The organism is Acinetobacter sp. YH12052, assembly GCF_013419835.1.
Taxonomy (GTDB): Bacteria; Pseudomonadota; Gammaproteobacteria; order Pseudomonadales; family Moraxellaceae; genus Acinetobacter; species Acinetobacter amyesii.
Genome location: NZ_VOZI01000018.1, coordinates 1 through 57,671 on the forward strand (window position 1 = coordinate 1; position 57,671 = coordinate 57,671).

49 protein-coding genes, 1 tRNA gene and 2 pseudogenes (1 of these 52 running past the window's edge) are annotated in these 57,671 nt (G+C 41.6%); 27 read left to right on the top strand and 25 right to left on the bottom strand.

What is annotated here, in order from left to right:
* Positions 1-92: pseudogene (locus tag FTU06_RS13305) on the top strand (IS5/IS1182 family transposase); the annotation flags it as partial.
* Between the two features lie 34 nt (positions 93-126).
* Here the strand turns inward: FTU06_RS13305 and FTU06_RS13310 are convergent.
* The 3 genes and pseudogenes from FTU06_RS13310 to FTU06_RS13320 form a co-directional block, all read right to left on the bottom strand.
* Positions 127-294: pseudogene (locus tag FTU06_RS13310) on the bottom strand (sugar phosphate nucleotidyltransferase); the annotation flags it as partial.
* Positions 294-1,352 carry a dTDP-glucose 4,6-dehydratase gene (gene rfbB / locus FTU06_RS13315; RefSeq protein ID WP_180060537.1) on the bottom strand — a complete coding sequence of 353 codons (1,059 nt, stop codon included), beginning with the start codon at positions 1,350-1,352 and terminating at the stop codon, positions 294-296. The pseudogene FTU06_RS13310 and the gene rfbB, both read right to left, overlap by 1 nt.
* A 30-nt stretch (positions 1,353-1,382) precedes the next feature.
* The gene (locus FTU06_RS13320; protein ID WP_180004587.1) at positions 1,383-2,447 is read right to left on the bottom strand and encodes a glycosyltransferase family 4 protein; all 1,065 of its coding nucleotides are present in this window, start codon (positions 2,445-2,447) and stop codon (positions 1,383-1,385) included.
* Between the two features lie 181 nt (positions 2,448-2,628).
* Here FTU06_RS13320 and FTU06_RS13325 point away from each other — a divergent pair, with 181 nt between their 5' ends.
* Complete coding sequence (locus tag FTU06_RS13325) at positions 2,629-3,597, top strand: ELM1/GtrOC1 family putative glycosyltransferase (RefSeq protein WP_180147127.1); 969 nt, start codon at positions 2,629-2,631, stop codon at positions 3,595-3,597.
* Between the two features lies 1 nt (position 3,598).
* Positions 3,599-4,537: a glycosyltransferase family 2 protein gene (locus FTU06_RS13330; RefSeq protein WP_136143930.1), complete on the top strand. Its 939-nt coding sequence runs from the start codon at positions 3,599-3,601 to the stop codon at positions 4,535-4,537.
* Here the strand turns inward: FTU06_RS13330 and FTU06_RS13335 are convergent.
* From FTU06_RS13335 to FTU06_RS13355, 5 genes are all read right to left on the bottom strand, one after another.
* On the bottom strand, positions 4,534-5,340 hold the full coding sequence (locus FTU06_RS13335; RefSeq protein WP_136143931.1) for a polysaccharide deacetylase family protein: 807 nt from the start codon (positions 5,338-5,340) through the stop codon (positions 4,534-4,536). The genes FTU06_RS13330 and FTU06_RS13335 overlap by 4 nt on opposite strands.
* Before the next feature lie 13 nt (positions 5,341-5,353).
* Positions 5,354-6,244, bottom strand: a complete 891-nt coding sequence (locus FTU06_RS13340) for a mitochondrial fission ELM1 family protein (protein ID WP_180066674.1) — start codon at positions 6,242-6,244, stop codon at positions 5,354-5,356.
* 83 nt (positions 6,245-6,327) lie between these two features.
* Complete coding sequence (locus FTU06_RS13345) at positions 6,328-7,254, bottom strand: branched-chain amino acid transaminase (RefSeq protein ID WP_078191262.1); 927 nt, start codon at positions 7,252-7,254, stop codon at positions 6,328-6,330.
* An 18-nt stretch (positions 7,255-7,272) separates the two neighbouring features.
* Entirely contained in the window at positions 7,273-10,032 is a 2,760-nt protein-coding gene (gene glnE, locus FTU06_RS13350) for a bifunctional [glutamate--ammonia ligase]-adenylyl-L-tyrosine phosphorylase/[glutamate--ammonia-ligase] adenylyltransferase (RefSeq protein ID WP_180147130.1), read from the bottom strand.
* A 92-nt stretch (positions 10,033-10,124) separates the two neighbouring features.
* Positions 10,125-11,411, bottom strand: coding sequence for a sensor histidine kinase KdpD (locus tag FTU06_RS13355; RefSeq protein WP_180147133.1), 1,287 nt, complete (start codon positions 11,409-11,411; stop codon positions 10,125-10,127).
* Between the two features lie 1,122 nt (positions 11,412-12,533).
* Here FTU06_RS13355 and FTU06_RS13360 point away from each other — a divergent pair.
* Positions 12,534-14,768, top strand: coding sequence for an NADP-dependent isocitrate dehydrogenase (locus tag FTU06_RS13360; RefSeq protein WP_180147135.1), 2,235 nt, complete (start codon positions 12,534-12,536; stop codon positions 14,766-14,768).
* 761 nt (positions 14,769-15,529) lie between these two features.
* Here the strand turns inward: FTU06_RS13360 and FTU06_RS13365 are convergent.
* A tRNA-Leu gene (locus FTU06_RS13365) sits at positions 15,530-15,616 on the bottom strand.
* 178 nt (positions 15,617-15,794) lie between these two features.
* Between FTU06_RS13365 and queA the strand changes: the two genes are divergently transcribed.
* The 8 genes from queA (at position 15,795) to secF (ending at position 24,057) form a co-directional block, all read left to right on the top strand.
* Positions 15,795-16,835: a tRNA preQ1(34) S-adenosylmethionine ribosyltransferase-isomerase QueA gene (gene queA, locus FTU06_RS13370; protein ID WP_078191326.1), complete on the top strand. Its 1,041-nt coding sequence runs from the start codon at positions 15,795-15,797 to the stop codon at positions 16,833-16,835.
* A 21-nt stretch (positions 16,836-16,856) separates the two neighbouring features.
* Positions 16,857-17,885: a hypothetical protein gene (locus tag FTU06_RS13375; protein WP_180147138.1), complete on the top strand. Its 1,029-nt coding sequence runs from the start codon at positions 16,857-16,859 to the stop codon at positions 17,883-17,885.
* 54 nt (positions 17,886-17,939) lie between these two features.
* The gene (locus tag FTU06_RS13380; RefSeq protein ID WP_180114441.1) at positions 17,940-18,506 is read left to right on the top strand and encodes a LemA family protein; all 567 of its coding nucleotides are present in this window, start codon (positions 17,940-17,942) and stop codon (positions 18,504-18,506) included.
* An 81-nt stretch (positions 18,507-18,587) separates the two neighbouring features.
* A complete protein-coding gene (locus tag FTU06_RS13385) occupies positions 18,588-19,484 on the top strand; it encodes a DUF4303 domain-containing protein (RefSeq protein ID WP_180147140.1) in 897 nt (298 codons plus the stop codon).
* An 80-nt stretch (positions 19,485-19,564) separates the two neighbouring features.
* The gene (tgt, locus tag FTU06_RS13390) at positions 19,565-20,695 is read left to right on the top strand and encodes a tRNA guanosine(34) transglycosylase Tgt (RefSeq protein ID WP_078191270.1); all 1,131 of its coding nucleotides are present in this window, start codon (positions 19,565-19,567) and stop codon (positions 20,693-20,695) included.
* A 106-nt stretch (positions 20,696-20,801) separates the two neighbouring features.
* On the top strand, positions 20,802-21,131 hold the full coding sequence (yajC, locus tag FTU06_RS13395; protein ID WP_078191271.1) for a preprotein translocase subunit YajC: 330 nt from the start codon (positions 20,802-20,804) through the stop codon (positions 21,129-21,131).
* Between the two features lie 54 nt (positions 21,132-21,185).
* Positions 21,186-23,084: a protein translocase subunit SecD gene (gene secD / locus FTU06_RS13400; RefSeq protein ID WP_111885819.1), complete on the top strand. Its 1,899-nt coding sequence runs from the start codon at positions 21,186-21,188 to the stop codon at positions 23,082-23,084.
* A 10-nt stretch (positions 23,085-23,094) separates the two neighbouring features.
* Entirely contained in the window at positions 23,095-24,057 is a 963-nt protein-coding gene (gene secF / locus FTU06_RS13405; protein WP_180102843.1) for a protein translocase subunit SecF, read from the top strand.
* A gap of 62 nt (positions 24,058-24,119) precedes the next feature.
* Here the strand turns inward: secF and FTU06_RS13410 are convergent, their stop codons facing one another.
* The 5 genes from FTU06_RS13410 to cysM all read right to left on the bottom strand — a co-directional run bounded on the left by FTU06_RS13410 (position 24,120) and on the right by cysM (position 30,356).
* Positions 24,120-24,770 (bottom strand): hypothetical protein, encoded by a 651-nt coding sequence (locus FTU06_RS13410; protein WP_180026757.1) that lies wholly within the window; start codon positions 24,768-24,770, stop codon positions 24,120-24,122.
* Positions 24,771-24,849: 79 nt separating this feature from the next.
* A complete protein-coding gene (locus tag FTU06_RS13415; RefSeq protein ID WP_078194183.1) occupies positions 24,850-27,156 on the bottom strand; it encodes a bifunctional (p)ppGpp synthetase/guanosine-3',5'-bis(diphosphate) 3'-pyrophosphohydrolase in 2,307 nt (768 codons plus the stop codon).
* A gap of 33 nt (positions 27,157-27,189) precedes the next feature.
* Complete coding sequence (gene rlmD / locus FTU06_RS13420) at positions 27,190-28,578, bottom strand: 23S rRNA (uracil(1939)-C(5))-methyltransferase RlmD (protein ID WP_180147143.1); 1,389 nt, start codon at positions 28,576-28,578, stop codon at positions 27,190-27,192.
* 6 nt (positions 28,579-28,584) lie between these two features.
* Positions 28,585-29,403 carry a 3'-5' exonuclease gene (locus tag FTU06_RS13425; RefSeq protein ID WP_180009011.1) on the bottom strand — a complete coding sequence of 273 codons (819 nt, stop codon included), beginning with the start codon at positions 29,401-29,403 and terminating at the stop codon, positions 28,585-28,587.
* A 32-nt stretch (positions 29,404-29,435) separates the two neighbouring features.
* Complete coding sequence (cysM, locus tag FTU06_RS13430) at positions 29,436-30,356, bottom strand: cysteine synthase CysM (RefSeq protein WP_111885452.1); 921 nt, start codon at positions 30,354-30,356, stop codon at positions 29,436-29,438.
* 153 nt (positions 30,357-30,509) lie between these two features.
* On the opposite strand from cysM, the gene FTU06_RS13435 reads away from it, so the two are divergent.
* From FTU06_RS13435 to rsfS, 5 genes are all read left to right on the top strand, one after another.
* Complete coding sequence (locus FTU06_RS13435; RefSeq protein WP_180147146.1) at positions 30,510-33,317, top strand: ATP-binding protein; 2,808 nt, start codon at positions 30,510-30,512, stop codon at positions 33,315-33,317.
* Positions 33,318-33,428: 111 nt separating this feature from the next.
* Positions 33,429-34,217: a crotonase/enoyl-CoA hydratase family protein gene (locus tag FTU06_RS13440; protein ID WP_180109245.1), complete on the top strand. Its 789-nt coding sequence runs from the start codon at positions 33,429-33,431 to the stop codon at positions 34,215-34,217.
* 32 nt (positions 34,218-34,249) lie between these two features.
* Positions 34,250-35,119 (top strand): NAD(P)-dependent oxidoreductase, encoded by an 870-nt coding sequence (locus FTU06_RS13445; RefSeq protein WP_180147149.1) that lies wholly within the window; start codon positions 34,250-34,252, stop codon positions 35,117-35,119.
* Between the two features lie 42 nt (positions 35,120-35,161).
* Complete coding sequence (locus FTU06_RS13450; RefSeq protein ID WP_078191282.1) at positions 35,162-35,959, top strand: hydroxypyruvate isomerase family protein; 798 nt, start codon at positions 35,162-35,164, stop codon at positions 35,957-35,959.
* Positions 35,960-36,032: 73 nt separating this feature from the next.
* Positions 36,033-36,434 carry a ribosome silencing factor gene (rsfS, locus tag FTU06_RS13455; RefSeq protein ID WP_078191283.1) on the top strand — a complete coding sequence of 134 codons (402 nt, stop codon included), beginning with the start codon at positions 36,033-36,035 and terminating at the stop codon, positions 36,432-36,434.
* Positions 36,435-36,526: 92 nt separating this feature from the next.
* Here the strand turns inward: rsfS and FTU06_RS13460 are convergent, their stop codons facing one another.
* The 5 genes from FTU06_RS13460 to FTU06_RS13480 all read right to left on the bottom strand — a co-directional run bounded on the left by FTU06_RS13460 (position 36,527) and on the right by FTU06_RS13480 (position 41,753).
* Complete coding sequence (locus FTU06_RS13460; RefSeq protein ID WP_180114436.1) at positions 36,527-37,144, bottom strand: hypothetical protein; 618 nt, start codon at positions 37,142-37,144, stop codon at positions 36,527-36,529.
* A 13-nt stretch (positions 37,145-37,157) separates the two neighbouring features.
* Positions 37,158-38,489: an ammonium transporter gene (locus FTU06_RS13465; protein ID WP_180026761.1), complete on the bottom strand. Its 1,332-nt coding sequence runs from the start codon at positions 38,487-38,489 to the stop codon at positions 37,158-37,160.
* A 346-nt stretch (positions 38,490-38,835) separates the two neighbouring features.
* Positions 38,836-40,290 (bottom strand): NAD(P)(+) transhydrogenase (Re/Si-specific) subunit beta, encoded by a 1,455-nt coding sequence (locus tag FTU06_RS13470; RefSeq protein ID WP_078191286.1) that lies wholly within the window; start codon positions 40,288-40,290, stop codon positions 38,836-38,838.
* 3 nt (positions 40,291-40,293) lie between these two features.
* Positions 40,294-40,614 (bottom strand): proton-translocating transhydrogenase family protein, encoded by a 321-nt coding sequence (locus FTU06_RS13475; RefSeq protein WP_078191287.1) that lies wholly within the window; start codon positions 40,612-40,614, stop codon positions 40,294-40,296.
* Between the two features lie 11 nt (positions 40,615-40,625).
* Entirely contained in the window at positions 40,626-41,753 is a 1,128-nt protein-coding gene (locus FTU06_RS13480; RefSeq protein WP_180147152.1) for a Re/Si-specific NAD(P)(+) transhydrogenase subunit alpha, read from the bottom strand.
* Between the two features lie 940 nt (positions 41,754-42,693).
* Between FTU06_RS13480 and FTU06_RS13485 the strand changes: the two genes are divergently transcribed.
* Both FTU06_RS13485 and FTU06_RS13490 read left to right on the top strand, forming a co-directional pair.
* Complete coding sequence (locus FTU06_RS13485) at positions 42,694-43,611, top strand: DMT family transporter (protein WP_180056111.1); 918 nt, start codon at positions 42,694-42,696, stop codon at positions 43,609-43,611.
* 123 nt (positions 43,612-43,734) lie between these two features.
* Positions 43,735-44,931, top strand: a complete 1,197-nt coding sequence (locus tag FTU06_RS13490; protein WP_180147154.1) for an MFS transporter — start codon at positions 43,735-43,737, stop codon at positions 44,929-44,931.
* Between the two features lie 52 nt (positions 44,932-44,983).
* Here the strand turns inward: FTU06_RS13490 and FTU06_RS13495 are convergent, their stop codons facing one another.
* The 3 genes from FTU06_RS13495 to FTU06_RS13505 all read right to left on the bottom strand — a co-directional run bounded on the left by FTU06_RS13495 (position 44,984) and on the right by FTU06_RS13505 (position 47,739).
* Positions 44,984-45,628 (bottom strand): HEPN domain-containing protein, encoded by a 645-nt coding sequence (locus FTU06_RS13495; protein ID WP_180089759.1) that lies wholly within the window; start codon positions 45,626-45,628, stop codon positions 44,984-44,986.
* Positions 45,629-45,725: 97 nt separating this feature from the next.
* On the bottom strand, positions 45,726-46,136 hold the full coding sequence (locus FTU06_RS13500; protein WP_180089780.1) for a hypothetical protein: 411 nt from the start codon (positions 46,134-46,136) through the stop codon (positions 45,726-45,728).
* A 187-nt stretch (positions 46,137-46,323) separates the two neighbouring features.
* A complete protein-coding gene (locus tag FTU06_RS13505; RefSeq protein WP_180089761.1) occupies positions 46,324-47,739 on the bottom strand; it encodes a methylenetetrahydrofolate reductase C-terminal domain-containing protein in 1,416 nt (471 codons plus the stop codon).
* 285 nt (positions 47,740-48,024) lie between these two features.
* Here FTU06_RS13505 and dusA point away from each other — a divergent pair, with 285 nt between their 5' ends.
* Positions 48,025-49,056 (top strand): tRNA dihydrouridine(20/20a) synthase DusA, encoded by a 1,032-nt coding sequence (gene dusA / locus FTU06_RS13510; protein ID WP_180147156.1) that lies wholly within the window; start codon positions 48,025-48,027, stop codon positions 49,054-49,056.
* A 119-nt stretch (positions 49,057-49,175) separates the two neighbouring features.
* Here dusA and FTU06_RS13515 read toward each other — a convergent pair whose 3' ends face one another.
* Together FTU06_RS13515 and coaBC are read right to left on the bottom strand one after the other, a co-directional pair.
* Positions 49,176-49,694, bottom strand: coding sequence for an Asp-tRNA(Asn)/Glu-tRNA(Gln) amidotransferase subunit GatC (locus FTU06_RS13515; RefSeq protein ID WP_180147158.1), 519 nt, complete (start codon positions 49,692-49,694; stop codon positions 49,176-49,178).
* Between the two features lie 391 nt (positions 49,695-50,085).
* Positions 50,086-51,357, bottom strand: a complete 1,272-nt coding sequence (coaBC, locus tag FTU06_RS13520) for a bifunctional phosphopantothenoylcysteine decarboxylase/phosphopantothenate--cysteine ligase CoaBC (protein WP_180147160.1) — start codon at positions 51,355-51,357, stop codon at positions 50,086-50,088.
* Between the two features lie 112 nt (positions 51,358-51,469).
* Here coaBC and radC point away from each other — a divergent pair, with 112 nt between their 5' ends.
* The 3 genes from radC (at position 51,470) to FTU06_RS13535 (ending at position 54,285) form a co-directional block, all read left to right on the top strand.
* A complete protein-coding gene (gene radC / locus FTU06_RS13525; protein ID WP_180022585.1) occupies positions 51,470-52,171 on the top strand; it encodes a DNA repair protein RadC in 702 nt (233 codons plus the stop codon).
* Between the two features lie 75 nt (positions 52,172-52,246).
* Positions 52,247-53,158 (top strand): bestrophin family protein, encoded by a 912-nt coding sequence (locus tag FTU06_RS13530; RefSeq protein WP_078191309.1) that lies wholly within the window; start codon positions 52,247-52,249, stop codon positions 53,156-53,158.
* A 77-nt stretch (positions 53,159-53,235) separates the two neighbouring features.
* Positions 53,236-54,285 carry a hypothetical protein gene (locus FTU06_RS13535; RefSeq protein WP_111885438.1) on the top strand — a complete coding sequence of 350 codons (1,050 nt, stop codon included), beginning with the start codon at positions 53,236-53,238 and terminating at the stop codon, positions 54,283-54,285.
* Here FTU06_RS13535 and FTU06_RS13540 read toward each other — a convergent pair.
* Positions 54,272-55,129, bottom strand: a complete 858-nt coding sequence (locus FTU06_RS13540) for a PHP domain-containing protein (protein ID WP_180147162.1) — start codon at positions 55,127-55,129, stop codon at positions 54,272-54,274. The two genes, FTU06_RS13535 and FTU06_RS13540, sit on opposite strands and share 14 nt — an antisense overlap.
* A gap of 44 nt (positions 55,130-55,173) precedes the next feature.
* Between FTU06_RS13540 and FTU06_RS13545 the strand changes: the two genes are divergently transcribed.
* The 4 genes in view from FTU06_RS13545 to mnmC are tightly spaced (at most 37 nt apart) and all read left to right on the top strand, a layout consistent with a single transcriptional unit that may run on beyond the window.
* Complete coding sequence (locus FTU06_RS13545) at positions 55,174-55,785, top strand: inner membrane-spanning protein YciB (protein WP_078191311.1); 612 nt, start codon at positions 55,174-55,176, stop codon at positions 55,783-55,785.
* 28 nt (positions 55,786-55,813) lie between these two features.
* Complete coding sequence (locus FTU06_RS13550; protein WP_078191312.1) at positions 55,814-56,116, top strand: YciI family protein; 303 nt, start codon at positions 55,814-55,816, stop codon at positions 56,114-56,116.
* A gap of 5 nt (positions 56,117-56,121) precedes the next feature.
* Positions 56,122-56,637, top strand: a complete 516-nt coding sequence (locus FTU06_RS13555; RefSeq protein WP_180051222.1) for a hypothetical protein — start codon at positions 56,122-56,124, stop codon at positions 56,635-56,637.
* Positions 56,638-56,674: 37 nt separating this feature from the next.
* Positions 56,675-57,671 carry the 5' portion of an FAD-dependent 5-carboxymethylaminomethyl-2-thiouridine(34) oxidoreductase MnmC gene (gene mnmC, locus FTU06_RS13560; protein WP_180147164.1) on the top strand. Its footprint extends 950 nt past the window's final position, so 997 of the gene's 1,947 nt are visible here — the first part of the coding sequence; it begins with the start codon at positions 56,675-56,677; its stop codon lies off the right edge, out of view.

The following is a 57,671-nucleotide window of genomic DNA, read 5'->3' on the forward strand; positions in this document are numbered from 1 at the left end:
TTAGAGGAATTGCCACAAGATACGATAAGCTAAAACGTAACTATCAAAGCGCTGTTGCTTTAGCTTGTATATTTATATGGTTGCCTCTTTAGCTCAATTTATCGGCTGTAAATGTCAACACACCCTAATAATGAGTACGTCACGAATACCCGCAAGCATCAGCACCGAAAGCGGGTAATACACCATGGGTTTATCATAAATAGGCAATAACTGCTTAGATACCCCTTTGGTAATTGGATATAAACGTGTACCTGAACCGCCCGCTAAAATAATACCTTTTGTTGTATTTGACATTATGAATTTACACCTAATCTTTCGCGTTGGTAACTGCCATCTTGCACTCGATGACACCAGTCCAAATTATTTAAATACCATTGCACCGTTTTACTGATTCCAGTTTCAAATGTTTCCGTTGGTGACCAGCCCAATTCATTTTGAATTTTTGTGGCATCAATTGCATAACGTAAATCATGCCCAGGGCGGTCTTTTACAAATGTAATCAGTGATTCATACGCTTGACCATTTGCCTGTGGTTTTAACTCATCCAAAATCTTACAAATAGTTTTGACCACTTCTATATTCTGTTTTTCATTATGACCACCAATATTATAGGTTTCACCCACTACACCCTCAGTCACCACTTTATATAAAGCGCGTGCATGATCTTCTACAAACAACCAATCCCGAATTTGTTGACCATTACCATATACAGGCAAAGGTTTAGCATCCAGTGCATTTAAGATCACCAATGGAATTAATTTTTCTGGAAAATGGTAAGGCCCATAATTATTTGAGCAATTGGTCACAATGACAGGTAAACCATAAGTTCTGTACCAAGCACGTACCAGATGATCCGAACTGGCTTTAGAGGCAGAATATGGAGAGCTTGGTGCGTATGAAGTTGTTTCTGTAAACAAATCTGTCGTGCCTTCTAAGTCACCATAAACCTCATCAGTTGAAATATGATGAAAGCGAAAGTTTTGTTGAGCTTCAGCGTCAAGCCCCATCCAATATTTTCGAGCGGCTTCTAATAAAGTATAAGTTCCCACAATATTGGTTTGAATAAATGCTGCTGGGCCATCAATTGAGCGGTCTACATGCGACTCTGCAGCCAAATGCATAATTGCATTAGGTTGAAATGCATCTATTGCAGCTGTAATTTGTTCTGTATCACAAATATCGATTTGTTTGAACTCATAGTTCGGATATTGATCGATTTCTTTTAACGATTCTAAATTACCTGCATAAGTCAACTTATCGATATTTAGAACGTGGTTGTTGGTATTTTGAATAATATGGCGGATGACAGCTGAACCAATAAATCCTGCACCGCCTGTAACTAAAATTTTCATAACCAACCCAAATAAACCATAATGACATTATTAAATATATGCAGAATCAAGAAAATCGATCAGCTTATCCGCAACTTTGCAAAATTGATATTCATTTTCAGCATCTTGGTGTCCAACCTGTGCCATTCTACTAATTTGCTCAGGGGATTCAATCAGAATAATTAGATTATTAACCAAATCTTGAATATCTCCGCATTTTGCCATTAAACCATTTTCACCTTGCCGAATAATTTGTTGGACACTAATATGATCACTCGCAACAACAGGTTTCCCCCAAGCAAAAGAATCTAATATAGCCAAGGGTTGGGTATCATTCATTGTAGGAACGAGTGCAATATCAATATCTTTATAAAACTTTCTTTTTTGTTCCCCACTAATCCAGCCTAAAAACTCTACTTCACCCTCCAAATTCAAATCTTTAACTTGCTGAAATAAAAACTCTTTCTGTTCACCATCCCCTGCAATCAACAACTTGACCCTGTATCCTTTTTGCTTTAATTGCTCCACCGCAGAAATTGCTATGTGTGTACCCTTATATTCAACCAAGCGCGTCATAATCCCTAAGACCACAGGTTCCCCAAGTTTTTTAGCAAAAGAAGGTTCATCATCTGGCAAATGTATTAAATTTGGAATAACCGCTTGTGGTTTTTTTCTCAAATCCACACCCTTCTTTTTTGCAGCATCAGCAACACACTGAGCTACATAAGGAGTAATATGAATAAATCCATCTGCGCGTAATGTCCTTTTCACATTATGACTATGATTCATCGCAATAACAGGGCATTTGATTTGTGAAAAAAACATCGCATTTTTAAATAAGTAAACAGCACGTCCACTATGAGCAATCACAACATCAGGCCGATAAGAGCGTAACCATAAAGCGAGTTTTACTGCTGCAATCAGATCATAAAACCCTGAACTATTGAGTACAAACTTTGGATAACTCTCAGATTTTAACTTTTTATTTTCATCACCATATACCAAAAAACCTTCATGCCCCTTGCTTTCTAATGCATCAAAAGTGTTCAGCATTGCTTGCCAACGCCCACCTGAAGCATCCCCATAAACTGTGTGAACTATTTTTAATTTTTTCAAGAAAAGCCTTTTTCAAATTGCGCTAACTACTGATTAGAAAACATTTTATTATTATTAACCTAAATAGGCCACCACCTAATTTAAAATAACACTCTGAATCTTGCCTTACTTCAAGGTTGCTCTGACAACAGAATAGATTTTTGCTACTATACAAAGTTGATATGTCAAACTTTCAAATCTTATGAAAAGCAAACCTAGCCTTGCTGTTCTTATTATTCATGACCAACGTGCTGGGCATTTAAACCCTAGCTTAGGAGTTTACGACAATCTAGAAACCGCTTATTCAACAACTTTATATAAAATAGTTACACCCACCTTAAAAAAGTGGCAAATCAGCCTCTTAAAAAAAATTAGTTGGTATCCGCGTTTATTCGACTTATTTGCTGCTTTATTTTTTAAAAATTTTATTTTAAATCATGATATTAACTGCATTATTTGCTCTGGAATGCCCAACCTAATCTATGGCATTTTTGTAAGCCGTAGTTTAAAAGTTCCTCTATTTTATGCAGGTGACTTACGTAAGGTAAACAGCAAACTAGTCAGCTGCACAATTACTGCACTCCCACAAAATACGCAGTCAGATCAAGTTGTACTAACAACACCACCTGTTAAAAAAGAGTTTTTTAACATGCAACATGATCAACTCGATCAAACAACAGCTTTACTCGTTTTAGGAGGGGCTACAGATGAACACCCTTTTACTTATACAGATTTTGAAAAAATCATAAGTAACTTCATTCTATTTTGTAGAAACAATCAACTTAAAGGCTTAATTACCAACTCACGTCGCACACCAAATCTAAGTGCATTTTTGAATAAAACTGATATTCCAAAAAATATCCAATTACATTTTATTCATACTGAAAAAGCTTTGTCACTAATTCAACTAATTCAACAAGCTACTTATATTTTCGTCACAGAAGACAGTACTTCCATGCTTGCCGAAACTATCCAAAGTGGACGTTTTGTCAGCTCAATATATGGCCCCAAGTCTATTTTAGAACCTTTAAATGAGAAATATCTTCAAGCTCAACTCATGCAGAGACAAATGCTCGAAGATATTTTTCAGTATCCAAATGTCAGAAATACCCAAGATTTAAACTCATCAAGCCCAATTACCCAAGCTTTTAAACGTAATTTAGGATATTAAAATGATTTCAGTCATCCTCACTCATTACAATAAAGGCCAATTACTGAATAGAACCATTGAATCACTACAACCTCAAGATGAAAATTTGCACGAAATTATTGTGGTAGATGACTGCTCTACAGACCCAGAATGGTCTAAAAACAGTAAATATCTAATAGAAACTTACCCAAAAATCAAAATCATTCAAAATGCAGACAATAAAGGCCCAGCTGTTCGTTTAAATCAAGGTGCATTTTCTGCAACTGGTAATTATCTATTTTTCATGGATGCTGATGATGTTTTAGCACCTAATCGTCTCAATATGTTTTTAGCAGAAATGCAAAAGCAAAATGCCGATTTATGTTATGCAGAAAAGGTTAAAATTCACGATCTGAATGAAATTCAGAAGCACACTATTGCAACATGGCAATCTAGCACAACACCTTTAAATTACGTACTTGAAAATAATATTATGCAGATGTGCGTTATGTGTACACGTGACTTATTTATAAAATCCAAAGGCTGCAATGAAAACATATTTATTCAAGATGAATCATTAGCTTTAAACTTATCCAAATATTCAAAAAAAATAATCTCTAGCGACTTACATAGTGTTTTTGTTATTTTAGATGAGACTGAAACAAAATCTATTCGTGGGGAAAACCGCCTATCCCGCCATCTAGAACAACAACACCATGATATGTTCTTCACAATTGATGATTTTATCCGAGACTATCCAGATATTGCTGAACAAAATAAAAAACTACTGATCAAAAAAGCAATTTCAACCTATTGGAAAAGTATACGCCATACACCCCAGCGAAAATTTACAGACTTCATCATTTACTTAACAAGTCGTCTTCATCCAATTCAAACATGGAACAAACATCGGATGAAACTCACAACTTACTTCAACCAATTAGATCATGTAAGAAAAATTAATAGTAGAGAAAGCAACTAAGCTCTTTTCCCCAATTTCATTCGCAATTTAAAAGCAAATAATGAGTCTTTACCACTCACTTTAATACGTTGCAATTGCATAAAATCAGGCATTTTCCCATCTATGCCTTCTTGCGTTGTTACTGCATTGGTATATCCTGCCTGCTGTGCCAAACTTACATCACGCGCGGCATAAATACCAAATGGATATGCAAAACTATTTACAGAGCGATGAATCAAATCTTCAAGTGATTGCTTGGATTGAGTTAACTCATCTAAGCATTCAATATCATCCAACTTTGCAAGATTCGCATGGGTCATTGTATGTGAACCAATTTCTATCAAACCGGAATTTGATAACAATTTGACTTGTTCATCATTTAATTTAGGCTCACGGGCAAGTTCACCACTATTATGATGTGCTTTTTTGTAGGTTGACCAATCTCGATCATGTCGGTCTATCACTACATAAATCGTCGCTTTGGCTTGATATTTTTCTAAAATTGGAAAAGCATTTTCCAAGTTATCTAAATAACCATCATCAAAAGTGATTGCAACAGTTTTTGCAGGATGCCTCCCCCAATGATCTTGTAATTCCTGCATAGTTACAAAGTTAAAACCTTCTGCTTTTAGCCATGCTATTTGCTTTTCAAACTCAGTGGGCCTAACTCGTAATTTATTAAATTTTGCACCATCAATGTGCTCACGTACCATGTGATACATTAAAATTCGTGGTCTATTCCAATCTACTGCTGGCTTCCACCATGCGTACTTATAACTGAATGCGAACAACAAGATAAATAAAACAATCAGAATATAAATCACGATTAAATCACAGCTACTTGATTAAAAGATATGTTGCCACACGCTCAGCTTCTTTAAAAGCAGCGGTAGAATATAATTCAGCAATTTGTCTAGCATTCGATACAAGTTTCTGATCAATCAAATGCTGTACCGAACGCGTGATACGATCCTCTTTCGCTCGATCTATCTGAATAAGCCCCACTTTACAGCCTGCGGTGAGTGCCTCGTATATCATAGATACACTATCTTCAGTCACCCATACAGCTTCCGCTTTTTGCATCTCTTCAAAAATCCAACCCTGCGGCGTTTCATCAACTGGAAAAATTTGCAGTTGTGAAGCAAAACTTTGCTGAGCCACTGCAGGTAAAAAATCAGCAGGTGTACGCCTAGAACTCGTCAAAATAATGTCACACTGCATATTCTGCTGCACAATCTGCTGAATCGCAGACATCACCTTATCTGCATTCCAAATATGCCGTTTAGATGAACCACCTAATGCAATCAAAATACGGTTTGCTATGTGTCGCTGCTCATTTTCAATGGGATTCAACGCACCTTGTGTAACAATCACATTTGCCCGCTCTAGCACACCATCATGTTCAGGAATAACCACATGATCAAACCAAGACAAAGGAAAATTTGGTTTCATTAAAATGACAGTTTTCGCACATGGAAAAACTTTACCCATCAATAAAACACGTAATTGCGTATGACTGCCTACCCCAAAAATATAATCAGGTGGCTGCGATACTGCAGCATGTTTTTGTTTTTTATATGCAGTCAATAAACTCAAGAGTGGTAGCTGATCAATTGAAATTTCTTCAAAAGTTAACTCAATATTTGTTTGCTTGTGCATGGCCTTAAATAAACCTAGAGCCTGTGAGCGATGTCCTGCTTTACCATCACTGACATAAACAATATGCATAGTCTCGTTCCAAAAAATTCAATATCTTCAAGCCAATAAAAAAGGCGAAACTTAGTTTCGCCTTTTCATCTTAACCGATCAGCTTATTTTACGTAAGTTAACCAGTGCGCATATTTAGGGTCTTTACCCTGAACCGCATTAAAGAATGCAGTTTGGATTTGCTCAGTGATTGGACCACGACAACCTTCACCAATTTGACGGTCATCATATTCACGGATTGGCGTCACTTCAGCAGCAGTACCTGTGAAGAATGCTTCATCTGCAATGTAGAATTCGTCACGTGTAATACGACGTTCAACTACTTCAAAACCAAGGTCTTTCGCAATCGTAATAATGGTTTGACGGGTAATACCATCAAGTGCACCACCCGCGATGTCAGGAGTATGAATCACGCCATCACGAACTAAGAATACGTTTTCGCCTGAACCTTGACATACATAACCTTGTGGGTCGAGTAACATTGCTTCGTCATAGCCAGCATGTGCCACTTCTTGGTGTGCAAGAATTGACAAAGTATAGTTACCAGATGCTTTTGCTTTACACATGGTCACGTTTGGATGATGGTGCGTAAATGAAGACGTTTTAACACGGATACCCTTCGCCATCGCTTCATCACCAAGGTAAGCACCCCAGCTCCATGCAGCAACAACGGCATGAATTGTATTGTCAGTTGCTGCAATACCTAATTTTTCTGAACCAATAAAAATAATTGGACGTAGGTAGCAAGAAGCCAATTTGTTTTCACGAACCACATCAATTTGAGCTTGTTCTAATGCTGCATGATCAAATGGGACTTTCATTTGATAAATTTTTGCAGAATTTAATAAACGCTTAGTGTGTTCTTTTAAACGGAAAATAGCCGTTCCATTCGGAGTTTCATAAGCACGGACGCCTTCAAACACACCCATGCTGTAATGCAATGTATGTGTTAATACGTGAGTTTTCGCCTCACGCCAGTCAACCAATTGTCCATCTTGCCAAATAAAACCATCACGATCAGCCAAGTTCATGGCACACACTCCAAATTTTTATACACAGTCATTTTTATCCAATGCAAACGTTGCAGTTGGATCAATTAATCTTTGCCATAGCTTGCAAACGACCACTCGGGTATCGTGCCAATCGTCAGCTGAAACTTGCATGGATTGATTCGCAAGTGCTAAACGGTGGCTCTCGGCTCGTTCACGGAGATAAGCTTGAATCAATGCTGTCGCATCGGCGCTGGATAAGCAATCCGTTCTTGCGGCATCCTCAAGGATTCGTACGTTGTCAGAGTAATGGGCGAGATCGGGATTCGACCCACTCCATGCTAATACTGCATACTGTGCCATAAATTCGATGTCAACGATACCACCTGCATCTTGTTTTAAATGAAAAATTCCATCTTTTTGCTGCTCTTTAGAAGAACCTAGATGGTCTTTCATTTTTTGGCGCATTTTGAGCACTTCTGCACGAACATTGTTCTCATCTCGTGGCTGCGTCAAAATATTGCAGCGCAAGTTTTCAATTTCAATCCGTAAACTGTGCTCGCCTGCAATGGTTCTGGCACGGACCAAAGCTTGATGCTCCCAGACCCAAGCATTTTTATGTTGATATTGCTCAAAAGCTTTTAAGCTGGTCACCAATAACCCCGCCTCTCCCGAAGGTCGTAAACGTGTGTCCACTTCATACACTCGACCATCTAGGGTTTGCGTGGTCATTAAGGACATAAATTTTTGTGCCACCCGCATGGCAAATTCAAAGCCACTAATTGGTTTCTGTCCATCGGTATCCGCTTGTTCGTCCATATAGTGAATAAACACCAAATCCAAGTCCGAACCATAACCCAGCTCGATGCCACCCACCTTGCCATAGCCAATTACCGCGAAAGCCGTGTGATCAATCGAACAACGCTGCCCTTCTGCATCGATTGGATAGCCATGTTTTTTGGCAACAATTTGATATGCCAAATGCAAGGTTGCATTCACAGACACTTCAGCAATATCGGTCAATGCATCCGATACTTTCATCAACGGGCTTTCGGCCAAAACATCACTAGCAGCTACTGCTAAGACATTGGATTTTTTAAATAATCGAAGAACACGCATCTGATCTTCAACTTGATCAATTTCAATTCGAAGCAGTTGTTGACGTAGAGAGTCTTCTAAATCTTTACGCTTTGGCAGCTCAAAATCCATCGATAAAAACTCGTCCAACAGCACGGGATAATGCGTCAATTCTTCGCAGATCCAAGGACTCACTGTTGCCATTTTCACTAATCGTTGTAATGCCCCTTTGCTCTCAATCAGCATCACCAAATAGACCGTACGGCGCAGCACCGACTCCACCAAAGGCATGAGACGTAGTAAGGCCACCTGAGGTTTATCGGACTGTAATATCGCCTCAATGAGATGTGGCCAAAAAGTTTTTAAACGCTGTACTGCTTTGGCAGGTAATTTTTTCAGCGCATGTCCATACCAAAATTCGTGAATTAAATTTTTGGCATCATCATCTAGAACATCGTTCAACTGGGCTTCTAAATGACTAAAACTTTCCAATAACGGATCGGGTTCTTTTTCTTTAATAAGATGCTCAAATTGGTAAATGACTTTGGCACGCTTCTGATTGAGTACATGCAAAAAGTCATCCCAAGATGCAAAACCTAAAGTATCTAAAATGCGCTGGCGAGGTTCAGGCTCATGGGGCAACGATTGGGTTTGCTGATCATTGAGCGCTTGTATCGCATGTTCAATACGACGTAAAAATAAATACGCATCTTCTAAATCAGCAACCGCGGTATTTTCTAATAATCCAACTTCACCTAAATGATGCAGACTCACTAAACATTGACGGTCTTGCAACTCGAGTTTTGAACCGCCATAGATGAGCTGAAAGACTTGAACAATAAACTCTACTTCACGAATTCCGCCTGCACCGAGTTTAATATCATCTTCGATATTACGACGTAGCACTTCACGTTCGATCATGGCTTTCATGTCACGCATAGCTTCGAAAGCGGTGTAATCGACATATTTGCGGAAGACGAAAGGTCGGGTCATTTCCAGTAACTCGGCGCCTTCTTTACCGCCCGTGACGATCCGTGCCTTAATCCAGGCATAGCGTTCCCATTCGCGTCCATGCTGGCTTAAATATTTTTCTAATGCCGCATGACTGATTGCCAAGGCAGAACCATCGCCCCATGGGCGAAGGCGCATATCTACACGGAAGACAAAACCATCTGCGGTAATATGGTCAAGCAAGTAAATTAATTTCTGGCCCCATAAAATACAGAACTGCTGCACATCAATACATTTTCGACCGTTGGTTTCACCCTGTTCATCAAAGGCAAAAATAAGATCAATATCACTTGAAAGATTAAGTTCCTGCGCACCCAGTTTTCCCATGGCAACCACAATCAGGTCTTGAACTTTCCCCTTATAGCTTAGCGGTTCGCCATATTTCGCGATCAACGGCTTTAGTGCAAAATCTTTTGCCGCACAGATGGATGCATCGGCAAAGTCTGAAAGCTCTCGAGTTAAGGTGACGACATCGGTGAGTTGATTGGCATCTTGCCAAATCCAACGAAACATCAGACGTGCGCGCAGCACACGAATTGCACGCATCCAGCTATTTTCATCTTGGATATCGGCAAGGCTGCTTACGACAAAATGTTGAATTTGTGCTGTACTGAGCGAGGTTTGAAACTGATCAATTGCATAGTCTTGTTCTAAACTGGCCTGATGGATTCCGAGCACCTGTTCAGCATATTGACTGGCACGTAATGTTTTCTGCAATTGCTCCGTATTCATTTCACAAACCCTAGCGTGATTTTTTTCTAGTTATAACAGTTGATAACGCTTAGGGAAAAGTATTTTTAGGCTTTTATACCAATAGACGCGCTTTAAAGCTCGCTTAAGGTCGCATCTTTCTGTGCATTGCAGCTCTCGGTACTTAGGGTTTGATGCAGACTTGTCGCCTTTGGCAGCCAGACTTTAAATTGTGTGCCTTCACCTTCTTTCGAGTTCACCACAATTTCACCCTGATTCAAGTCCACAAAGCGCTTACACAGCACTAAACCCAACCCCGTACCACGCTCTCCTGCCGTACCTTTAATACTGACAGTGAGTTTTTGCTGAAATAAATCTTCAATCTGAGCTTGGGTCATACCCAATCCCGTATCTTGAATGGTGAATAAAATCCGTTCACCATCTTGTTCGGCAGAAATCGTCACCACACCTCGTCCATCGGTATGAGTAAATTTCAATGCATTTGACACCAAATTTTGCATCACTGATGTGATCATATTGATATCTGCATTGACTTTAATGCCTTCAGGCACGGCATTGATCAGTCGGATATTTTTCTTCACAGCCAAGCTATTTAACACATCACTGACGATTTTTGCAGACTGATGTAAATCAAAATTAATCGGGTGATAAACAAAGCGACCACCTTCTGCCATAGCCCAGTTTAATAAGCTTTCTAAGAGGTTATACGTCGACTGTGTGGTGTCATATAAATAGTCTGCAATATTTTGCACACTTGAATCATCTAAGGTATTGCGTTCCTGCGCCAAAACCTCTGAAAAACCCAGTAGACCATGAAAAGGTGCTCTTAAATCATGAGCAATAATTTGGAAAAATTTAGTCTTACTAAAATTCAGTGCCGACTGCTGTTCATAGGCTTCTTTTAATTCGGCATTTTCAACACGGAGTTGAATGATGTTGACTAGACTTTGTACAAATTCTTCAACGATCTTTAATTGTTTGGCTTCAAATGCAGTGACTTGATCATCAAACAAAATCACTTTACCAATAGAGTCTTGATCATATTTTAAATCGAAAGCGACTAAACGCTGATGCCCTAAACCCAGTTCCTGCATATAGTCGCAGTAAGCTTGGTAATTTTCAGTGTCGCGATCTATACGGGAATGTTCAGCAAAAAACTGATCTAGACGATCATCATCAGCTTCGGCCATAAAGGCCTTAAATATGTGCTCTGACGCATACCATATATAAGGTTCATTTTTAAATGCGAGGACAGCATTATCGACTTGCACAATACCACGCGCGAACTTTAAAAATTCTGCAATGCGGTTGTCGTCCGTATAAACCCCCATCAATAAAGACAAACGACAGGCAGTTAATAATTCGGTTTGTGTACCAATATCCAGTAAACGTAAAGCCATCCCGTTGCTCTCCTCAGGGTTTATCTTAAAGATAAAAACCAACTGCTACGATCAAGATTAATAGCAAAAATAGCCAGAACACTCAATAACAAATTCTAACAAAAAGACCAAGATCATTTACGAATCAGTCATTTAATCGAACTTTCATCCAATTAGAAAATAAAAAAATCTATAAAGAACATAACATTAAAGGTAAAACAAAAATTAAAATAATAAAATTAGAAACTTAAATTAATTTAAATTTTATTGACTGTTTATTTTAAATCGTACTTTTCGCGTTTTATTCAAACTAAAAACACGACCAAAAGAAACATTCATTTACATAAGACCTAAAAAACTGGGCTTAATTTTCTTTAACTACATCACAAAAAATAGTGATATTTATGACTATTCTATGACCAAATTGCTCATCAGGATGCTTGTTTCAATCAGCTACACTAAATGAATCTATTTTTAAGTTTCTCTATTAGACTAATTTATTAGTTTTTATCAGTTGAGCGTGTCATTGCTACTTCAAATAAAACCTGCTCGCTTTTAATTTATTAAACTAAGCTAAAGATTCGATTCATGCTTCTGCTCTACATGAAATCAATCATTCAATTGACTAAGGTTGAAAATAGCCATGCCTTATTCATCAGATATATAAGTTATCGCATAAGCATTCCGCGAGCCTTCAAAGTCAAACGGAGCATCAAACTCACGTCGTTCTTTAATAAAGTCCCCAATCCTGACTAATTTTCGAACTTCCGCACCAAATCTACACCTAAAAGTTAAGGCATTCGGTTTGACCTATCAAACGCTTTACTTTACAACTAAATTTCGAACGAGCCATAAAGAACAGATCATCCCCCAAAAAAATGATATAAATTTAATTGTTCAATAGCTTTAAGCTATGAATAACAAGCTTTCAATATTTCCCTTCTCGGTTTTGCGCTAAAATTGGGCGTCAAACTGCACTTCTTTTGTATCATTTTTCTACGAAATGACCACATCACAGGATCTTGCGTTGACTGAAAAGCAATGAACCCCGATACTTTCATAGTTTTATTTAAGCAAATCGGTTCATAGAGGCGAGCCACAAGCTCGGACCTCAAAGACACAATCTAAAGCAAGGGGCTATATATGGCTGGTGGAAAGTCAACTATCATCTACACACTGACCGACGAGGCGCCATTATTGGCGACTTACTCTCTGCTGCCGATCATTGAAACCTTTACTAAACCTGCTGGCGTTGAAATCGTTAAACGCGATATCTCAGTTGCAGCACGTGTACTCGCTGAATTTTCAGACTATCTAAGCGAAGAACAAAAGGTGCCAAATAACTTGGCAGAGCTTGGACAATTAACCCAAGATCCAAGCACAAACATTATCAAACTTCCGAACATCAGTGCTTCAGTTGGCCAATTAACTGCTTGCATTAAAGAATTACAGTCCAAAGGTTTTGCAATTCCGAACTACCCAGAAAACCCAGCGACTGAGGAAGAAAAAGAAATCAAGGCGCGTTATAGTAAATGCTTAGGTTCTGCTGTAAACCCTGTACTTCGTGAAGGTAACTCTGACCGTCGTGCGCCTACTGCAGTAAAAAATTACGCGAAGAAACATCCGCACTCTATGAGCGAATGGAAACAGTGGTCACAAACTCACGTTTCTCACATGGACGAAGGTGACTTCTACCACGGCGAAAAGTCGATGACTTTAGACCGCGCTCGCAATGTAAAAATGGAATTGATCACTAAGTCTGGTGAAACTGTTGTTCTTAAGCCAAAAGTTGCGCTTCAAGATGGCGAAATCATCGACTCAATGTTCATGAGCAAAAAAGCACTTTGCGACTTCTATGAAAAAGAATTAGATGATTGTAAAGAAGCTGGCATTTTGTTCTCTCTACATGTAAAAGCTACCATGATGAAGGTGTCTCACCCAATCGTTTTCGGTCACTGTGTGAAGATTTACTACAAAGAAGCATTCGAAAAACACGGCAAATTGTTTGATGAGTTAGGTATTAACATCAACAACGGTATGTCTGGTCTTTACGAAAAAATTGAAACTCTTCCGACTTCTCTTCGTGAAGAAATCATTGCTGACTTACATGCTTGCCAAGAACACCGTCCTGCACTTGCAATGGTTGATTCTGCAAAAGGCATCACTAACTTCCACTCACCTAATGACGTAATTGTAGATGCATCTATGCCCGCAATGATCCGTGGTGGCGGTAAAATGTGGGGTGCTGACGGCAAACAGTACGACTGTAAAGCTGTAATGCCTGAATCTACTTTCGCGCGTATCTACCAAGAAATGATCAATTTCTGTAAATGGAATGGTAACTTTGACCCACGCACTATGGGTACTGTACCTAACGTTGGTTTGATGGCGCAAAAAGCTGAAGAATACGGCTCACACGACAAAACTTTCGAAATCGCTGAAGCGGGTGTTGCAAACATCACCGACCTAGAAACTGGTGAAGTGTTGATGTCACAAAACGTGGAAGAAGGCGATATCTGGCGTATGTGCCAAGTGAAAGACGCTCCGATCCGTGACTGGGTGAAACTTGCTGTGACTCGTGCACGCAACTCAGGCATGCCTGCGATCTTCTGGCTTGACCCGTACCGTCCACACGAAAACGAACTCATCAAGAAAGTTCAAACTTACTTGAAAGAGCACGACACTACTGGTTTAGACATTCAAATCATGTCTCAAGTACGTGCTATGCGTTATACACTTGAACGTGTTGCTCGTGGCCTAGATACAATTTCTGTAACTGGTAACATCCTACGTGACTACCTAACAGACTTGTTCCCGATTATGGAATTGGGTACTTCTGCGAAAATGCTTTCTATCGTGCCTCTAATGGCTGGTGGCGGCATGTACGAAACTGGTGCGGGTGGTTCTGCGCCTAAACACGTACAACAACTTGTAGAAGAAAACCACTTACGTTGGGATTCTTTAGGTGAGTTCTTGGCGCTTGCTGTTTCTCTAGAAGAAATGGGCATCAAAGAAGACAACGCGAAAGCTAAACTTCTTGCAAATACGCTTGATGCTGCGACTGGTAAATTGCTTGACAATGACAAGTCTCCATCACGTCGTACTGGCGAACTTGACAACCGTGGCAGCCACTTCTACCTTGCTAAATACTGGGCTGAAGAACTTGCTGCGCAAGACGAAGATGCAGATCTTAAAGCGAAATTCGCTCCTCTTGCTCAAGCTCTTGCTGACAACGAAGAAAAAATCGTTGCAGAACTTGCTGAAGTTCAAGGTAAAGCTGCGGACATCGGTGGTTACTACGCTGTAGATACAGCGAAAGTAAATGCTGTAATGCGTCCAAGCGCAACTTTGAATGCTGCTCTTGATGCTGCTCAATAAGTTGATGCAAAACTAACTTAAGTTAGTGATGTAAAAAAACCAGCGCTTCGGCGCTGGTTTTTTTATACCCTCATTTATATAGTGTTATGACAACTCTTTCATTTAATACTTTGCTCTAAATTTTATGAATGTGATTTATCAAAGGTAGGCTTTTTCATCCAACTACAGCCCTAAAATAAGGAAAACCTAAAATGGCAAATTCATGGGGAATACCAAAGCACATAGAAGATGCGGTCTCGGAGCGAGACCTGTGCTGTGTATATTGCGGCAAAAAGTTTGGCACTGAAAGAGCCAACAAGAAGTCTTGGGAACACATTATCAACGATATAAGATTACAACCTTAACCAATATTGCATTGTGCTGTGTTGGCTGCAATGCATCTAAAGGCAATAAAGACTTAGCAACTTGGTTCCACTCTGAGAATGCTCGAAAAAGAGGTGTCAACACTGAGACAATTGCAGATGTCATCAAAGTAGCTTTAGATAGTTAATAAAGCTTTTAAATACTACAAGCCCTATAATACACCCGATCAATCACATTTGATTATTGTATTGATCTAATAATTTAAGCTTAGCATCTGATTCCACCATGAGTACCCAAACAAAATTCAGGTACTCATCCGAGTACTCATTTTACGAAGTGACCACCTGAAACGTGGCTAGTGAAATCATTGGAAATTTTCTAGAAATTTTATATAAGTCATTACTTTTAGACATAAAAAAAACCCCAAGTCTTAATAAGCTTGGGGTCTTTTAGAATTTTGGTCCCGAGGGTCGGACTCGAACCGACACATCATCTCTGATAGTGGATTTTGAATCCACCGCGTCTACCAATTTCACCACCTCGGGAAGGTGTTGAAACGTATAATAAACTGTTTCAAAAACTTGTCAACGCATGATGTTCTCATTTGATTAAAAATAAACCGTATAAGAATTTTTAGATGGATAATCCATCAATTTCAGCGTTAAAACCCAAAAAAGCTTATACTAAGCCAAATTTCATTATCCCCTTTTCAGATTTCTTAACATGCAACTTTCTGACTTTAACTTCAATCTCCCTGACGAACTCATTGCCCGCTATCCGCTTGAAACACGTAGTGCATCACGCCTGCTCCATCTCGACCTGAATGGCGAATACCACGACCATCATTTCACTGACATTTTAGACTTGCTCAATGAAGGTGACTTATTGGTACTGAACGATACCAAAGTGATGAAAGCTCGCTTAAAAGGCAAACGCGCTACAGGTGGTGCAGTTGAAGTCTTGGTTGAACGTATTCTTGACCCAAAAACCGCACATTGCCACATTAAAGCCAGCAATACGCCTAAAGAAGGTGCGGAATTATTTATTGGTCCAGACGAAGTTAAAGTGACCGTTCAAGGCCGTCATGAAAACTTATTTGTTGTGGAATTTTCACAGCCTATTTTACAAGTTTTAGATTTATACGGTGCTTTACCGATTCCGCCTTACTTTAACCGTGAAGCAGAAGCGATTGATACCGAACGTTACCAAACTGTTTTTAACGATCCAACCAAATTGGCTTCAGTTGCAGCACCAACAGCAAGCTTACATTTTGATGAAGCGCTACTCAAAAAATTGGCGGACAAAGGCGTAAATAAAACTTTTGTTACCTTGCATGTGGGTGCTGGTACATTCTTACCCGTGCGTACCAATGACATTGAAAATCACATCATGCACAGCGAATGGTGTGACGTATCAGAAGAATCTATGGCTTTAATCCGTGAGACAAAAGCACGTGGCAATAAAGTCATTGCTGTTGGTACTACAGCGACTCGCGCGACTGAAAGTGCCGCTCAAGCCAATGGCGGCGAACTCAAGGGTTGGACAGGTGATACGCAAATCTTTATCTACCCAGGTTATGAGTTCAAAGTGGTCGATCGTTTAATTACCAACTTCCATTTACCTGAATCGACCCTACTGATGTTGGTGTCTGCCCTATCTAACCGAGACAATATTTTAAATGCCTATCATCACGCGGTAGACAGCCAATATCGCTTCTTTAGTTATGGCGATGCGATGTTAATTGATAACATTAACCACAAATAATCGAACGCTGAAATCATCCCTATGCCGATAGATTCTGTAAAGCATTCCATCCATATTCGTCGCAAAAAGAATGAAGTTGTTTTTCAGAATATTGCTCGGCTATGGGATATAGGCCGAAACGCAAAAACACACCAAGAGCTCCTCGATGGGTTGCATCCTTGGAACGCGCCCATTACGCTCAAATTTGAAAATTTACTCCCCCTAGCTTTAGCTGCGCTGGGTATCGGCTTCATGCTGTTTATTGTAATTCAGCCCGATCATGGCTGGGCACAGCTCTGCTTTGCTGTGGGGTTGGCCATGGTGTTCTGGGCCTATATCAGCTATGAAAAAGATGACCCGCTCGAAGATGTTATTGCGTTTTTGGAAACCGAATGCATCGCAAAAAAATACCAACTGGCTTTTAACCGACAGCCTGAATACATTTCAATGCCGCTGAATAATCTACAATTTATTGGCAATCTTAAACGTATGTTCCCCGTATTTAAGCAAGGCAGCCTTTCGAATGATATTCAGACCTTCGCGAGCACCGTTTGGGAAGATGAAAATCAGCAACAGCATCAAGTCATGGTCTTTCATTATCACTATGTGAATGAACTGAAAGTACGTGACAAAGACGGTGATGAAGTCACGGTTAAAGAAATTCATAAAGACCTGTGGGGCGTATTTATTTTTGATATTGGCATCCATGGACTAGCCGTATCTACAACAGGCAAAAACTTTGGCTATCCCTATAGTTTTCCTTGGCACAGCAGCGACATCCAAACCAATCAAAAATTAAAGTTTTATGGCGATAACCAAATGGAAATGGCTAAATTACTCAGCCCGGGATTTGTCCTCCGACTGGCGGATTTTTTTCAAAACCGTGAAGGTGATCTGCTATTTCATCCGAGCCACCGAATAATGTGCTATCTTGGCTCTACAGATTTATTTAAAGTCAGTAGTAAAGCAAAACGAATTCAGGATGTTTCTGCATTGCGTGGACATCTCAGAACCTTTAAATTAAATGCTTTAGAAAATTTGAAAAACGACTTAACGCAGTTTTTAAAATAGATTTCATACAATAATGTTTTAAACTACGACCTTTTATCTTGAGGATAAAATTTTATGGGGCTTTTGATCTTTGTTTTAATCATCATTGTATTGGTGATTGGCGCAATCATGATTCGCAACAACATTGTCCGACATCACAATGCAACCATTCGTGCATGGTCAGATGTAGCTAGCTATGAACGTCAAAAAATCAAAATTTTAGATGGATTACAGCCTTTGGTTGAGCAATATTCCAATTTTGAACAAGGGACTTTGGCAAAAGTCACTGAACTCCGTCAAAACATTATGAATTTGAACGTCAATAGTACCGATGTCAGCCAATTACAGCGTATTGAAGCCTTAAATCAAGATCTGATGCGCAGCCTGAATGTTGTGGTTGAAAATTATCCTGAGCTCAAAGCCAATGAAATTTATCTGAAAATGATGAATGAAATTGAAGAACAAAACGAAAATGTCGGTGCGGCGATTACTATTTTTAACCGCAACGTTGAGTTGTTCAACAACCACATTCAAGTGTTTCCTAACAATATTATTAATACGCTATTGCTGAGTAAAAAAGCGGTTCGCCCTTTCCGCGATCAAGCTGCCAGCCAAAATTTTGATTATCGTCCGAACTTTTAAGTTCGGGCTTTAATGCACAAAAGTAAAAAAAATAATGATGAGGTGATCAAGCACCTCCAAAACTAGAAAGAAAAATAAAATATGCAAAATCAAATTAATGCACTGAAAAATGTGCTGATTCAGGCGTTTTTCAAACTCTATGAGCAGCACCAAGACGACCATATTTACGCATGTACATTGGCGTTCAATCCCTATTTATCCATAGACTATATCGCAGTCTCTACGCAGCGTAGTATTTTTGCCGAAGATGAAGATTCTGCTCAATATCTTGCAGCGCATGATCGATGGAATGTGTCGAAATGGCGCTATCGTAGCCTACTGGCTTTAAGTCAAGACTTGGCGCAGTTCAAACTGACATCTGTAAATGAAGTGGGCCATTTAAACCTTGATCCATCTTCTATAAAAATTACGATAAAGTCTGAATCGGCTAACCATCTTTCAATCTTGCTCAATGCCATACAACAAACAAAATTCGACTTGGTTCAGTCCTACGGCATAGAACTGGACAATATTCTGTTTTTTATCACGGTCCCGACACAGCCCGAAATAGAAATTTATTCAGCTCAGGTTTTAAATCCTCCAAGTACACAACTTGACGATTTTCTCAAATCCAAACAACCCCTCAAGCTCGACAGTTTACCCAAGCGTATGAAGCTGTCTCAGTATGATAAAGACCTGCTGATTGATTTGGCTCAAATCGTTGAAATACAACCTTATAACTATTTACATGTTGCCAATGAAATCTATCTCTTAAGCTTAGAAAAAAGTTATGCAACCACGAACCCCTATATTCAAAAGCTTATTGACAGCATCGTAGCCATGACATCAGACCCGAAAGGCACATTTGCGATGGAAAAAGAAGAAATTTTGCAGCGAATTAACCAGTTTTATTTTAATGCCAAGAGTTCAGATGAAGCCCTGTCACAAGAAGCGATCTATAAATTTACAGACTTAACACCCGACAAAGCTAGCGTTTAACCGCAGAATCAAGGAAAATAGAGCACTTTTAGCACTCTTACCATCAGCGAACTGTTTTTTCGCCTTGATCTGGACCTTGTATGAAGTTTGAAAAATTGGCGCAATCGGGCCGTGCTCGTCGCGGCCGTTTAACCCTTGAACATGGTGTCGTTGAAACACCGATGTTCATGCCTGTCGGTACTTACGGTACTGTAAAAGGCATGCTCCCACGTGACATTAAAGAAATTAAATCCCAAGTTATTTTAGGTAATACCTTCCATTTATATCTACGCCCAGGCCTAGATGTCATTCGTGAACATGGTGGCTTACACCAATTCATGAAATGGAATAACCCGATTTTGACAGATTCAGGCGGTTTCCAAGTCTTCAGTCTTGGCGCTATGCGCAAAATTAAAGAAGATGGCGTAACTTTCCGCTCTCCGATTGACGGCTCTAAAGTCTTTTTATCTCCTGAAATTTCGATGGATATTCAGCACACGCTGAATTCAGACATCGTGATGATTTTTGATGAATGTACGCCTTATCCTGCGACACATGAAGAAGCGCAAAAATCATTGCAGCTTTCATTACGTTGGGCGAAACGTTGTAAGACTCAACATCATGACGTGCTGAAAAACCGTAATGCCCTGTTTGGTATTATCCAAGGCGGCATGTACGAAGATTTACGTGATGAATCTTTGAATGGTCTGAAAGAAATTGATTTTGATGGTTATGCCATTGGCGGCTTGTCTGTTGGCGAACCTAAAGAAGAAATGATCAAAGTATTGGATTATCTTCCAGAGAAAATGCCTGCGGATAAACCACGTTACTTGATGGGTGTCGGTAAACCAGAAGATATCGTAGAAGCAGTTCGTCGCGGTGTCGATATGTTTGACTGTGTGATGCCAACACGAAATGCACGTAATGGTCATTATTTTGTGACCGACGGTTTAGTGCGTATTCGCAATGCCAAATATCGTCATGATCAAAGTCCGCTTGACCCACATTGCGACTGCTATACCTGTACAAATTTCACCAAATCTTATCTCTTCCATCTTGAGAAATGCGGTGAAATGCTCGGTTCGATGCTCGGTACTATTCATAACTTACGTTATTACCTGCGTCTGACTGAAGCGATGCGTGATGCTCTCGATCATGGCACTTTTGATGAGTTTGTTGAAGACTTTTATCGTCGTCGCGGCATGGAAGTGCCACCTTGTCCTCAAGATTAATTCTTTCAGCATTTGCGCTGAAGAAAAAGACAAGGTAAATTGCTGAACAAGTCCAATTTATTTATCAAAGTATTGATAACCAGTTTTTTTAGTTTAGGAAAATGAAATGAGCCTTTTTATTTCTACTGCTCACGCGGCAGGTGAAGCTGCACAGCAACCAAGCATGATGGCAAACCTGTTGATGATTGCGGTATTTGTCGCAATCTTCTACTTCTTGATCTGGCGCCCTCAATCAAAACGTGCAAAAGAACATCGTGCACTAATTGAAAGCCTAGGTGTTGGTAGTGAAGTTGTTTTTGCGGGCGGTTTAATGGGTAAAATCACAAAAATCGAAGGTGATTTTGCAGTTGTTGAACTGAACCGTGGCGTAGAAGTAAAAGTACAACGCGCAAGTGTGATTTCAGTTCTGCCTGAAGGCACTCTAAATAACCTTTAATCAAAAAATAAGTCGTGCACCCGCACGGCTTTTTTCATTTTAAGAAGAAAACGAATGCGTTACCCAGCATGGAAATATCTACTGATTCTAGTGGTACTAGTCATCAGTACATTATATGCCCTGCCAAGTTTGTATCCTGATGAACCTGCTGTTCAAATTTCAGGTGCCAAAGCCGGTACCCAGATTGACCAAAGCATCGTACAAAAAGCAGAGCAGATTTTAAAATCTGAAAATATTGCCAGCCATGACAATAGCTTCACCAATAATGCCGCTTTATTACGTGTTGATTCGAGCGAACAACAATTAAAAGCGAAAGAAGCACTGCGTCGTGGGCTCGGTGAAAATTATGTCGTCGCACTGAACCTTGCGCCTACTACGCCAGAATGGCTACAAAAAATTGGTGCTAAACCAATGAAGCTAGGTCTGGATTTACGTGGTGGTGTACATTTCCTACTTGAAGTGGATATGGATAAAGCCATTTCACAACGTATGGAAACGTCTGCGGCTGACTTACGTCGCCAACTTCGCGACAATAAATTAAAATTCAATAGCTTATCTTTGAACAACAACACCATTACGATGCAATTTGCAAATAATGATGACCGTTCTGCAGCTATGGATTTCCTTCGTCGTAACGGCAATGAATATACTCAACAAGCGGTTGCAACAACTGAAGGTTCAACACTACGTTTAAGCTACACAGATACACGTAAACAAGAAATTCAGTCTTATGCTGTTAACCAAAACTTAACGACTTTACGTAACCGTATTAACGAGTTAGGTGTAGCGGAAGCATTGGTGCAAACCCAAGGTAGCAACCGTATTGTGGTTGAATTACCGGGTGTACAAGATACTGCTGAAGCAAAACGTGTACTTGGTCGTACTGCAAACCTTGAGTTCCGCTTAGTTTCTGACTTAAATGATCAATACATCGATCCATACACAGGTCAAGCAAAAGGCTCATTACCGCCGGGTACCGAAGCTTTTGCTTATGAATCTTTGGACAGCGGTCGTCAATTATTGCTTAACCGTAACCGTATCTTAACGGGTGAACGTGTACAAAACGCGTCATCAGGCTTTAGCCAAGATACAGGTGGTGCTGAAGTAAATATTACTTTGGACACTGCGGGCGGTAAGTTGATGTCTGAAGCTACTCGTAATGCTGTAGGCAAACGAATGGCTGTTTTGTTCATCGAGAACAAACAAAAAATTAGTTATGTTGCAGATCCTGCAACAGGTACACAAACTGAAGTTCGTACACCTTATACCGAATCTGTAGTCATCAATGCGGCAACTATTCAAGCTGTATTGGGTTCTCAGTTCCGTATTACCGGTCTAGATTCACCTCAAGAAGCATCTGAACTTGCATTGATGTTACGTGCAGGTGCTTTGGCAGCGCCAATGTACTTCGTTGAAGAACGTGTGATTGGTCCGAGTCTCGGTCAAGAAAACATTGACAAAGGCGTATTATCAACTCAAATCGGTTTCTTATTGGTTGCGATTTGGATGGTAGTCTTCTTCCGTGTGTTCGGCTTGATTGCCAACTTTGCACTCGTGGTTAACCTTGCCATGATTTTAACCATCATGTCTTGGATTGGCGCGTCCCTCACCCTTCCGGGTATTGCAGGTATCGTAATTACCATTGGTATGGCGGTCGATGCCAACGTACTGATCTGTGAGCGGATACGAGAGGAAATTAAATGGGGTGCCTCGCCGAAACAGGCGATTGTTGCGGGTTATGATCGTGCGTATAACACCATCTTTGACTCCAACTTAACCACATTCTTGGTTGCTTTCATTCTGTTTGCAATTGGTACAGGCCCGATTAAAGGCTTCGCGGTTACCCTAATGATTGGTATTGTGTGCTCGATGTTCACAGCGATTACCGTGACACGTGCAATCGTACAAATCATTTATGGTAAAAAACGTAACCTGAAGAAGTTGAGCATTTAGGAGATCGAAGATGACTGAAAATACTCAACCGAAACAATACGGCCGTCCGGACAACGAGCGCATTATTCCGTTTATGAAGATTGCCAAACCGGCAGCCTTGATATCGATTGTCTTAACGCTCGCAAGTATCTTTTTTATTTGCACCAAAGGTCTAAACCTCGGTTTGGACTTTACTGGTGGTGTAGCAGCAGAGTTGAACTATAGTCAACCAGTAAAATCTACCGATGTGAGCTCAGCGCTGACAAAAGCTGGTTTTAAAGATCCTGTAGTACAAACCTTAGGATCTGACCGCGACCTGATGGTTCGTATGCCAGTTCAAAAAGACATTGAAGCTGAAGACTTAACCAAAGCCATTACGACTGCTGCTCAATTGCCGGGCAATAAAGCAGAAGTACATAAAGTTGATGTGGTTGGCGGTCAAGTCGGTAATGAACTCTACGTGCGTTCTGCTGGCGCTGTAGGTCTTGCCCTACTGCTCATGCTGGTTTATGTCACTATTCGCTTTGAATTCAAACTTGCGATGGGTGCTGTACTGTCTTTATTCCACGATATCGTGGTGACCATTGGTATCTTTGCCATGATGCAGTGGCCGTTTGACTTAACAGTTTTGGCTGCGCTACTCGCGATTATCGGTTTCTCGCTCAACGATAACATCGTTGTATCTGACCGTATTCGTGAAAACTTCCGTAAGATTCGTGGTGCTGAGCCTCTCGAAGTTGTCAACAGTGCATTAACTGAAACACTTCGCCGTACCATTCATACCTCAATGACACTATTACTGGTTGTTGTAGCGATGATGGTACTGGGCGGTGATGGTCTGAAATGGTTCTCTGTTGCAATGTTTGTTGGTGTATTTGTGGGTACATATTCATCAATCTACATTGGTACAGCCTTCGCGTTATGGCGTGGCCTGAACCGTCAAGACTTCATTGTACAAGTGAAGCCTGAATTTGAAGAAGAAGAGATTCCTTAAGCTTTTCAACTTATAGTTCAGATCAAAACCCATCTTCGGATGGGTTTTTTTATGCGACTACCTTAAATAAATGAGCTAGGCAAAATCGCAATAATAGGATGTAACTTTTTAATATCGGATTGCAGGAATTCTACCTGTCGTTTTTGGTCTAGACTTGCAAATTGCCATGTATCATCTGTTTGCTGTATCACGTTTAAAATTAAATTTAAGCCATTTCGCAAATATACACAGGCTAGATCCGATCTCTCTACCCCTCGCCGTTCATCACAGACCACAAGCCAACCCTCTTGTAATACAGGGGCATAATACGATGCTGTGATGCGAATCAAATACAGGTCTTGAGTGTTTTTAAATAATGCTGAATATTGAGATGAATCATTTGAAATCGGTTTTAAAGAAAATGCCTGTGTCTCAACCACCTGCATTTCAAAAAGGACCAAGCTTGCTTGCTCCTCAGTGCACTTGTCTTGTTCTATAAACTGAACCTCATTATCTAAACTTCCCTTAATGAGTCCCAATTGTGACTCTAATTCACGTGCAAATTTCTCTCCAATCTGCCGATGACTATTTAATAATTGGGAAATTAAAGGAACCGCTAAGCCAAAATGTTCACACACAGCTTTACCATTTTTAAAGGGGCCTGTTGCAACCCAATGGTCAATGGCTTGTGTTAGATTCTGTCGACGCTTTTCAAAAAGCTCTGAAGGCAGCATAAGCATTCAATTTTATAATTTCTCTCCCCCAATATAATAAAAAACCCGCACGCAGCGGGTTTTTTATACAGCTTTATTTTTAGCTACCTTGTACCAAGCGACGTGCGCTGATAATGCCTGGTTGTTGCTCTAGACGTGCCAACAGTTTCGATAACTGCGCCAAGCCTTTCACTTCAATCAACAGCTTCATATTGGCAATACCATCACTTTCGGAAATCGTATTCACCTGACGAATATTGATTTGGTCTGAGAAAATCACTTGAGTCAGATCTTTAAGCAAACCACGACGGTCATAAGCTTCCACCACGATTTGCACACTTTGACCACGAGTTGGCTGCATTTCCCAATCCGCTTCAACCGCACGTTCAGGCTCTTGCCCAATCATACGGATATAATCCGGACATGCGACCTTATGGATACTTACGCCACGATTCAGGGTGATATAACCAGCAATCGATTCACCATGCACAGGCTGACAACACTGAGCAATGTGTAGTTCTACATTGTCCAAACCATCAATCAAAATACCATGCGCCGAAAGCGTATGACTTGCACGTGGGTTCAAGGTCGGTTTTAACACCAGTTCAGGCTCATCCTGATCGAGGTGCATATGACGGTTAACCTGATTGATTAAGGCATGTAAGCTAATGTCACCACTCACCAAGCCAATCAATATATCTTCACCCAATTTCACATTAAAATGATTGCAGTAATCATTCAAATCGATACTTTTCGGGTGAATCGCCAAACGTGACAATTCTTTATTCAGAATCTCACGTCCCACTTCCAAGTTTTTACTACGGTCTTGCTGACGGAACCAATGACGCAACTTGTCACGTGCTCGAGCCGTCTTGATATAACCCAACGAGTTTACCAACCAATCTCGGTTTGGTTCTCGATCTTTCTTGGTTAAAATCTCGACCTGTTCCCCAGTTTTTAGGGTATAGGTTAAAGGTACATAACGTTGGTTTACTCGTGCTGCATAGCATTTGTTGCCCACTTCAGTATGCACATGATAGGCAAAGTCGAGCACAGTTGAACCGCGTGGTAATTCTTTGATATCACCGTCACGACTGAACACATAGATTTTCTCAAAATCTTCAAACTCTTGGATTTGTTCGAAGTTTTCAGAAGCCTCATCTTCTTTATGGGCGCTGGCATCATTTCGTTCTTGATAATGTTCAAGCACTGCACGTAAAGAATGTAAGCGATGATTAAATGAATAATCTGTGGTTTTAGAACCTTCTTTATAGTTAAAGTGCGAACACACCCCGAGCTCAGCTTCTTCGTGCATATTATGCGTACGAATTTGCACTTCTAAAGATTTGTTCTCTGCAATCACGGCCGTATGCAGTGAGCGATAACCATTGGCTTTCGGGTTGGTAATATAATCATCGAACTGATGCGGAATATGACGCCAAATCTGATGAACGATCCCCAGTGTGTGATAACACTCAGGTACATTATCCACCAAAACGCGAACTGCTCGAATGTCATAAAGCTGATCAAAGCTCAGGTTCTTACTCTTCATTTTTCGATAAATCGAATAAATGTGTTTCACCCGACCATTAATCTCGGCCTCAATGCCATGATCTAACAGTTCTTTACGCAACTTTTCTGTCACGAACTGAATATATTGCTCACGCTCTAAACGTTTTTCATTCAGTAAAGAGGCAATTTCTTTATAGCGTTCAGGTGCTAGATAACGGAAAGCAAGATCTTCAAGCTCCCACTTAAGCTGTGCAATCCCTAAACGGTGCGCGAGCGGCGAATAAATGGTTAAAATTTCTCGTGCGACACGCTCTTGTCGCTCTTTGGTTGAGTGCGCCAACTCACGTAATGCATAGGTACGTTCAGAAAGTTTGATTAATACAACACGAACATCTTCGGTCACAGAGATCAGCATTTTATAAATGCCGGTCAAATGTTCACGCTGATTATTATTAAAATGATCTTCTAGACGTTTATTTTGCTCAATCAGGTCAGACAACTTACCCATGGCAAGCGTGCCTTTGACCAAAGCATGCACTTGATCGCCAAATTTGCTTTGGACTTCTTCTAAACTGGTTACGCCTTCACGAACACTTCGATACAGCATGGCTGCTGATAACGTATCTTCATCCGCATACAGATGAGCAAGAATATCCGCCATTTCAATACCCGTATAGAAGGTATTCGAGCGATGGTTGACCGTTGTTTCAAGTTCATTCTGCAAGGTCAGATGTGCAACTTCTTCGAGTTGCTTTAGAGGAGCCCCGTCAAACATGCCACTCACACGCTCTAGCCATTCAGCTAAATCATGCTGTGCTTGCTCGGCATGTTCTACAGTCGTTTCCTGAGACAGCTCATTGAGACGTCCAGGTAATTGTTCACGTACTGTGACCATACCCTACTCCTAGTTTTCTACGCTTCATAACTTTTAATCGTTTATCTGATTTTCTTTTTCGAACAAAGCAATCGATTCGACATGCCCTGTATGGGTAAACATGTCCATGACACCCGCTTTTTTCAAACGGTAGCCTTGTTGTACCAGCATTCCAGCATCGCGTGCTAGTGTTGCAGGATTACATGACACATAAACGATTCTTTTTGCACCAAATTTGGGCACATAACGCATTATTTCTTCTGCACCAGAACGTGGTGGGTCTATCAATAATGCATCAAATCCTTGTTTTGCCCAAGAATGATGCGAAAAATCTTTTGTTAAATCTTGTGAATAAAATTTCAGTTGCGAAAGGCCATTGTTTTGTGCATTTTCTGCACCACGCTGAACCATTTCTTCACTCCCTTCAACTGCAACGACTTGACCCGTTGAACCCACACATTGAGCAAGTGGTAAAGAAAAGTTTCCTAAGCCACAAAACAGATCTAGAACTCGCTCACCCTGTTGTAACTGAAGCAATTCACATGCCAGTTTCACCATTTGCGGATTAATCGTGGAATTCACTTGCGTGAAGTCTTGAGGATTAAAGCCAAATTCCACAGCAAAGTCACTTAGACCATAGTGCAGACGCATCGGTGCATCGGGATGATCCACACGATGTAAGCTGTCCGGTCCCTCAGGTTGTAAGTACAGTTGCCACTCTTTATGTAACGCAAATTTTACTAATTGGTTGACATCTTCCGCGCAAAGTTCCGCCGTATGACGAATCAGGAGAGCAATTTCTTGATCTCCCATGGCCAGTTCCATATGCCCAATATCTGCTTTACCTTGCAAACCTTGTAACAGTTGTTTGAGTGTGGTGATTGAGCCAAACTCACGATCCAACACCATACAACGGTCAATCGAAGTCAGTTTATTTGACTGGCTTTCACGAAAGCCGACCACGAGCTTATCTTTTGCAGGTAAGTAACGCACACCGATACGCGCTTTACGACGGTAATCTTCACGCAATGAACGTAAAGGAGCTAACCATTGATCAGGTTGTATCCCAGCAAAATGTTGCAAATGTGATTGTAAAACATCTTGTTTTAAACGAATTTGCTCGTCGGGATGAATATGCTGCATGCTACACCCACCACAGACCCCATAATGTGGGCAGGCCGGTTTAACCCGTAGAGCAGACTCTTCACTCAGCAATTCCAGACTATCTGCTTCTTCGAGACGCTTAACGACATTAGTAATACGCGCATGCACCGTTTCACCTGGCAATGCATAACGAATAAATACTTTCTTACCGTGTTTTTCCGCAGGATGATCTGGATGCGTCCCAAAGTGCGCTATGCCTCGCCCCTCATGTGAAAGCGATTCAACCTGAAATGTATAAATGGGTTGTTGGGCTTTTTGGGGTTTGGCTTTGTGTTTCATGCGTACCTAATGTGTGGAAGATGGGAAATCAGATTGGGTGAATTCGGTACGTTGCGAGGTTTGCTGCCATACCAATAAAAAGTCAGCGTGTTGCGGCTGAGTTTGTAAATATTGAATCGTACTTTGAATCAAGTGCTGATGATCATTTAACAATAACTGTCCTTTCAGCAACAGCCAGCGTAAATAAATCAACCATGTATTGAGCACATCACCTTCACAGTAGCTGGTCAGTTCCATCCACTGTTGTTCACGCACATATTCAGGCACATGGTAGCCACCATCACCACGTTTACCGGGGAAACCAAGTAAATGTGCTGCATCGTCGAGCTTTTGAAAATGACGACCATGGAACATGGCCATGACATCCATCAAATCTACATGACGATGATGATAACGATTCTGGTAGTTATTATAGCGCTTTTGCGTATCAATCTCGCCCTGATCGAACAAACTTGGTGCAGATAGTCCGTGATACATGGCACGGAACAAAATCACAGGCAAATCAAACTGTGAACCGTTCCAACTGACCAAGGTCGGATGACGCTTTTCAAAAATAGAAACGAATTTTTTTAAAATTTCAGCTTCGCTATTGTCTTCACGGCTAAATGAAAACAACTTCATGCCCTTTTCATCAATCCATAGTCCAGAGATACAGACAATTTCATGCAAGGCCAAACGCTGAAAATCCGTGCCCGCCTCTTGGCGACGCAGTTTAGTCAGCGCAGCATCTAGATCCACCTCAGGCAGATCCAGTCCATACAAATGCGCACCTGACTTCAAATCTGTCAGTGTTTCGATATCAAAAATTAAAACAGGTAAACGCATAAGTACTCACCAGTGCCGATCGGCCACTGTAATTATTCAGGATCAACAACAGAGAATAGACCAGTAGACAAGTAGCGGTCTCCACGGTCACATACGATGCAAACAATCATGGCATCCGGATTTTCTTCAGCCAATTTAACTGAAGCCCATACCGCACCACCCGATGAAGTACCTGCACTGATACCTTCTGTACGTGCTAAACGACGAGCCGTTTTTTCCGCTTCAATTTGCGGAATATCCATAATGCGATCAACACGTGAAGGGTCAAAAATCGTAGGAAGATATTCTTGTGGCCAACGGCGAATACCAGCAATGTTTGAGCCTTCAGACGGTTGTAAACCGACAATTTGAATATCCGGATTTTGTTCTTTTAAATATTTCGAAATCCCCATAATGGTCCCGGTGGTTCCCATTGAGCTGACGAAATGTGTAATTTTACCGCCTGTTTGTTTCCAAATCTCAGGCCCCGTAGTGAGGTAATGTGCTTCCACATTGTCCGGGTTACCAAACTGGTTTAGGACTAAACCTTTGCCATCTTTTTCCATTTGAAGGGCAAGATCACGTGCTTCTTCCATGTTTTCAGATTCGATCAGTTCAGCACCGTAGGCACGCATGGCATCTTTACGCTCTTGGCTAGAACTTGCAGGCATGATCAAGGTCATTTTATAGCCACGCATTGCTGCAACCATAGCTAAAGCAATCCCTGTATTTCCGCTCGTCGCTTCAATCAACGTATCACCCGGTTTAATCTGACCACGCTTTTCCGCTTGCATAATCATGTTATATGCAGGGCGATCTTTGACCGAACCCGCTGGGTTATTGCCTTCTAACTTGGCTAATACTGTTGCTTGAGTATGACTTGCCAGACGCTGTAAACGCACTAACGGCGTGTTGCCGACGTAATGGTCTAATAAAAAATCGTCTGCTTGAAAATCAGGGGTTGTATTACTCATTATTCACACCTATATCGAGGTGCGCCTATTGTATGAAAAAATGCCTTTGCCTGCACCCATTTGCCTCGCTTTTTCGCGAAAGTGATTAAAGCGCAATCAGTTTTAAATAATCCATGCTAATATTCGGGGCATAAGGAATAAACTGCTTAAACCATGTCAAATATCAACAAAAAGCTTTTTAAACGCCTACACTTAAATCATGCCTATGGTCAGTTGATTGCACTTATTTTCGTGCCGATCACCATTTTGGCCTGTGTCGGTGCAATGTTGGTAATAACAGAAACCTCCAATGCAGCCAAAGCACAACAAAAACAAATGGCTGTCGCGATCCTGACGCGCTATCAACCCACGTCAGAATCTGCCATAGAGTTACTCAACCATTATCCGTGGCAGTTTGATCAAGCTCGTAATGCCATGCAAAGCATGTTGAACGAAAAACATTTGATTCGTGCTGCGATTATAGATTTCAAAGGCAATAACCGCCTGAGCATTGGCTTTCAAGATCAAGCTATTTGGCCTGCTTTTGAGAGTAAAGCATCTTTTATTGGACCAATTCCACATCAGGGTAACCATGTTTATGCCCTGAAAATTTCAGATTCAACCCAGACGCCGGCATGGTTAAGCATTGAACTGGATAATCAACCGCTGCAAATTGCCCGCTATCGCGTGTTAATCGTGTTGATTGCAACAGGTTTATTGACACTCTTATTACTTTTGCTGTGTTTGAATTTTTATTCACGTCGTTGGATCGCACCAATGTACGAAATTCGCATGCAGTTACAACGTTTAAATGCCGATACTCTAGATCAGCACATGATCATTAACAGTACTGGCGAGCTCCGTTTATTACAGCGTGATATTGCCAATGTGGTTAAACGCTTACATTTCAGCTTTTTAGAACTGCGTGAACATACCGAACAAACTGAAGATGATTTAAGACGCACGCTTGATACTTTAGAAGTGCAAAACATCACCTACCGTCAAGCACGTGACCAAGCAATCCATGCCAATCAGTCTAAGTCGGTGTTCTTGGCCAATATTTCCCATGAACTGCGCACACCGCTGAACAGTATTGATGGTTTTATTCATCTTTTACTGCGCCAAGGCAACCTCAGTAATGAGCAAAATTTATATCTACAAACGATTCGTAAATCTTCTGCACATTTATTGGCTTTAATTAATGACGTGCTCGATTTCTCCAAAATTGATGCCGGCAAACTAGAACTCGAAACTGCGCAATTTGACCTAGAAGAAGCCGTCTTTGATGTGATGGATATGTTGTCGCCATTGGCAGCACAAAAACACATCGACATGACCTTCTACTATGCGGACAATGTGCCGAAATTTGTGGTTGGTGATGTCCTACGCTTCAAGCAAATTTTGACCAACTTAATTTCAAATGCAATTAAATTCACTCCAGATGGTGAAATTATTGTCCGTGTCCGTATGGAGCATGATGACATCGGTCAATGTCTGCTGCACTTTAGTGTGCAAGACAGTGGTATCGGCCTAAGCGGTACCGACCGTAAGAAACTGTTTGAATCCTTCTCGCAAGGTGATGCATCTGTTACCCGTCAATTTGGTGGTACAGGTTTAGGTCTTGCCATCTCCAAACAATTAGTCAGCCTGATGCATGGACAAATTGGTTTTGAAGATAACCAAGAACGTGCCCCAACAGAAAAAGGTTCAACCTTCTGGTTTACTGCGCGCTTTGTGGTCGATGAAGAAATTGAAATTGTGCATCCACAATTTAGCAATCTACAAGTCGTTTCCTACTTAGCACATCCAGCAACCGCCAATGTCCTGCGTCATTACTTAGAAAATTATGATGTTGAACATATTGAAACGCAGTCGATCCTTGATTTATTTAGTCGACTCAATCAGCTAAAAACCAATGAAAATACCTGGTTGATCGTCGATCACAGTGGTGACTCCGAAGCCTTACTGAAAGAAATTCGTCATCGTTATAGCGGTAACTTAGCGGTTTATGGCTACCAAATGATGCTCGATCCAAGCATGTTGAACGAGTACCGTGCTCGCCCATTGCATCAACCACTCAGCCGTACAGCGCTGATTCAGTTATTGAGTAATGAGCCTTGGTTTGATCAAGAGCAGCATGAAGAATTTAATGGTCAAGGTCTGCACATTTTAGCTGTCGACGACCATTTACCAAACCTGATTGTGCTTGAAGCCCTGCTCTCTGAGTTGAATGTGAAAACCACCAAGGCTTTGAGTGGACAAGAAGCCATTGAAATCATTCAAGCTCGCCAAGAGCAAGGTTTGACGGCTTTTGACCTCATCTTTATGGATATTCAAATGCCAGTGATGTCAGGTGTCGATACCACGCGTGCCATTCGTTCACTTGAGTCGACTTTTGAAAATCATAAGCGCCTTCCAATTATCGCTTTGACGGCACATGCGCTCTCTGATGAAAAACAAAAGCTCCTGCAAAGTGGTATGGATGACTATGTCACCAAGCCCATTCAAATGGATCAAATTATTCAAATCTTGACCCAATGGACTACCGATAACTTTAAGAAAGTGCCGGTTTTAGAGCGCAGTTCGGTGATTGAAGCCCTAGAGCCAAGTATTTTAGATTGGCAGCAAAGCTTGCAGTTGGCCGCGAATAAAGAAGACCTTGCAGTCGATTTACTGAAAATGCTCGTCGATAGCTTTGAGCAAGAAACCCATGAAATGGCACAGCTCATAGAAGATGAAGATTTTCCACAATTAGAGCATGTACTACATCGGCTTTATGGCGCAACCCGCTATGTGGGCGCTCCAACCCTCCAAGAGGTTTCAGGTCAATTTGAGCAATTTGTTTCGACCTTACGTAAGGAACGCCGTAAAGCGGATGACGCTTTTGTCCAAGAAACCCTGAACCGTTTTGATGAGTTAAAAAATGTCATGGCGCAAGTTGAACACGCAGCTCAACAAATCTTAGCCAAACAAAATAATTAAGCGCAGTCCGACTAAAGTCAGTGCCGTCTAGCTTCTGTTGTGACTGCACTGTCATGTATCCTGTCAGGGTGCATGCTATGCTCGGGCGCAGAAACAACAAGAGTAATTACCATGGCTTTATTACGTGTAGAAAAAAATAATGGCATTGCAACGGTTTACTTAAACCGTCCAAAAAAACGTAATGCAATGAGCTTTGCATTGCTCAAAGAATTGGTCAGCACCGCTGAAAAATTAAAAAAAGATCGTAGCTTACGCTGTGTCATTTTAACGGGTGAAGCCAATGTATTTAGTGCTGGCATTGATTTGGCTGACCTCAATGATCCGAAAAATCGTGCCTATGCCGCGTGGGAACTGTTAAAGCCCGGTCAAAGTTTATTTCAAAAAGCCTTTCTGATTTGGCAACAACTCCCTGTGCCGGTGATTGCCGCACTTGAAGGCTTTTGTTTTGGAGCAGGCATGCAACTTGCCTTGGCTGCCGATATCCGTATTGCCCACCCGAAAACGCAAATGTCGATTATGGAAAGTCGTTGGGGCTTAGTCCCTGATATGGGCTTAACCCGCTCACTCAAAGGTGTGATTGGACTGGATTTAGCCAAAGAATTAACCTTAACAGCACGTATTTTTGACGCAGAATATGCCAAGGAAATTGGATTGGTGACACATTTAAATGAACAACCTTTGCTTCAGGCGCAACAGTTAGCCGAAGAATTATCACAACGTTCTCCAGATGCTTTGGCAGCAGCAAAACAAGTCTTAGATGCCATGGAACATAGTCCAAAACGATCTTTACGCTTAGAAAAAATCTGGCAATTAAAATTACTGCTCGGCAAAAACAGCCAATTGGCACGTAAAAAAGACAAGAACCCTGAGGTTCAGTTTTTACCACGCCAATATAAGTAAAATAGTCACACAGGATAGATTGAGTACAGCACATGGCGTTTGATCGTAATACAAAAATTGCATTTTTAGGTATGGGGCTGATGGGTAGCCGCATGGCCACGCGCCTCATTCAGGCAGGATTTGAAGTTGCGGTGTGGAACAGAACTGCTGCTGCGTGTGATGAGTTGATTGCGATTGGCGCGACAGCGCTTCAATTGGAGAAGATTGCCCATTATCCTGTGGTTTTATCTTGTCTCGCAGATGATGCTGCTGTTGCTGCGGTATATGCAAGCATCGAAAATCATTTAGCGGCAGGACAAATTATTGTCGACTTCTCGAGTCTATCTGTGAATCAAACCCATCAATTGGCTCATGCTGCAAAGTTGAAACAAGTCACTTGGATTGACTCGCCTGTTTCGGGGGGCACAGCAGGTGCTGAACAAGGCACCTTGGTCATCTTTGCCGGTGGTGATGCTCAAACGATTCAAGATTTGAGTCTGATCTACAATGTTTTATCTCAACGTGTTACCCGCATGGGCGACTCAGGTACAGGTCAAGCCACCAAAATTTGTAATCAGCTGATCGTCGCTGCCAATAGCACGTTAATCGCAGAAGCTGTCGCACTGGCCGAGAAATCAGGTGTAGACACCTCTTTATTAGCACCAGCACTTGCTGGTGGTTTTGCAGATTCAAAGCCTTTTCAGATTTTAACCCCACGCATGGCAACGCATCAGTTCGAGCCTGTGCAATGGAAAGTTCAAACTTTATCTAAAGACCTGAATAATGCAGTCCAACTGGCTGCCCAGTTTGAATTAAGCATCCCTGTTGCCAGCCTTGCTTTATCGCAACTCAAAGCCCATCAGGACAATGGTTTTGCAGAAAAAGATTTAGCCACCATCATTCAACATGTCGAACATAACTAACGACTTTCACTTTAGAAGTAAATTGCTTCAAGGACGATATACATGACTCAGCTCGCGGTTAATTTATCCATGATTTTTACCGAAGTGCCGTTGTTAGAGCGTTTTGCTTTGGCTCGTGAACACGGTTTTAAGCATGTTGAAATTCAGTTTCCGTATGAGCTGAGTATTGAGCAGATCCAAACCCAACTCACCATCAATGATTTAAGCCTGTGTTTAATCAATGTCCCTGCGGGTGATTTGATGCAAGGTGGTGATGGTCTTGCGGGAGTTCCGGGGCGTGAAAATCAATTTCATCAAGCCTTAGAACAATGCATTCGCTATGCCACTGCGTTAAATGTACCGAGTGTCAATATTTTAGCCGGCAAACAGCCACAAGATGCTGACTTGCTCCCATGTTTAAATACCTTGTCGAGCAACCTCAAACTGGCGTGCCACATGTTGTCTGAACATCATATTCAACCAGTATTTGAAATGATTAATGGCACTGATATGCCGCGCTTTTTGGTCCAAAATATTGCCCAAGCTCAGGAAATGCTTGAAGCTGTACAACACTCTACTTTGAAGATGCAATATGACTGCTACCACATGGCGATGATGGGTGAAGATATTCTCAGTACTTTGGCAGAAAATATTCAGGATATCGGTCACATACAGTTTGCTGACTGTCCGGGGCGACATGAACCTGACTCAGCGCAGATTCCATTTGCAGAGATTTTTAAATGGTTAGATCAAAGCCAATATACAGGTTACATCGCGGCTGAATACCGACCACGAAGCAACTCATCACATTCTTTTGCGTGGAAAGACAAATACTTCCCTCATTTAGCCAATGGCCAATGACGTGTTGATTTGAAATTCAGCAACAAAACCGCTATATTAGATCATGTAAAATTGTCAGGAAATCATACCCTCTATGAATTTAGAACCATCGCCCAGCGCTTCTAATTCTCTCGATCTCGCAAAATCAACGCAAATCAAAGACGTACAAGCTTGCTTAGCTGTTGTACGTGAAGCACTTGAAGATGTAAAAGCCAAAGATATTATTGAACTTGATATCAGCACTATCAGCAACGTAGCAGATGCGATTGTTATTGCGAGCGGTACTTCAACTCGTCACATTAAGTCTCTTGCAGACAACGTGGCAGAAGAAGCACGTAAAGCTGGATTCCGCCCTATCGGTGTTGAAGGCGAACGTGATGCTGAATGGATCCTGATTGATCTCGGTTTTGTAGTGGTACATGTGATGTTACCTACAGCACGTAAATTCTATGATTTAGAAAGCTTATGGCGTACAGCTCCAGAAACTGTAGCTTAAGCTTCCAGAAAAAAGCGACCTAATTAGGTCGCTTTTTTTATCCCTTCACTTTATACACGGACAATCAGCTTCATGGTGTTTTACCCCCGACACTAAAGCAGTTGGTGTAAATCCACCTCAGGATAATTGGCTTTAATTTTCAGCTTGGTTTGTGCATAAACTTGGTCTGCACGCATCGGGCCATAAAAGTCACAATACACTTCATAAATGCTCGTTAAAACTTTGGCATAACTGGTCAAAGGCAAAAACTCGACAAAACTCGCCGTATTAATTTGTGCATTTGCTGCAATTGCCAGCCCGATTTCTTCTAATTGCTCAATCACATCTTGGGTGAAATCAGCCTGATCTGTAGATTTCACCGTCAGCATGACTGACTCGATAAAGCCTAAAAAGGCCTCGCTAATGGTCTCTGCAATGAGCTCGTCTTCTTGCTCCTGCTCCTGCGGTTTTTCAACCCTTAACAGTTCCTGCTTTTCTAAGGTAGATAACTCATACAAGACTTGCTTCAGCATATCTTTACGATAAAAGCGTAGCTCTTCTGTGGTACAGATATCATTTAAGAAGCGATTTAAGACAAATGACGGTTTCATGCTGTACTGCTGCTCCCAGTGCCGTAGTGCACTGTCGAGTAAAGTCCCATGAATAAATTGTTGTAAGCCTTTTTCTAAAGCTTCGCGGCGTTGTGCCAAATTCAACAGTTCGGTGCTCATTGCATTACTCCTGTTAATGACGTTTGGTCATATCATCCGTTTCAAAAGTCACATCTTTTTGAAACTCGGGATAAGACAATTCAGCATGCTCGGTATAGTCCAAACCACGTTGTTCATGTTGCTTACTCACCCGTAAGCCACCCAACAATTTATCTAAGACCTTAAATACAATGAACGCAACGCCAAAGCCCCATAAAAAGGCTGCAATCACTCCAAGCCCTTGTATCGCGATGACATCGCCATTAAACATATTATTTTCAAGGAAGATCCCTGCAGCCAATGTTCCCCATGCGCCACAGAATCCATGCACGGTCACCGCATCAACCACATCATCCAGTTTCATTTTTTCCATGAGCATTGGTAGGAAGGTCACCATCACACCTGCACATAAACCGGTGATGACCGCATACAGTGGAGACATCGTTGCACAGCCTGCCGTAATGGCAACCAAGCCACCCAGTGAGGCATTGATCGTACTGCGGATCAAAATGGCTTTAGATCGGATGAGACAGAGCAACATATATGCAACCACGGCAGCACACGCCGCAAGATGCGTATTTAAAGCAATACGTCCTACGCTGACATTGGCATTAATGGTCGAGCCTGCATTAAAACCAAACCATGCTAACCATAAAATAAAACCGCCTAATGCTACCAAAGGTAAGTTATGCCCTGGTAAATAATGGCTTTGCCCATTGCGTCCAAATCGACCCAAACGTGGTCCCAATACAATGATGCCAGCCAAGGCAACCCAGCCGCCCATTGAATGCACCACGGTCGAACCTGCAAAGTCGATAAATCCGAGTGCTTTTAACCAACCGTCTCCGCCAAATAAACTGCCCCATGCCCAACTACCAAAGACAGGATAAATCAGACCTGAGACAACGGCCGCACTCACCACATAAGCGACAAAATGAATCCGCTCTGCCATTGCACCACTGGCAATGGTGGTTGCCGTTGCAGCAAACATCATTTGGAAAAATAGAAGGTTCCAGTGCCAATCATCCAGTTGATCGGGTGCAAAATGACTGAAGCCAAACCAGCCCGTGGTATTGACCCCAAACATCAGACCAAAACCCACCAACCAAAACACCAGACCACCCAAGCAGGCATCCATGTAGTTTTTCATGAGTACATTCACGGTATTTTTACTGCGAACTGAACCACTTTCGATCATGGCAAATCCGGCTTGCATAAAGAACACCAAGATACCGCCCAGTACCACCCAAATACTGTCGAGCGAAATACGAATGTCTTGAATATTACTGGCGATTTGCGGGTCAACTGCCCATGCAGTCGATGTCAGGACACTCAGAAACAGTGCCATCAAGTATGTTTTTTTCATGATTATTCCCCCAAGAATAACCATGCTGTGCAAAAAGAATACCAAATTTCAGACAATTAATTATTTTTCAATGCATTGCGTCACAAAACCAGTTCGCGACAATATTTTGAATCACTGAGATCGAATTTAATGGAACAAAACAGCTCATCGATCTGTACCTTGGTTTCAAAACACGCATCAATTTGATTCAAGCACCTGATGCGCTAAATATTTGTGCACTTTTAGTGTGAAGCATTCATTAATCAAAAGCCAAGAAAATAAAAGCGAAGAAAACAAAAAACCACCCGAAGGTGGTTTAAATCTTCCTCAATCCCGCTTTATCACAGCGGGACTTTGGCAATATGGATTAATGACCACCGCCATTAATGGCTTTTGTCATATCTTCCACAACTTTCTTCGCATCACCGAAGATCATCATCGTTTTATCGTTATAGAACAAGTCATTATCTAGACCTGCGTAACCTGTAGCCATAGAGCGTTTGATCACCATAATGGTACGTGCTTTATGTGCTTCAAGGATTGGCATGCCGTAAATTGGAGAACTTGGATCGTCTTTTGCCGCTGGGTTCACAACGTCATTCGCACCAATCACCAGTACTACATCTGTTGCTGGGAAGTCTGAGTTGATCTCGTCCATTTCAAGAATGTCTTCATATGCAACGTCAGCTTCAGCTAAAAGTACGTTCATGTGACCCGGCATACGACCTGCCACTGGGTGAATCGCAAAACGAACTTTTACACCTTGTTCTTTTAAGATTTCACACAATTCTTTCACGGCATTTTGTGCACGACCTTGCGCCATACCATAACCCGGTACGATCACCACGCTATCCGCATTTGACATCAAGAAGCCAGCATCGTCTGCAGAGCCTGAACGGTGATTACGCTGTGCTTTTTCACCATTATCCGCTGCAGCTACTGCGGTACCACCCATTGCACCACCAAACAAAACGTTGATGATTGAACGGTTCATGGCTTTACACATGATGTAAGACAGAATCGCACCCGATGAACCAACCAGTGAACCTGCAACAATCAGCATGTTGTTTTCAAGCGTGAAACCAATCCCTGCTGCTGCCCAACCTGAGAACGAGTTCAGTAGCGATACCACCACTGGCATATCACCACCGCCTACTGGCGCAATCCATACCCAACCAAATGCAAGTGCAAGAACAGTCATTGCCCAGAAAGCATTCATGTTGCCTGTAGTGAAGAAGTAGATACCACACGCCAACATCGCAAGGAAAATTAAAGCTTGAACAGGTTTTACCCATCCACCTGAAATGGTTTTTGCCCATTTCTTCGCAGCCAATTTACCGTAAGCAAATACCGACGCTGTGAATGTAATCGCACCAACGAAACAGCCTACAAACAATTCAAATAAATGAACTTTGCTCATGTGGGCATGTTCTACACCCGCTGCTGTTAATACCGCTTCATTCTCCGCGAATGCCGCAGTCAATTGGTTGTTATGTAGAATCGCAGCGATCGCAATCAGTACCGCAGCCAAACCGACCAATGAGTGCATCAGTGCCACAGTTTCAGGCATTTGCGTCATCGGAACTGTTTTTGCACGTGCAATACCAACGACCGCACCCAACACCATTGCACCCACAATCATCCAAATCACTGGATGATCTGCGACAAAGAATGTGGTGATTACAGCAATTGCCATTGCGATCATGCCATAACGGTTACCTTGAATCGCAGTTTTTGGACCAGACAAACCACGCAACGTTAAGATAAAAAGAACGGCACCAATCAGGTAGAACCAATCCGCATATTCTTTAATGAATTCCATGGATTAACCCTCTTTTTTCTTTTGCTTAGGTTTGAACATTTCAAGCATACGTGCAGTCACCGCAAAGCCACCAAAAATGTTGATACTTGCTAGGAAAACGGCAATCGCACCTAAAATACTCACTACGTTAATGCTTTGGAACTGTACGCTTGCATCCACAATACCTGGGATACCAACGGTTTGAATCATCGCACCAACGATAATGATCGATGACAAAGCATTAGTTACAGCCATTAATGGTGTGTGTAGCGCAGGTGTTACCCCCCAAACCACGTAGTAACCAACAAAGATTGCCAAGACAAAAATAGTAATCGTTTCAACCATGATGATTCTCCTTAACCACGTTTTAGCAGCACTTGGCCGCCATGAGTGACAAGTAGTGCTTTTTGAATTTCTTCTTCAGAGTTAATTGCGAAGTTCTTTTCGCTATCAAACAGGGTTTCAATGAAATTCAAAACGTTACGTGCATACAGTGCCGACGCTTCAGTCGAAACTGTTGAAGGAATATTTGGAATACCGAGAATTTTCACGCCATTTGCAGTCACAACATTTTCGCCGCAAACAGAACCTTCAACGTTACCGCCAGTTTCAACCGCCATATCTAGAATGATTGAGCCCGGTTTCATTTTGGCAACGGTTTCTGCTTTGATTAAACGTGGTGCATCACGACCCGGCAATAATGCAGTCGTAATCACGATGTCAGCATTCGATACGGCTTTATCAACAATAATCGCTTGATCACGAATGTAGTCTTCACCCGGCATCCAGCCATAACCATTTTTCGCAGCATCGGCTGCTTTTTGTTGCTCTTCTGGTGACATTGGTACGTCTAACCATTTACCACCCAAAGATTCAACTTGGTCACGTGCTGTAGGACGTAAGTCAGTTGCTTCAACTACGGCACCTAAACGTTTCGCTGTTGCAATGGCTTGTAAGCCTGCAACCCCTACGCCCATGATCACAACACGTGCAGGTTTTACTGTACCTGCTGCTGTCATCAACATTGGGAACATACGTTGATATTCTGCCGCAGCCAAAAGCACAGATTTATAACCTGAAAGGTTGGCTTGAGATGAAAGTACGTCCATGTTTTGCGCACGAGATAAGGTCCGTGGCAAAAGTTCCAATGCAAATGCAGACACATTTTGTGACGCAAATTGGTCAAGTTCGGTGTTGCGGTAAGGGTCAAACATCCCCACAACGGTGGTACCCGCTGTGAGTTTTTGAATTTCGTCACCTTTAGGCGCACGAACTTTCAAAATCATTTGACTACCAGTATAGGCATCATCCGTAATTTTGGCACCAACTTGTTCATAGGCACTATCGATGTAAGCAGCGTTTACCCCTGCTCCACGTTCAATAACGACGCTATGACCAGCGCTGATCAACTTCTTTACTGTTTCAGGCGTCGCAGCGACGCGATTTTCACCGACAACAGTTTCGGCTGGAATTCCGATCTGCATGAGCGTTCCTCAAGCTAATTTTTCTTAAGTAAACATCGCAATCCGCGATGTCTCCCCTCAGGATGTGTTTTTGTACAATTTTTGGATTCTAATTGAACTTTTTTAAAATACTACCCAATATTTATTTAATAAATACCCATATTTTGAACTCATGATTCATGAAAAGAATAGTGCGATATTTCATTTATTCAGTTTTATTTGTCGATTTATTACTCATTTTTATCCTATTTATAACTTTTTAATATTACTTAAGACCAAAAACATAAATAATTTCGCTAGTTTTAATGCAGATTGTTTCAGTGCGTTGATCATTGTGACATTTTCATTCAACACAGAATGACCTGAACGTGTCGTGAAAAATCGACTTAAGTCAGGTAAAGCCACTCTTTCATGCAGACTGCATCAGCTCGTTGACTCATTTGACAGTTTTGACGTGCTGACCTACGTTGAAAACTGACTTTTTTCTGCCACAGTCTCGTCAAATCGGTCAGCTTGAATATCCGATGGATTTTTGCGCACGTTTCGGGTTTATTGAGATCTTGCCCTCCCCACCTGATGCTTCGCCTTAAGTCTTAGAATTGACTTTTTTAGCTAAAAAAATAATTTTTTGAATATTTAGCATTATGATATCGCTATTGGCTTTGTATCACCAAAAACAATAATTGCACCATTTATGTGCAATTTTCACCTTAAATGTTTCAGCCTGATATATTTGACCTGCAGAGTCATGTTGCGGTGAAAAAATTTAAAACCAAATTGGTCATTTCTTCCGCTGTTTTCATGTTTGATCTAGCAATCCCTTATGCATAAAGGAATAAGTACTATTCTTTTTTTGCATTTTTACTCACACGATGCATTTTTTATAATCAAAATGACAGTTCAAACTTATCGGAACAATGCTGTCGAATTCGTTCAGTCGTTATTAGGCACACCTTAACTTATGTCAAGAAACCTTAGTCCGCACTTCATCGGTGCAATTTTTGCGCTGATTGCTGCCTTCTTGTTTAGTACCAAAGCGATTTTTATTAAGCAAGCCTATGCACTTTCTCCTCTTGTCGATGCCACTGTCCTCATGGCTTTACGCATGATGAGTGCATTGCCGTTTTTCTTGGTCATTGCATGGCTGAGTCGACGTTCTTATCAAACGATTCAACGAAAAGATTGGGTGCTCTTGCTCATTTCAGGATTAATCGGCTATTACTTTTCGAGCTGGCTCGACTTCCGTGGCTTGATGTATATCAGTGCTTCGCTTGAACGAATTATACTTTTCCTATATCCCACATTAACCGTGCTGGCTTCCGCTGTTTTATTCAAAAAGCCACTGAGTTTTAAAACCATCCTTGCCCTGATTTTAAGTTATGGCGGGACAGTTTTAGTGATGCTACAAGAACAAAGTGCCACACCACATGATCAGTACTTTTGGCTCGGATGTAGTTTGGTTTTTGCCAGTGCCGTGTTATTTGCGATTTATTTATTACTCACGCCAGGCCTCATGCAAAAGTTTGGTTCTTTACACTTTACTGGTCTAGCCCTGAGCATAGCCTGCGTTGGGACGATTATTCATTTTCTATTTGCAACACCACAGCCTATCGCCTTGCTCCAACAACTCCCGAGTCAAGTCTGGCTGTATGGTTTAGCGCTAGGACTATTGGTAACCGTGCTTCCAACCATTTTGATGATGCAAAGTATCGTCCGACTTGGGGCTGCACAATCGGCCATGATTGCATCTATCGGGCCCATTTTAACGATTTTACTGGCCGTCGCTTTATTGAATGAACACTTAAACCTATGGCAATGGGTCGGTTGCGGTCTGAATATGCTGGGTGTCTTGATGATCAGTCTCAGTAAGAAATCCTAAACGCGTGCGTGGATATAATTCACAGAGAAACACTTTAAGACCTGTTTGATTTTCCTTATAGTGACCACAACAGCGTGGCAGCAAATTCTTTGCATACGCTTCCGCCCAATATCTGGACAATTTATGAAAGCCTCGATCGACATTAGCCATGATAAAACCCTGTTGTGGCTTATGGCTGCTGCATGTGGTTTATGTGCGGGTGCCAATTATTATTGCCAACCTTTAGTGGCTTCTATCCAACAGAGCTTTCAAATTCCACAATCTGAAGTTGCGCTAACCGTCACCTTTGCGCAAATTTCTTATGCTTTGGGTCTACTGTTTATTGTGCCGATTGGCGATATTGTGAATAAAGCCAAATTTATTCCATTACTCATGCTTGGTGCGACTGTCGGTTTAGCCCTCTGTGCTTTTTCGACCAATCTATACATGCTTTGGGCAGGAACCATTATCACGGGGCTATTTTCAGTGGCTGCTCAGGTTCTTATCCCTTTGGTCACTGTTGCGATACGACCTGAAAAAATTGGGGCAGTTGTTGGCTTTTTAATGAGTGGGTTATTGGTCGGCATTCTGTTATCGACCAGTCTCTCTGGCTTATTGTCCTATCTGTTTCATTGGAAATCGATTTACATCCTCAGTGCGCTCTTGATGTTAGTATTAGCACTCTTACTCAAAAAACGTCTGCCCGTGGTCAGCATCACACGGATGCCCTACAGCCAAGTTTTCCAGTCAATGGCCGCATTACTCAAACATGAGCCACGGTTAATTTTCCGTTCTCTAATTGGAGGCTGTGTCTTTGCCGCGATGAGTATGCTGTTTTCCACCATTGCCATGTTACTGACTGAGCCACCTTTTCAATTGGCCGATGTTTGGGTCGGTGTTGTGACTTTAGTTGGTGTATTTGGTGCCCTATCGACACAGTGGATTGGGCGTTGGGCGGATTTGGGTTTCAACCGAAAATTAACTTGGCTCGGTTGCAGCATCTTGGCCCTCAGTTGGGGACTGCTATATTTGGGTGGAAGCTCCCTCGCCTTTTATATTTTGGGCTATGGTTTAATCAACCTCGGTTTGGCTATGGTACATAGCTGTAATCAAAATATTATCTTCCAACTCAACCCGATTGCACGCTCTCGAATCAATTCAATTTACATGACGTTTTATTTTGTCGGTGGTGCATGTGGTTCAGCTTTGGGCGTGTTTGCATGGCATCATGGTGGCTGGACCACCACCTGCATGACAGGGATTGCTTTAGTAATTGCTGCTGGATTTTTCGTATTAATCGATCAACTCTATACTGCACGGCAACTGAAATATCCACAATGAAATGTATGGATCATTGCTCTAAAGCCACAATAAGTGGCTTTATTTTTGCAAATTAACTGACCTGCACCACGGGATAAAAGGGTTTGCCTAAATCCAAGGTTTCTGCATTTTCCAAAAGAATCACCATAAACACCGGTAAGAGTGCCGACAGTATTGTGCAGCCATCTTGAAGATGTTTCCGATTGACCGAACTTTTATAGGTCGCGCCGCCATGAACCATTTGATTGCGTAGCGTATACATGCGATTGAACAGCACCATTAAAATATCAACGGAATCTTTTTCTTTAAGCGCGCGTAGTACTTTCTGTTTTTCATGCGCCAAGCCCTCTTTGCATGCGTCATGGCTAATTTTTTGATTTTGATAATCCCAAAAACCCTGATAAACATAGGGATTATCCAAAAAAAACCGTATCGGCTGACTAAAACGCTCCCATAAAATATTATAGATTTTATGCTCTGCATCCTTTTGGCAAATCACATATAAAAACTGCCTTAAGCTTTGCTTGTCCTGAGCAATCTGTAAGTCTTGCGCATATATTGCGTTGAAGGACACCCACAAACTGATAAATTGCAAATCGAGATCATCTTGAAGATCAATCGACTTTTTCAGCCAACTTAAACCTCGATGAATGCGTAAATTAAATTGGTCGGTATGTTCCGACTTTTTACTTTTGAATATTTCTTCAAGTAGCATCATGCCTGCTAAATTCCAATGGATAATTCGTTTATTTTTCTACCATTTGAACTTAGCGCAATTGTTTACCAGCATGCAATCAAAATATCTCTGTATTCAACTATTTGGTTTCATCTTGTGTGAGATAGGTATAACGTTCTAACAGATCATTTTCATCAAAAATCAATTCATAAGACATTTTCTTTCCATTAAAAACGGATTCGGCAGGTGTTCCTAAAAGTTCCCATAACCCCACGGTCGCCACATCTGCAGCACCATGCCAAAACGCACGTCCGACTTTACTGGCAGTCGAATAACCTTGGGTAAAAGTATAAATTTCATAGCGTTTGCCATTTTTATATTCAGAGGTGATCGGTGCGCCAAATTCAGCAATCACCAAGTTACGAGATAGCCCTTGTTGAATCATTTCAATATTTTTCTTGTTTGACTGCTTGCTTGCCATGACAACTGAACAGCCTGTTGTGCCTGACAATGTGAAAACTAAAGCTAATCCTAAGCAGGTTTTTTGCATCATGTGGTATTCCCCAAATTCTTTAAATTTCTATTTTTAATTTTTGATTTTCATCTGCTGTTGATCTTAATTGTTTCTTTCATCTTTTTCATTTTTTTATACGACTATTCGTCTGATTTTTAGAATGATTAGCGCTTGAAAGATTCACATTTATGAAGATTTCAGACTGAATATTGCTTTAAGTTAATTATTGTTCTGTTGGTGACGAATTCGGTGGAACGAACCAGTTTTTCCAAGAGCTACTGTGCCGAGTTTCAATTGCGACGGTAGGGATGAGCTCTTGCTTCAGCATTTTTTCTTGACCCACGGCTTTCGCCAACCGCGCTTTGACCGAGTGTATACACTCACGGTCTTCAAACTCACAGCGGTCAAGGTTGGAGCCACCACAGGGTCCATTGGCTAATCCTTTGGGGCAGGTTTCTGGGCAAATATACAAGGTTTCACCTAAACGACATTGTCCGCAACTTTCACAGCCCACGATGCCATGTTTACTGATAAATTCTGTTTTCAGCAAGGCTGCATCAGCTTTCGGTTTTTGCCATAATTTGGCCGCAAAAATATAAGATCCCACCCCTTTGGCCAGTTTTGAACTAAAAAATAACTCATGCATGACATGCATACTTTTATATTTCAAAACTTGTTCAACTGGAGCTTTATGGTTATTTGCGCCCGTCGGGTGGAAGTTCACATCTACACTAGAGCGCCAAAGCATTTTCCATTTTGCTAAACATTGTTCAAACGTTAATGTGGCAAATTGCAAAATTGCTTTTTGCAACTTCTCTTGTTCTTCCGCTTTATGACAGGCCGATAAATGAACCCCTGCATAGCCCAAATGCTGACACATTAATATTTGTAAAGCGCAGCGGGCATAGACATTTTGTTCAGCTTGTATGGCGTCAGTTTGCTGTTCTTGTTGCAAAAAATTTAATACATCTGCTGAAAGCACGATGCCTGCGACTTTTTGCTTGGCCATAAAGCGGGCACGGGTAAAGGTCAGCGGCATGACACACGCCAATACAGGTACATGTGGATAGTATTGCTGCATATAGTGTTGGTAACTGCTCAACACATCCATGTCAAAGCCCAACTGTGTAATCACATAGTCAGCGCCAGCTTGAATTTTTTTATTCAGTTTAAAAAACTGCGCATCCTTTTCTGCTTCTGCATATTTAAAAGGATTAAATGCTACCCCTAAATAAAACCCGCCATAGTCTTTGGCTGCCATGACTTGATTGACCGACTCTAAATAACGGCTCCGTAGAGTCGGATCATTTGCCCCATCCTGATGCTGCTTGAGTTTATCACCACTGAGCAAAAGTAAATTCTCTACCCCGTGCTGCTGAGCATCTTTCAGAAAAGTTTGAAAATCTGAGATATCTCGACCTTTCCCCGAATAATGCAGAATTTTTTCTTTGCTTTGAGGGTAGTCTTGCATTGCTTCTAAAGGAGCAATATCCGTGTCACTTTGTACTCGGTCAGCCAATGTCATGCACACAGGAAAGCCTGCAAATGTCGTTGGGACCAGATGCGTTTTTTGCGTCGTTAGATATTCAAACGAGATACAAAACTGGCGTTGCAATAGATATTGGGAAAATAAAGACATAAAGGCAGGCAGTCAAATCTGCTAAGAAACCATACAATAAAGTTTATAAAATTATAGATTAATCACATAAAAATTTAAATTACTTAAGCCACACTTCCAACTTTTTCTAGCCTGACCTTGAATATGTCACGCTAGCAAGACCATGCCCCAAACCACAATTTATGCTAATATTGCGCGCGTCTTGAAATGCGGTTTTTTTTCATCGTATTTCAGACAGCTTTTGGTATTTCTTCACCATTTTCCATTTCGTTCTTCCATCTTGTTCTTTTAAGGCGTGTTTTTTTAATGACTGATCTCCAACCCATTGAAAATAAACTTCAACCACGAATCAGTGTTGCGCCAATGATGGATTGGACGACTCGTGACTATCGTTTCTTTGCACGTTTGTTTAACCCTAATGTGATTCTCTACACCGAGATGGTCACCACAGGTGCGATTTTATTTGGTGGTGCGAATCGTCATTTGGACTATAACAACGAAGAACACCCGATTGTGTTACAGCTTGGCGGTTCAAATCCTAAAGATTTAGCAACTTGTACCAAGATGGCACAGGACTGGGGCTATGATGAAGTGAACCTCAATGTCGGCTGTCCGAGTGACCGCGTTCAGAACAATAAAATTGGCGCATGCTTGATGGCAGAGCCTGATTTGGTGGCTGAATGTATTGCTGAAATGCGAAATGCTGTTGATATTCCAGTGACCGTGAAACACCGCATCGGGATTGATGACATGCAATCTTATGAAGAAATGCTACATTTTGTCGATACCGTGGCAAAGACTGGCTGTGACAATTTTATCGTGCATGCCCGTATTGCCCTGCTGCAAGGTTTGTCGCCAAAAGAAAACCGTGATGTGCCACCTTTACGTTATGAAGATGTTTATCGTCTGAAACAAGACCGTCCAAATTTATTGATCGAAATTAATGGCGGGGTGAAAACCTTTGCTGAAACACAGCAACATTTACAACATGTTGATGGCGTGATGATTGGCCGTGAGGCTTATCACAACCCGTACTTATTGGCTGAGATCGGTCAGCTTTGGGATCTCGAATTACCCAACCGTTTCGATATTATTGATCAAATGCTGCCATATATTGCGAAACGCATGGAAGAAGGTACGCCGCTTTCTATCATTACCCGTCATATTTTAGGTTTATTCCAAAATCTACCAGGTGCTCGAAAATGGCGTCAGGCTTTAAGTGGTGGCAATGCCAAAACCTTTGCCGATGTGGAAAATGCCATCCAAAATATTAAGGATGCAATGCAACGTACAGAAGACTATTTACGTGATCATCCTAAAGTCGTTTTAGAAGAATAATCTTCTAAAAGTAAAAGCCCGCTATTTTGCGGGCTTTTTTATGCGTCATGCTTCACAAAGTACGTGTTTGGCAACATCGTCACAACTCAGCTAAATCATCTAAACAGTCACATCATTGCTCAATGACTATTGACCGTAATGTTCCCCTTGGGAAAAGGCTCATCATAGCCAGTCCATTGATAATCAGATGGATCTTCTTCCTCACGCATACCCACATAACTCTCAGGCGCCGATGTAACAGGTTCAACCTCTTCGGTTGGCTGTTCCAATTCCTCAGCCAAATGATTCAACTCTTGATCTAACTGCGCCTGATATTTTGCAATTTCAGCTTCGTCAATGAAGGCAAATTGTTCTTCATCTATTTTCCATGCATAACCTTGCAAATCTTTGTAAATATCGACCAAAACAGTATAAGGCTGACCATCGTATTGCAACGTCGCCTGAGCCTTAAAACTTAATCCCTTACGTTCTAATACTTTTATATTTTGAATCCGTAAATGGTACTGCCGATAATCTGGATTCTGATCAAACTCGTGCTGCATCTGCTGCTCAATCTGCCGAGATAATTCATCTGTCGAGACAAAATAACTACAACCTGCCAAACTCAACAGTAAAAAAATGGTGAGCCATCGAAACATATTGCATCCCCCATGATGCATTTATTCTTGATGAAAAAGTCAGACCGATCACAGATTCCGATCCAAACATTCCTCATTGTTTGCTTCATAATAGCCAATAAAACACACAGTACAAGCCAAATTATCAAGATTTCTCAATTTTATATTTAATTTTGATATCAATCACTTAAATTGCATTTTTGCTGTTTTAAAACACTGACAGCCTTGGTCTTTTGCTGACATATTTTTGTTGAAAATGACCATTTTGGTAGTGGTTTCCTAGCCTTCATATTTTCAATATGAAATCGATCCTATTGTGATTTATTCAATATAAATCCTGAAATAAAACATCTTAAATGCGCCATAAAAAAATCCCCGAACATTGCGGGGATTTTTAAGGCATCAACTGAAATTATTCATCGTCCGTTTCAGGCTCATGATGTAGCGCATCATGTATGGCTTCCACCAATTGCTGTGCAATTTCTTGTTTTGACGCTTTCTCTAAATCACGCTTGTCCATTTGATATTGATCTGCGAAGAACACGGTCATGGCATTTTCGTCAGAAGCAAAACCAATGTCTTTCCGTGAGACATCATTGCACGCAATCATATCGAGTTTTTTTGCCACAAGTTTACCTGCTGCATACTCCTCGACATTGCGTGTCTCAGCGGCAAATCCCACCATAAATGGACGTTTTGACTGCTGCGCAATCGTTGCAACGATATCTGGATTTTTAATTAAAGCCACATTGAGTTCATCACCAGCTTTTTTGATTTTATGCTCCGCAACTTCTGCCACGCGATAATCCGCAACGGCTGCTGTTGCGATAAAAATATCACAGCCTTCATCTAACATTTGCAGACTAGTCTCTAACATTTTAATTGCAGACTGCACATTAATCCGTCGTACACCATTTGGTGTATCTAAACTGACGGGGCCTGCGATCAGCGTTACTTTAGCCCCAGCCGCATAACAAGCCGCTGCCAGTGCAAAACCCATTTTACCTGTGCTGTGGTTGGAAATATAACGTACAGGATCTATCGACTCACGTGTTGGACCGGCTGTAATCGCCACATGTTTGCCTGCAAGCATGCCAAATTTTTCAGCAATAGCTCGCTGTGCTTGATGAAAATAGGCCGTCACTTGATCCGCCAAATCTTCTGGCTCAGGCATGCGTCCTAAGCCCACATCTCCACATGCTTGAGAACCGGCATCAGGCATGATCACATGTACGCCATCTTCAACCAGTGTATTTAAATTACGTTGTGTCGCTTTGGCTGCCCACATTTGCTGATTCATCGCTGGGGCAACCCAGACGGGTGCTTTTGTCGCAAGATAAAGTGTCGAAAGAAGATCATCTGCTAAACCCGCCGCAAATTTTGCCAGCGTGTCGCAACTTGCAGGAGCGACCAATACCAAATCAGCCCAACGTGCCAATTCAATATGCCCCATACCCGCTTCTGCTTCGGGATTGAGTAATTCGGTATGCACAGGGTTGCCTGAAAGCGCCTGAAACGTTAGCGGGGTCACAAAGGCTTGCGCACCTTGTGTCATCACCACGCGCACATCAAATCCGGCATCTTTTAATCGACGGACAAGAATGGCACTTTTATAGGCTGCGATACCACCAGTGACACCTAAAAGAATATTTTTTGTGGGCATTACACTTAAATCAAAGCTCACGAACAGGCTACCTATCTGTTGCAGTGGCGCTCACAATAGCATTAAATATGCACTGACCCAATAATCTGCTGTGAAAAAGCCGATTGACTGATAATAAAAAAGTCTAAGAATAATGAATAATTCAATTAAAAATTGGCCTGAACAAGAGCGCCCACGTGAGCGCCTGATTCAACAAGGCGCACAAAGTTTATCCGATGCTGAGCTACTGGCTATCTTCCTACGCTCAGGTTCCCAGCAGCACTCTGCTGTCGAACTCGCACGAGTCTTGATCCAACACTTTGGTCAGTTGCAAGCGCTGATGGATGCGTCACTTGAGGATTTACGCCAGTTTCATGGCATTGGAAACAGTAAATATGCGCAGCTCATGGCGGTAAAAGAACTCGGTAAACGCTATGTGAGTCAACATTTTCAAAATGAAGCCTTGCACTTGCAACACTCTGAACAATTACAAAATTTTCTTCGCTTTGAATTTTTAGCGGAACGTCAAGAAGTCTTTGGCGTGCTCTGCCTAGATGCGCATTTAAGAAAAATAAACTTTAAAAAACTTTTTTATGGCAGCCTCAATACCTGTGAAATTTCCATCAATCAACTGCTACGTTATGCCATTTCTGAACACGCCAGCAGTATCGTCATTGCACATAATCATCCTTTCGGTCGTGCAGAACCTTCTGCTGCCGATCTTGAATTGACTCGACTCATTCAGCAGGCTTGTCAGCTGGTGGAAATTCGACTGATCGATCATTGCATTATCTCAACAGAAGGGAGTTTTTCCTTTGCTGAACATGGCTTGCTCCAAGCACACTCATCTGCATGAAACAGTTATTGACAAGTGCTTGAGCAAACCCGAAGATCATCATAATTTTTTAAAACTAGAAATTATCATTCGAACATGATCGTCCGTGACCAACCGAGTATTTTTAAACTGCTATTTTCTTGGCGAGGAACGATTTTACCTAAGGTTTTACCGCCGCTCGGGATCGTTATGTTGCTGTCTGCCATTGTGGGCGGCTTATCCTATGTCGATATCTTCCATTTTACCGAATTTCCTTTGGTCGGCTTTACCCTGATCGGTGTTGTGCTGTCGATTTTCTTGGGCTTTAAAAACTCAGCCTGCTATGACCGTTGGTGGGAAGCTCGGCGTTTATGGGGCATTTTGATTGCCAATGCACGCCATTTTGACCGTGACTGCCGTTTACTCAGTCAAGGCCGTCGTGAACGTGTGATTCAACATGTAATCGTCTTTGCCAACGTTTTACGTGACCGACTCCGCCATCAAACTGCCAATCCCACTGAACTGGTTGAAACCAGCGGCATGAGCGCGAATGCCATCACCCAGTTATACCAACAAGCCAATGCACCGCAGTACACGTTGAGTTTGATTCAATGGGAGCTGATGCAAGCGCTTAAAGATGGTGAAATTTCAGATATTATTTATACCCAGATGAATCAGCATGTGATGGAGCTCAGTACCGTACAAACCGGCTGTGACCGTATTGCCACCACGCCATTACCGTTTGCTTATTCGGTCTTGCTGAATCGAACCGTTTATTTTTTCTGTTTTGTCTTACCCTTTAGCTTGGGGTCTACTTTAGGTCTAGCGACTCCCCTTTTGGTCGGGATTTTGGCCTATACCTTTTTAGGCTTAGATGCACTCAGTTCAGAGATAGAAGAACCCTTCGGTACACAAAGTAATGACCTTCCATTGGACTCGATGGTGCGTACTATTGAAATTGAACTTCTTGGAACTTTAGGAAAACCCACCCCACCACCGATTCAAGCTAAAGATCATAATTTATTATAATTGGTATGCGTTTCGCCTGAATGCACGGATCGCATTCAGATCCATGATCCATACAACACCCATAATAAGGAAAAATCATGAAAATAAAAAAACGGATTTTCACTTATAAGCCACAACCGATTCTGCATCCTTGCAAAGCGCTTGCTGTGATTTTCATGTTCGTTGTGTTGCTGTTTAGCATCGCATTACTCCTAGCATGGCAAGGCATATTATTCACATCATGGCAAAGCAATTGGCAATTCTTATTCCTGATGAGTGCTCTATTTGTCATCAGTATATTTCGTGACAAATCGCAAAGAATCAAATTTCCATTTTGGATTCAACAGCATTTGATTGATCCCAAATTGGCTTTGGATTTAAAAGAACACGCCTTACGCAGTTCAGATGCTGTGATTGTGGATTATCGAGAGGTCCGTGAACATTGGTGGCAAGGCAAACAGCAACAATTGCTCTTAAAGCTCAATGAACTTGAAGAGGCGAAATGGTTTAGCGTCGATCTCCATCAAGTCTTTGCGAGTACTTTGTTTTTAAACATTCATGTGCAATTGAATTCTGCCCTCATTGGGCAACAGATTTGGGTGCATTATTTGGCACGTACGCGCACCATCGTGCAGTTATATGCGCATGATCAGCTTGATGATTTTCATCAAATGAAAAACTACTTTGCCATGCCCTATACGGGGAATATCTATTTTGAGCAGATTCCAACACGGCTTACGTTGGATTTACCTTATTTATCGGAAATTCATGCCGTTCGTGAAGAAGATCAACCCGGTTATCTCCTCAAACTGAAAACCAGTTATGGGCAGAGCTATCGTATCAGTTCACAGGCACGGCATTTTGATAAACTCGAATTGGCACTCTCAAGCGCCATTGATTTTATTCCTTATCGCAATTTTAAACATCAACCTACCATGCAATCTGCCTTGCTGACCAAGAGGCATCCTCAACGCGTGACAAGTCTACTGTTGTGCATAATCGCCATCAGTGTTTTTATCATCGCGTTTTTGTTCAAGGCATGGTTCTGGGCATGCGTTGCCGTGGGCTGCCTCTATCTGCTTTACCGTAACATTCAGCATTATCGAACTTCACCGTTTATCGAAGATCCTGATGTCAATGTGACTTAAAACTGTCCCAGATTCCAACTTGCCCTTCTTTCACTCGAGGGATGTTGCCGAGTTTAATCCATGGCATATTGTCGCCATGAAAATCACTGCCAACAGAAACTTTTAAGTTAAAGGCAGCAATCATGCGATCCACCATTTGACGAGTCGATAATGGCTCAATTGCCGGTGGTAATTCCACCGCATCGCCGCCCGCTTCTGCAAAGATTTCGATCAAATAACGAATATTGGTCGCAGATAAATCATAACGCGTCGGATGCGCCAACACTGCAAAGCCACCACTGGCATGAATCACCTCAATGGTTTCAGCAAGACTCGGACCTTCAAATTTTACAAAGGCTTTTTTGCCTTCTTTAATATATTTATCAAAAGCTTGTTGTGGACGTGAAACTACCCCCTTTTCCACCAAAGTTTTGGCAATATGCGTGCGTGTCACCCGATCTGGTATATGGTCGACTTTAGCAATCACATCGCTATAAATATCTTGACCAATTAACGGTATCAATAAGTCACAAATCTGCCGAGCACGTTCCGCTCGAATACGCTTTTGATCCATTAATAAGGCTTGTAAGGGCGCAGGATTTTGCATATTTAAAGCGACGATATGCACACCATAACTTTTTTTGGTCGCAGGTCTCGACCACTGGCTGGAAATCTCCACGCCAGAGATTAATTGCAGCTTTAATTCATGCGCGACCTGCTCTGCTGCCAACAATCCGTCCATCGTATCGTGATCAGTCAAAGCCAGCGTATGAATTCCAATAGCACTTGCGGCCTGCACCAAAGCCTCTGGTGACAAAGTACCATCAGAAATATTACTGTGTGTATGTAAATCTACGCCTTGCATCTCTATACTATGTCATTTATTTGATCAGATTTAGATACTCTAACATGAAAGCACTTTTAGACTTTGTGCCACTCATTATTTTCTTTTATTTATATAAAACTGTAGATCCAAAAGATACGCAGCACCCATTATTACAATTGATTGGTTCTGCTGGGGGTGTCGATAACAATAACATTCTTGTGGCAACATCAGGTCTCATCATTTCCATGCTTGTGGTTTATGGTGCATTGTTTGTCATGCAAAAATTCCGTCTAGATAAACAACAATGGATTGTGTTGTTCATGACCGTGATTTTTGGTGGTATTACCCTGATGCTAAGCGATGATTTTTATATTCGTTTAAAAGCCGTTTTACTGAACTTAGTTTTTGCTGGGGCGTTTTTACTTTCTCCACTATTTAGTAAAGATAAGAAACCACTCATCGAACGTTTATTTGGTCCAGTCTTAAATTTAACCGCTGTCGGTTGGAAACGATTGAACTATGCATGGGCTGCAATGTTCGTGGTGATGTCATGTTTACACACCTTTTTCGCTTATTTGTTTGCAGACGGAAAATATTGGGGTGAATTCACTGCTTTTGGTGACATGATCGTGATGTTTTCCTTTATCATTATTCAGTTTATTGTATTACGTAAATACTTTAAGACCTCAGAATAATCCATTCGGTCAAAAATCAGGAAAAGTCATGCCATTATTCGTCGTAAGCTGTACAGATAATGAAGGTACAGTGGAAAAGCGCCTTGCGGTTCGTCCTCAACATCTTGAACGTCTACAAAAACTTGATGATGAAGGTCGTCTGATTGTTGCAGGTGCGATGCCTAAAGATCCGGCAAACCCGCAAGCTGGTTTTTATGGCAGTACGATCATTGTCGATTTTGATAGTCGTGAAGCCCTAGACCAATGGTTGGCAGATGAACCTTTCCTCAAAGAAGGGGTTTATGGCCAAATTGATGTCAAACCATTTAACAAAGCATTTCCTAAAGGATAAGGTTCATGCGCGTCGTTGTTTCTAGTTTACTGGGCTTATCTTTAATTTGTTCAACTGCATGGGCTGAAGAATCGGCTCCTGCACCTGCTGTAGCCCCTGCTGCTCAAGCAACGACTGCAACACCTCCTCCCAATTCTGTGCCGCATACCATTCCTGCCAATAAACCGGGCATCATTAAAGTGGCGGCAACTGTCAATCCCAATGGTCAACCTCAAGATGCAAATCCATTGACCATTGAACAACTGGCAAAAAATAAAGCACTGCAAGATGCCAAAGTCAAAGCGATGGTCAAAGACCAATCTGTACGTTTACAACAGTTAGAAAAAGCTAACCTTGAAGCCTTGGCGCAAAACCAAGAATTACAACTTAAAAATGATAGCTTGGGCGTACAAGTACAAGTGCTACAAAGTGAACGTAGCGCGCAGATGTTTTTATATGGCGGGACCACACTTGGTGTTGGCGTGATTTTAGGTTTCTTATTGGCCAGTTACGTCTATACCAAACGTCGTCGTCAATGGTAATTCGTTTTTCTACTTCAATTTAAAGGTTGCTTGAGTTTTGTCAGGTGCAATTCAGACTGCCGATCTCGATTGGCAAATGATCGATGGCATTGATATTCCAGTGTCTAAACAGTTTGGTGATGTGTATTTTTCGAAGGACAACGGTCTGCTCGAAACACGTCATGTGTTTTTAAAAGGGAATGACCTCGACACTCGCCTTGCGGCACTGACTGATTTTGAATATTTCTGTGTCGGCGAAACAGGTTTTGGTACAGGCTTAAATATTTTGGCCCTGTGGCAATTATGGCAACAGGTTCGTCCAGATAATCACAGTCATCTGCATGCTATTTCTGTAGAAAAATTCCCTTTATCTAAAGTAGACCTCATTCGTGCATTAAATGCATGGCCTGAATTACAACCTTTGGCACAGCAACTGATTGCGCAATATCCTGAACCGATTGCGGGATGTCATCGACTCAATTTTCCAGAAGAACGTTTTTCAATTGATCTTTGGTTAGGCGATGCACACGACGTTTTTCCTGTCATGGCAAAAACTGCTACAGTCAATGCATGGTTCTTGGACGGTTTTGCACCCGCCTGTAATCCTGACATGTGGGAAGAAAACGTACTCAAAAATATCGTGCGTCTATCGGACATTGGGACGACCTTCGCCTCATTTAGTGTGGCAGGTGTACTGAAACGCGGCTTACGTGAGCATGGTATTACCATTACACGACCACGTGGCTTTGCTCATAAGCGTGAAATGCTCAAAGCTTTTTGGCTCGCACCTGAAAGATCAGATGATCAATCCGAAGTTGCTAACCTTCCCACTTTAGACGAAAAAAAAAATTCTGAAATCACTGTAGGTCATAACCCTCGTCAAATCGCAATTATTGGCGCTGGCATCGCAGGTTTAAGCTGTGCTTGGGCATTTGCTCAACGCGGGCATCAAGTGCGTATTTACGAGAAATCAGCACCACTCAGCGGTGGGTCGGGTAATTCTCTTGCTCTACTCAACCCTAAACTCTGTCCAATTGAACAAAGTGCTGAGCATC

Coding starts and splice junctions, on each gene's coding strand:
- FTU06_RS13415 (WP_078194183.1), bottom strand. CDS start 27,156: ATGGTCACAGTACGTGAACAATTACCTGGACGTCTCAATGAGCTGTCT.
- FTU06_RS13515 (WP_180147158.1), bottom strand. CDS start 49,694: ATGTTTCGATGGCTCACCATTTTTTTACTGTTGAGTTTGGCAGGTTGT.
- secD (WP_111885819.1), top strand. CDS start 21,186: ATGCGTTACCCAGCATGGAAATATCTACTGATTCTAGTGGTACTAGTC.
- FTU06_RS13495 (WP_180089759.1), bottom strand. CDS start 45,628: ATGATGCTACTTGAAGAAATATTCAAAAGTAAAAAGTCGGAACATACC.
- FTU06_RS13440 (WP_180109245.1), top strand. CDS start 33,429: ATGGCTTTATTACGTGTAGAAAAAAATAATGGCATTGCAACGGTTTAC.
- FTU06_RS13545 (WP_078191311.1), top strand. CDS start 55,174: ATGAAAGCACTTTTAGACTTTGTGCCACTCATTATTTTCTTTTATTTA.
- cysM (WP_111885452.1), bottom strand. CDS start 30,356: ATGAGTAATACAACCCCTGATTTTCAAGCAGACGATTTTTTATTAGAC.
- FTU06_RS13470 (WP_078191286.1), bottom strand. CDS start 40,290: ATGGAATTCATTAAAGAATATGCGGATTGGTTCTACCTGATTGGTGCC.
- FTU06_RS13360 (WP_180147135.1), top strand. CDS start 12,534: ATGGCTGGTGGAAAGTCAACTATCATCTACACACTGACCGACGAGGCG.
- FTU06_RS13460 (WP_180114436.1), bottom strand. CDS start 37,144: ATGAGCACCGAACTGTTGAATTTGGCACAACGCCGCGAAGCTTTAGAA.
- FTU06_RS13550 (WP_078191312.1), top strand. CDS start 55,814: ATGCCATTATTCGTCGTAAGCTGTACAGATAATGAAGGTACAGTGGAA.
- FTU06_RS13435 (WP_180147146.1), top strand. CDS start 30,510: ATGTCAAATATCAACAAAAAGCTTTTTAAACGCCTACACTTAAATCAT.
- FTU06_RS13530 (WP_078191309.1), top strand. CDS start 52,247: ATGATCGTCCGTGACCAACCGAGTATTTTTAAACTGCTATTTTCTTGG.
- rlmD (WP_180147143.1), bottom strand. CDS start 28,578: ATGAAACACAAAGCCAAACCCCAAAAAGCCCAACAACCCATTTATACA.
- secF (WP_180102843.1), top strand. CDS start 23,095: ATGACTGAAAATACTCAACCGAAACAATACGGCCGTCCGGACAACGAG.
- FTU06_RS13425 (WP_180009011.1), bottom strand. CDS start 29,403: ATGCGTTTACCTGTTTTAATTTTTGATATCGAAACACTGACAGATTTG.
- tgt (WP_078191270.1), top strand. CDS start 19,565: ATGAAGTTTGAAAAATTGGCGCAATCGGGCCGTGCTCGTCGCGGCCGT.
- FTU06_RS13505 (WP_180089761.1), bottom strand. CDS start 47,739: ATGTCTTTATTTTCCCAATATCTATTGCAACGCCAGTTTTGTATCTCG.
- FTU06_RS13445 (WP_180147149.1), top strand. CDS start 34,250: ATGGCGTTTGATCGTAATACAAAAATTGCATTTTTAGGTATGGGGCTG.
- FTU06_RS13490 (WP_180147154.1), top strand. CDS start 43,735: ATGAAAGCCTCGATCGACATTAGCCATGATAAAACCCTGTTGTGGCTT.
- FTU06_RS13500 (WP_180089780.1), bottom strand. CDS start 46,136: ATGCAAAAAACCTGCTTAGGATTAGCTTTAGTTTTCACATTGTCAGGC.
- FTU06_RS13375 (WP_180147138.1), top strand. CDS start 16,857: ATGCCGATAGATTCTGTAAAGCATTCCATCCATATTCGTCGCAAAAAG.
- FTU06_RS13330 (WP_136143930.1), top strand. CDS start 3,599: ATGATTTCAGTCATCCTCACTCATTACAATAAAGGCCAATTACTGAAT.
- dusA (WP_180147156.1), top strand. CDS start 48,025: ATGACTGATCTCCAACCCATTGAAAATAAACTTCAACCACGAATCAGT.
- FTU06_RS13540 (WP_180147162.1), bottom strand. CDS start 55,129: ATGCAAGGCGTAGATTTACATACACACAGTAATATTTCTGATGGTACT.
- FTU06_RS13475 (WP_078191287.1), bottom strand. CDS start 40,614: ATGGTTGAAACGATTACTATTTTTGTCTTGGCAATCTTTGTTGGTTAC.
- FTU06_RS13450 (WP_078191282.1), top strand. CDS start 35,162: ATGACTCAGCTCGCGGTTAATTTATCCATGATTTTTACCGAAGTGCCG.
- rfbB (WP_180060537.1), bottom strand. CDS start 1,352: ATGAAAATTTTAGTTACAGGCGGTGCAGGATTTATTGGTTCAGCTGTC.
- FTU06_RS13325 (WP_180147127.1), top strand. CDS start 2,629: ATGAAAAGCAAACCTAGCCTTGCTGTTCTTATTATTCATGACCAACGT.
- queA (WP_078191326.1), top strand. CDS start 15,795: ATGCAACTTTCTGACTTTAACTTCAATCTCCCTGACGAACTCATTGCC.
- FTU06_RS13410 (WP_180026757.1), bottom strand. CDS start 24,770: ATGCTGCCTTCAGAGCTTTTTGAAAAGCGTCGACAGAATCTAACACAA.
- FTU06_RS13355 (WP_180147133.1), bottom strand. CDS start 11,411: ATGGCTTTACGTTTACTGGATATTGGTACACAAACCGAATTATTAACT.
- FTU06_RS13385 (WP_180147140.1), top strand. CDS start 18,588: ATGCAAAATCAAATTAATGCACTGAAAAATGTGCTGATTCAGGCGTTT.
- FTU06_RS13380 (WP_180114441.1), top strand. CDS start 17,940: ATGGGGCTTTTGATCTTTGTTTTAATCATCATTGTATTGGTGATTGGC.
- FTU06_RS13345 (WP_078191262.1), bottom strand. CDS start 7,254: ATGAACTTGGCTGATCGTGATGGTTTTATTTGGCAAGATGGACAATTG.
- FTU06_RS13480 (WP_180147152.1), bottom strand. CDS start 41,753: ATGCAGATCGGAATTCCAGCCGAAACTGTTGTCGGTGAAAATCGCGTC.
- FTU06_RS13555 (WP_180051222.1), top strand. CDS start 56,122: ATGCGCGTCGTTGTTTCTAGTTTACTGGGCTTATCTTTAATTTGTTCA.
- radC (WP_180022585.1), top strand. CDS start 51,470: ATGAATAATTCAATTAAAAATTGGCCTGAACAAGAGCGCCCACGTGAG.
- rsfS (WP_078191283.1), top strand. CDS start 36,033: ATGAATTTAGAACCATCGCCCAGCGCTTCTAATTCTCTCGATCTCGCA.
- FTU06_RS13535 (WP_111885438.1), top strand. CDS start 53,236: ATGAAAATAAAAAAACGGATTTTCACTTATAAGCCACAACCGATTCTG.
- FTU06_RS13340 (WP_180066674.1), bottom strand. CDS start 6,244: ATGCATATTGTTTATGTCAGTGATGGTAAAGCAGGACATCGCTCACAG.
- yajC (WP_078191271.1), top strand. CDS start 20,802: ATGAGCCTTTTTATTTCTACTGCTCACGCGGCAGGTGAAGCTGCACAG.
- glnE (WP_180147130.1), bottom strand. CDS start 10,032: ATGAATACGGAGCAATTGCAGAAAACATTACGTGCCAGTCAATATGCT.
- FTU06_RS13465 (WP_180026761.1), bottom strand. CDS start 38,489: ATGAAAAAAACATACTTGATGGCACTGTTTCTGAGTGTCCTGACATCG.
- FTU06_RS13485 (WP_180056111.1), top strand. CDS start 42,694: ATGTCAAGAAACCTTAGTCCGCACTTCATCGGTGCAATTTTTGCGCTG.